The sequence below is a fragment of the Modicisalibacter luteus DSM 23508 genome, from assembly GCF_000378505.1.
In the GTDB taxonomy this organism is placed as follows: Bacteria; Pseudomonadota; Gammaproteobacteria; order Pseudomonadales; family Halomonadaceae; genus Modicisalibacter; species Modicisalibacter luteus.
This window is the reverse complement of sequence record NZ_KB899990.1, coordinates 115,344-171,493: the sequence shown is the minus strand read 5'-3', so window position 1 is coordinate 171,493 and position 56,150 is coordinate 115,344. Positions and strand designations below refer to the sequence as shown.

Below are 56,150 nucleotides of genomic sequence, written 5' to 3'. Positions count from 1 at the left end.
CCAGCGCTGTGAACAGCTCGGCCTCACTTTGCTGAACTTTCATCCCGGTAGCCACTTGCGCAAGATTTCCGAGCGCGAATGTCTCAAGCGCATTGCCGAATCGATCAATGAGGCGCTGTCACAGACAAGGCATGTCACCGCCGTGATCGAGAATACCGCTGGGCAAGGCACCAACCTCGGCTATCGTTTCGAACATCTCGCCGAGATCATCGATCAGGTCGACGACAAGACGCGTGTTGGCGTCTGTATCGATACTTGCCATGCCTTTGCGGCGGGCTACGACCTGCGTACGCACGAGGCGACACTGGCCACACTCGATGAGTTCGGCGCGGTAGTTGGCTTCGAGTACTTACGCGGCATGCACCTGAACGATGCCAAGAGCGCCTTTGGCAGTCGGGTCGACCGTCACCATTGTCTTGGCGAAGGCAATATCGGCCTGGCCGCATTTGCCACGCTTATGCGCGATCCACGCCTCGATGGAATTCCACTTATCCTTGAAACCATCGAGCCGTCTCGATGGTCGGAAGAAATCAATTGGTTGCGTGCACAGCAGCGGCAACCGGTTGACCTCGCTCCCAGCCACTAAGGTTCGTTCATGGTTGCCAACGGTTTCTTCAACTGGCTCGGCGAAAGCCTCGGCGATGCGATTCGCCTCATCGTCGACGCCCTGTCTGGCTTCTTTGCCGGCATCGGCATTGCCGTTCATGACTTTATCGAGGGCCTGACCGGCTCCCTGGGCATGAATGCTTCGTTGTTCGGCCTGGTCGTCCTGATCATTGGCTTGGGACTACTCTACAAGGGGATACGCGCCCTGCTGCAGCGCTCATTTCTGGCCGGGGCCCTGTGGATGCTGCTCGGCCTGCTGGTGCTTAGCTGGTTGATCGCCTGAAGCCACGAATCTGACGTTACACATTGTCATGGCCTTATCTGGCTGATTACATGCACATGAACATTCGACCATAAGACGACAGGAGATGAACATCATGTTGAAGCGCTTCAAACTGCCACTCCGGGCCCTGGCCTGCCTCGCCGCATTGACAATGGCACCTGCCGCATTGGCACAGCAGCCGACCGCCCCCAACATGACCACCGAACAGTTTCAGGATTGGGAAGTACGCTGCCCCCAGGATACGGCGGCCCAAGGGGCATGTACCATGACGCAGTTGGTCAACAACCCCGATGGTAGCCAGCCGCTGATGCGGGTAGTCATGGCCTATCCGCCCGAGATCGACACGGCAGCCATGGCGTTCTTCCTGCCATTGGGCACACGCCTGGCGCCTGGGTTGCAGCTCAGCGTCGATAATGGCGAGCCGATCACCTTCCCCTTCCAGGTGTGCATGGAGCAGGGCTGCCGAGCGGACTTGCCCCTTCGCCCCGAGCTGATGCAACAACTGCGTAGTGGCAGCTCAGCTACCCTCAGCCTGATCGGTCCACGCGGCAATCGCATGAATCTTGATATCTCGTTGATAGGTTTCACCAACGCCAGCGAGCGTATCCAGCGTTAAGTGGTTCATGCGACGCAAAACGGGCCGCTCATGAGCGGCCCGTTTTGCGTTGTTGCTGACGTCTCGATCCTCCTGGATCAGTTGGCAAGCGCCTTCTCGACGACCTCATAGACGTTGGGTGATAGGTCTTCGGCACGAATACGCTCGAGTTCCGCCTTCATCAGTGCCTGGCGTTGCTCGTCGAAACGCTGCCAGCGCGTCAGAGGGGTGATAATGCGAGCAGCGATTTCGGGGTTGAGCCGGTTGAGCTCGATGACTACATCGGACAGTAGCTTGTAGCCCTCGCCGTCGAGACGATGAAAGTTGACCCGGTTCTGACCGACGAAAGCCCCGATCAGCGCACGCACCCGGTTGGGATTCTTGAGCGAGAACGCCGGGTGGTCCATCAGGTATTTGACCCGATCCAGAGCATCCGACTGGGGTCGAGTGACCTGCACGCTGAACCACTGATCCATGACCAGCGGGTCGTGGGCCCACTTCTCACCGAAGGCACGCAGTGCTGGGTCGGCGATATCGCCACGTGAGCTATGCACCAGCAGGGTCAAGGCCGCACGCACATCGGTCATGTTGTGCTGGGCCTCGAACTGTTGACGGGCCAGTTCCACACCCTCCTCGTCCTCGATGCTCATCAGGTAGGACAGCGCTACGTTCTTGAGGCTACGCTGGGCGATCTGCTCCGCATCCGGGGCGTAGGGAGCGTCGGACTGGTTGGCCCGGTAGAGCGACAGGAATTCATCACGCAGGGAGACGGCCAACCACTGCTTGACGAAGTTGCGCGCCGCATGGATGGCGTCAACATCGACCATCGGCTGCTGTTCAGCGATGTACGCCTCGGACGGCAGCGTCAGCATCTCGGCCAGCACCGCCTTGTCGTCGCTGGGCTCGTTCAGCAGGCTGCGGAAAGCCTCGGTCACGCGCGGGTCCATGACTTTCTCGACGCCGTTGCGGTGGGCGGCAATCAAGTCGTCCAGCGCCAGCATGGCCAGGCGCTGACCGGCATCCCAGCGGTTGAAACCGTCGGAGTCGTTCTGCAACAAGAACGCCAGGTCCTCACGACCGTAGGGGAAGCGCAGCTTGACCGGCGCCGAAAATCCACGCAGTAGTGAGGGCACCGGTGCCTCGGCGACGTTGGTGAACACGAAGGTCTGCTCGTCCTCACGCAGGTGAAGCACTCCGTCCTTACCCAGGTTTTCCTTACCCTCGGGGCCTTCAAGCGTCAGTGTCAGGTCTTCGCCTGACTTGGTACCCACGAGACCCACACGCACGGGAATGTGCAGCGGCTGCTTGTCGGGTTGGCCAGGCGTGGCTGGAGTACGCTGACGCAGCGTCAGGCGGTATTCGCCATTGGCGTAGTCGTACTCTCCGTGAGCGTCGATTTCCGGCGTGCCGGCCTGCGAGTACCAGCGCATGAACTGGTCGAGATCGAGCCCAGAGACTTCGGCCATGCAGCCGACAAAGTCCTCGATGGTCACTGCCTGACCGTCAAAGCGCTCGAAATATAGATCCGAGCCCTTGCGGAAGGTGTCCCAGCCAAGCAGGTTGCGCAGCATGCGTACGATCTCCGAGCCCTTCTCATAGATGGTCAGGGTGTAGAAATTGGAGATCTCGATGTAATGATCCGGACGCACCGGATGCGCGGTGGGGCCGGCATCTTCAGCGAACTGCGCAGTACGCAGGAAAGAAACGTCCTGGATACGCTTGACCGGTGCCGAGTTCACGTCGGCAGAGAAGCTCTGGTCGCGAAAGACCGTGAAGCCTTCCTTGAGCGAGAGCTGGAACCAGTCGCGGCATGTCACTCGGTTGCCCGACCAATTGTGGAAGTACTCGTGGGCAACCACACCCTCGACACGCTGGAAGGCGCCATCGGTGGCAGTCTGCGGGTGGGTCAGTACCGCCGCCGAGTTGAAGATATTGAGCCCCTTGTTCTCCATCGCGCCCATATTGAAGTCATTGACGGCGACGATCATGAACAGGTCGAGGTCGTACTCGCGACCGTAGGTTTCCTCGTCCCACTTCATCGAGGCCTTGAGCGAGCGCATGGCGTGCTCGGTCTTGTCGAGGTTTTCCGACTCAACCCAGAGCTGCAGGGTCACGTCGCGGCCGCTCATGGTGGTGAAGTGATCCTCGACCTTTTCGAGCTGACCGGCCACCAGGGCGAACAGATAGCTCGGCTTGGGATGTGGGTCTTCCCAGGTCACGAAGTGCTTGCCGTTCGGCAACTCGCCACGCTCCACCGGATTACCGTTGGACAAGAGTACCGGCAACTGTTCGCGATCGCCGATCACCGTAGTGGAGAAGGTCGCCATGACGTCGGGGCGATCCAGATAATAGGTAATTCGGCGGAACCCTTCGGCCTCGCACTGAGTACAGAACATGCCGTTGGACAGGTAGAGCCCTTCGAGTGCCGTGTTGGCCTGAGGATCGATCACGACCACGGTTTCCAGGCGCAAACGATCGGGTGCCTCAGGGATGGTCAACGTCGCATCGTCAACCTGGTATTCGCCTTCCTGCAATTCCTGCCCATCGATGGCAATGTGCTTGAGAGAGAGTTTTTCGCCATGCAGCGTCAGAGGCAGACCGGGCTCGCTATCGGGATGACGCTCCAGATGCAGGGCGGCATGCACTTGGGTGTCGGTAGCCGACAGGTCGAACTTCAGCTCGGTATGCGTGACCCGATAGGCTGGCGGACGATAGTCCTTGAGATAGACCGGCTGCGGCTGAGCGTCGACCGGCTTGATTTCGGCTTGTTCGGAAACGCGCGTATCGGACATGGATCGGGAACTCCTGTACAAGATGACCGACATTGTACGGTGCCCAGGGCAGGAGTCTCAAAGCCGCACGAGAATGCAACGGACGAGCCGTTGCCCACGCCAGCTAGCGCCCCATGCGTTGCGCGGACAACCGCTCTTCCCGCATCTGCCGGGATGGGGTGTCGTCTCGCGACGCTCCCTGGTCCGGCTCGGGCCTCGTTGCGATCCATACGGCCAGCAACAGCAGCCCGGCAATCAACGCCCCGCGCAGTGCCAAGGAGTCCAGAGTGATTGCCAAGACAGCGCAGGACACCAACAGCATCACCACGGCCAGAACCTTGGCATGCCGGGGAATGGCATGCTCATGCTCCCAAGCCTCGATCGGCGGTCCGAAGCGCGGATGACAACGAATCCACTGGGCGAATCGGGGCGAACCTCGAGAAGCCAACCAGACGGCCAGCAGCATGAAACAGGTCGTGGGCAATAACGGCAGAAACATTCCCACGATACCCAGAAAGAAGCTGAGTGCGGCGAGACAGGCGAAGACGAGCTGTCTTGTCTTTGACATTCGTTTATCTCCTGTCGCGCTTGCGAGTTTTGAAACGAGGGCCGTCGAACCCACTTTGGGACGCGCCTGGCTGGGCATGGGCCCGACGGCCACTGCCATTAGACTGTACGGTGCCGGTCAACGGAAATCATTTAACCCTATGACTAGACTAGGCAAGCTTAATAGCCACGTCACTCATGTCTTACGCGACCCTGCCCATCGACGACTGTTCGCGAACGGTAAACGGTCTCTTGCCTGAAAGCGGCTGGCGTTTCGCTGTGTAACCGCTAGGCTATCTTCACGATTGGAGACCAACATGCGCAACGTACTTTTCCTATCCCACGGGTCGCCGAGCCTGGTCATCACAGAGCATCCCGCCCGGGATTTCTTTGTCGACCTGGGACGACAACTGCCACACCCTCGTGGGGCTCTGGTCATCTCGGCCCATTATGAAACATCGACACTGGCCCTTGGCGGGGCCGCGCGCCCCACCACGCTGCATGACTTCTACGGTTTTCCGGAGGTCATGTACCAACAGCGCTACCCGGCTGAAGGGCTACCCGACATGGCTCGCCAGCTTGCAGCGGAACTCGGCGCCAGCGGCTTGGACGTCGAGGTCGAGCCACGCCGTCCTCTGGATCATGGCGTGTGGTCCCCGCTCTCACTGATCTGGCCGCAGGCTGATATCCCCCTGTTACCGGTTAGTGTCCCGATGGCACTGGCCGACAATGATCGCCTAGCCCTGGCAGCCCAGCTCGGCCAGTTCGCCGAACGCCATGAATTATGGCTGATCGGCTCGGGGGCCGCGACGCACAACCTGGGCGATCGCAAGCCCGCCGAGGCCGAGCCGGATCCCTGGGCACGGGAATTTCACGCCTGGGCTCGCGACGTGGCCGAGCGAGGAGACCTGAACGCCTTGGCAAACTGGCGCTTGCAGGCACCTCATGCCACCTACGCCCACCCCACTCCGGAACACTTCCTGCCACTGCTTATGACGGTCGGCGCCCTCGAAGGCCAGCCGATGAAAGCACTCCATGAAAGCTTCATGTTCGGCAATCTGAGCATGCTATGCCTGGCCGACCTCGACACGGCAAGGTGGGTAAAACGCGAGCACGACGCCGGAGCAGCAGCCTGACCCCGGCCAAGGCACACGACCGACCTAATCGCGGAAATTATTGAATTGTAGCGGCATATCGATGGACTCGTCGCTCTTCAGTAGAGCGATGGCCTGTTGCAGGTCGTCGCGTTTCTTGCCGGTCACGCGCACTTTGTCACCCTGGATCTGCGCCTGGACCTTGATCTTGGCATCCTTGAGCGTCTTGACGATCTGCTTGGCCAGCGGTTGCTCTATACCCTGACGCAGCACGATTTCCTGACGGGCACGCACACCACCCGTGTCGACATCCTTTTCTTCCAGACAGCCGACATCGATCCCCCGGGCGATCATGCGCCCCTTGAGGATGTCGAGCATCTGGCGCAGTTGGAAATCGGCATCAGCCTCCATCTGGACGCTGTCGCCTTCCTGGCGAAAGCTGGCGGTCACGCCCCGGAAATCGAAGCGGGTGTCCAGCTCGCGATTGGCCTGGTCCACGGCATTGGTGACTTCATGCTTATCGAGTTCGGAAACGATATCGAAGGAGGGCATGGGAAAGCTCCGCAATGACTGTCGAGACCGGGCATGCTAGCCCAGCCCGGGCGGTGGTGCACCCGCAATTTGGTTGCCGGGGTCTTTCATTCCGCCATGCAGAGCGGCTCCACGACCAGCGGCTTGTCCATTTGCCAGGCAGCGCAGCCATCGATGTAGTAATCGTCCAGCCAACGACGAGGCAGAAAGCCCATGCGCCGATACAACCCCATGGCGACCCGGTTGTCGGCACGCACTTCCAGGCTCAGCTTGAGCATGTCACGCTCGAGCGCCTCCTGTTCGAGCGTTTCCAGCAACCGGCGTCCCAGGCCTCCACCACGCGCGTCGGGATGAACGCAGAACGAGTAGAGCCGGGCTATGCGGCTGTTGCGACGAAACAGAAGCGTACCGTAACCCCGTAGTGCCCCGCCCTCGGCTACTGCCAACCAGGTTACGGCATTGGCGCGGGTAAGCAGGTGCGTCAGTTGGCGGCGGCTGAATCGATCCCCCTCGAAACAGTCGAGTTCAAGTTGGCACAGCGCGACAAGGTCGTTCGGTGTCGCAGGTCGGAGGACGGGATAGGACGTCGCAGTCATGACTCGTTTTCCTGAATGAACGACGGCATTCTGAGTCGGCCGATGGCATGTGTCATTGGCATTGGGCATGAATTTATTTCACGCTATCTAGTTGTTGAAGCGGGTTTCGGTCAAGGGCATTCTAGGCCTGCCTGAAGCCCATAGCGGCCCTTTGGCATATTTTTCTTCTCATGGCAGGAAGCTTGCTCATGTCGCCATTGCGCATCGTTGTCGACCGTGTTTCCGACTGGCGCCCCTATTACCCTACCGACGACCTGATCACTGCGGCCGACTATCTGGCCCAGGGCACCAATGGCGAGCAGGATGCCACGACGAACGTCATCAATCTGTGTGGCGGTCTCGATTATCTCGAAACCGGCTATTACGTGTCGCTGCTGGCCCAGGCACGCGGACAGCGCGTACTGCCCAGCGTGGAGACCCTCAACCAGCTATCACGCAAGGCGCTGGTCGATCTACAGCTTGAGTCACTAGCTCCGCTGATGGATGAGCTGGCACGCCGTGGCGCCTTGGAGGGTGATGCGTTCACACTGCGCGTGATGTTCGGGGAGTGTCTCGAGGCAGGCCTGGGCAAGCTGGCCCGGCGCCTCTTCGAGCGCCTGCCCTGCCCTCTACTCGAGGCGCGCTTCCAGCGCCGCCAGGGTCTGTGGCGGCTGGCGCGGCTCAAGCCGTTGGCGCTGACCTCGCTGAGCGTCGAGGAGCAGGATCTTTTCGCAGCGGCATTGAACCGTCATTCGCGCAAGGTCTGGCGTACGCCCAAGGCACGCCGACGCTATCGCTATGACCTGGCGATGCTGGTCGATCCCAAGGAAGCCTTGCCGCCGAGCAACAAGAGTGCCATCAAGCAGTTCATTCGTGCAGGCCGGCGCCTGGGTATCGATGTGTCGCTGATCACCAAGCGCGACGAAGGACGCCTGGCCGAGTTCGATGCCTTGTTCATCCGCGAGACCACTAGCCTGGATCACCATACCTACCGCATGGCCAAGCGCGCCGAGCACGAAGGGCTGGTAGTCATCGACGATCCGCGCTCCATTCTGCGCTGTACCAACAAGGTCTATCTTCACGAACTGCTCAATGCCAAGGGCGTGCCGGCGCCGGGCGGCATGCTGCTCTATCGCGACGACCTCAAGCGCCTGCCCCAGAAAGCCGACGGCCTGCAGTTTCCTATGGTACTCAAGGTGCCTGACGGCGCCTTCTCGCGCGGGGTGGTCAAAATACAATCCGTGGAGCAACTGGCCCAGGAAGCCGAGCGCCTGTTTCAGTCCTCGGCGCTGTTATTGCTTCAGGAATGGCTCCCCACCGAGTTCGACTGGCGCATCGGCGTGCTCGACGGTGAGGTGCTGTTCGCCAGCCGCTACTACATGGCACGCGGACACTGGCAGATCTATGACCATTCGCGTGGCAAAACGCGTAGTGGTGGCTTCACGACCCATGACCCCAAAGACGCGCCCAAGCCTGTGGTCAAGGCGGCGCTCAAGGCCACCCGCCTGATCGGTGACGGCCTGTATGGCGTGGATCTCAAGCAGATCGGGGACCGGGTGGTGGTCATCGAGGTCAACGACAACCCCAATCTGGACGCCGGCGTGGAGGACGTGGTGCTGGGGTCCCGTCTCTATTCGAAAGTGATGGAAGTATTTCTGGCGCGAATGGAAGAACGCCGGCGCCACGCGGGTTGAAAGCGACGCGCCGAGTGGCGCGTCAATTCAGGACGAAGCGTACTTGGCCAGGAATTCTTCGCCCGTGAGCCGTGGAGTATCATTGGCGAGTTCGTAATAGGCGGGTTTTTCGTCGATGAATATCTGCTGACGCAGGGTCAGTGCCTGATCTTCCAATAGGCCCGCCGGAATCGCATACCAGGGTTTGTCCTTGAGTCGATAGAACAGGTGGGTTCCGCAACGGCTGCAGAAGCCTCTCTGGGCCCACTCCGACGAGTCATAGACGGAAACATGCTCCTCGCCCTGGAATGTCACGTCACCATCGCACTCGACGGCAAACAAGGGACCCCCAGCCCAGGTTCGGCACATGCGGCAGTGGCAGGCATCGACATGCTGACCTAACCCGTGCGCCACCAGCGTTACAGCACCGCAAAGACACTGCCCTCTCCCCCTCGCGACTGGCATGGCTTTCTCCTTGTCAATGAAGGTTAAGAGTTAATAGCATCCGGTCTCGAAATGCGCCAATGAACCGGCGACGTGTTATACGAGACACGCCGCCGTGTTCAGCCTTGTCAGCTTACAGCGGCTGATCCGCATCCTCCCCGGCCGCAAGCCACTCGTCGACCAGCGGGCGATTTTCATCGATCCATTGGCGTGCGCCTTCCTCCGGATCACCGGCTTCCTCGATCTTCGCCATCAGGCTACCCAGCGAGTCGTCGTCCATCTGCCAGGCATCGAGTACGGTTGTCAGCCAAGGGTCGTCTTCGGCAAAGCCCTTGCGCGAGAACCAATGGATGGCCTCTTCGTCGCCATAAACGTTCTTGGGGTCGTCGAGATACTTGAGATCGTACTCGGCAAACGCCCAATGTGGGCTCCATAGCGTTACGACCATGGGCTCCTGGCGCTGGTAGGCGTCGTCCAGTGCCGCCATCATGGCAACCTCGGAACTGCTGAGCTGCCGCATCGGCAGCTCATAGGCCTCGATGGCGTCTTCGGTAAGCGAGGAGATCGACGAGCCGGGGTCGATCCCCACGATGGTGGGTTGTCCCTGGTATTCGAAGGTCTCACCCTGGCCGGCCAGATCGGCAATGCTGTCGGCATTTACATAGCCCGGCACGACCAGCCCCATGCCAGCGCCTTGGTACCAGACATCATGGATGTCGAGCCGATCCTTATGGGGCTCGATATAGCTGGCATCCGTGGCCGGCAGCCAGGTTTCCAGCGAGATATCCATGTCGCCGCTGGCCACACCGCTGAAAGCGACACTCTTACCGACATTGGAAAGAACGACGTCGTAGTTGTACGGCGTCTCCTCGAGCAACAGCTTCCACATGTTGGCGACGGCAATGTTCTCGGCCCAGTTCAGGGTGCCGATGGTCAGCGACCTGTTGTCCTGCGCCTGCGTACTGAGACTCGCCGCGATCAGACCGGCGGCGAGGAAGGCTTGCGTTGTCCTTGGCATGATGTCTCCTCACGGGGTTGCTGTTTCAACATACCACGTCTCGCGTGACATCATTCCACGGCGACTTCGTAGCCGGTGTACTTACGAAGATTGATCACCCCGGTATCGAACATAAGATACTGTCCCTTGAGCCCCATCAGGGTTCCCCCAACCGTCGGCGTCTTGTCGAGGTTGTGCGAGACGACCTTGGTCGGCGCTTGGAGGACCGGGTAATCCAGCGTCACCGGCTCGGCATCCAGCACGCGCAAACTGTCCACGCCGAAGCGTTCACGCAAGCCACGCAAGCCACTATCCAGCGACGCCAGCAGGCGGTCTCGTTCGGCACCCAAGTCAATGGAATCGACCTGGCCTTTGAGCATGGCGCGCCAGTTGGTGCGATCAGCGACCTGTTCCTTGAACAGCATCTCGACGAAGCCAGACTGCTGGCGGGTATCGACTTCGAGAATCGGCAAGGCCTGGACCGCCCCCTGATCCAGCCAACGGGTCGGTAGCTGGGTCTTCCGCGTGATGCCGACCTTAAGGCCTGACGAATTGGCGAGATAGACCACATGTGGCTGCAGGCAGTGGCGTTCGCCCCACTCCGGCTCGCGACAGGTCCCTTGGTCGAAGTGGCAGGTCTCGGGCTTGACGATGCAGGTGTCGCATTGCGCCAGTCGCTTGAAGCAGGGGTAACAGTAGCCCTGACCGAAGCTCTTGCGGGTCGCGCGACCGCAGTGGGTACAGGCAATCGCCCCGGTATGCGTCAAATGTAATGTCTTGCCGAGCCGGGCATTGAGATCGAGCCGATGCTCACCGGCACGTAGCGTATACCGCACCGGCGCGTCTGCCGGCCCGGGCTCGATGTGCATCTTGGTCAGGCAACCGCGTAGCGGCGTGATCAGTTCACCCACTTGATGCTGTCCCCTTCGTCCGTTCCCTCCTGGCTGCTGCAGCTCTGCGGCTGCAGGTAACCGACACGCTGATCCTCGGGCACGTTGTGCTCGATCTCATAGCGCATCACGGCTTCCAGGCACAACTCTGTCTGCTCGGACGTCAGGAGTCGGCCATCAGGCCACTTGCGTAGCGCTACCGCCTGTTTCAGGCTCTGGTAGATGTCCGGCGTCATCTGCTGGATCATGCGATCAAAAGTCATCTCACTCATCGTTTCTCTCCGGAGGTCCGGTCTTAATATTTTCTTGCTCGGCTGCTAGCAATCCAGCCCGTCAATAAACCAACCAGCAGGCCACCCAGGTGCGCCTCGTTGGCCACGTTACCGAAACCAATCGGCTCGGCGAAGTCGGTCATGGTGAATACCATCCAGCCAAGCATGAACACCACCAGCATCTGCGGCACAAAGAAGCCGCTGCGCGGTGCACGACGCGACATCAGCCAGACATAACCGAGCAGCGCGTAGTCGACGCCGGACATGCCACCGAACAGAACCGTTCCCGTGGCGTACTGAGCCAGGTTGGATGCCAGCGCGCTGAGCATCACGATGCCCAGCAGGCGCCATGAACCTTGCAATGCCTCGATCTGGCGTCCGAAATACCACAGCCACAGCATGTTGAAGATCAGGTGCATCCAGCCGAAGTGCAGGAAGGCCGGCGATACCAGTCGCCAGATCTGCCCGGAGGCCAGCGTGTCGCCTAGCGTGCCGACACTCAGGGTATTACCCACCACACCGAGTGGCGTGATAGTCATGGCGGCAATTACTAAATCGCCCAGAATTGCCATGATCGCGAACACCGCCAGACACAGGCCGATCAGCATGATCGCTACGGGAGCTTCGGCCAATGGGCTCTGCCGCCAGTTGCGTCGGGTTCGTCGCTTCCCGTCGGAGATCTGCAGAGGCTCGCCGCGTTCCCACCGTGTGAGCAATTGCAGCAGCTCCTGATGCTGCTTCGGGTCGGCAAGCCACAGAACCTGGACGTTACCCTCTTCTGTGAAGCGGTGGCCGATTCGCTCGGCCCATAACGCCTTGCGCAATGCTCGCGTATCGATGTCACGCGGCATTTCCAGCACCTTATACATGATGGCTCCTCATCCCGGTGGAAAGCCGCGCCCCATAAACCGCACGCAAAGAAAAGTCCGGCGGAGGGGACCGCCGGACAATGAGCAAGGGATCATTCAAGGGAACACCTACTCTGAAAGCCAATACCCACACAAGTTTCGTGCCGATGAAAAAAATTGCGTAATAAATTGTAAAACCCATCACCATCAGGCTGCAGCCCCGCATGACATGCCAATGGCGCTTCCCAGCGTTTCCCGGCCGCTCAATCCAAGTCGATTTCCCAGGGGCGCGGCCTGGCCTGCTCCTCCCGGGGAACGCGAATCCAGACGAACTTGTCAGCATTGAGTTCACACTCGCCGTCCCAGCGGTAGGCCACCAAACGGCCGAACTTCACGGCACTATAGTCCAGGCAGGCGATGTTAGGCGCTGGCAGGGCTGGAATCCCCTCGCACCAATAATGCCCCACGAACAGCGGAGGCTCGTCGAGGCCATAGTAGGACAACCGGGCCCGTTCCCGATCGGACAGTACGCGATCTTCCAAATCGCCAGGCAGATTGTCTGGTTGGAAGATCACGTCACCATAGGTACGCGGCGAAGCCGCCCAAAAATGCGCGCGAAAGGTTCGCCGCGTAAATCCATCCCCGGAATGGATTTCGACACCTTCGGGCAGGGAGATGTGCGTGCCTCGAGTCAGACGCTCGAGCACTTTGTAGGCGAAACTCTCGGGGCGTACGGATTCGTGCAGAAAATCTTCGTCGATGCGCGCCTCGGGATAGCGAGCAAGGAACCGTTCGATCAGTGGTGCATCCCAGCAGGCATGCACCACTCGCAGGCCATCCCTCTCGAGCAATAAAGGAATATCCATGAACCAGGCCAGCGTGTCTTCCCACTCGGCAGGATGATCACGATACTGCTCGAAGGTTTCCTGAATGATTCGGTTGTGACGTGGGGTATGTTCACGCAGCCACTCGCAACCCGATCCATCGCGGCAACGCCGGGTATAAGTCAGCGCGTTGGCTTCATGATTGCCCATGACGATGAAGGCTTCACCCGACTCCACCATGCGCCGGGCAATGGTAACTGCCAGCCGGATGCGCGGCCCACGATCGATCAGATCTCCCAGGAAGATGACCTTGCGGCGAGGATGCCGATAGACGCCATCGCGCTGGTGATAGTCCATCTTTTCCAGCAATGCCGCCAAGGTTGCGCCACAGCCATGCACGTCGCCGATCAGATCATACCCTTCGATACCGCCGGTCATGCTCATGTCATTCCCCTAGCCGGCTACTCCAGCCCAGCTTGCTGCGACAGATTTCGAAGTAATTGTGCCCGCGCGGGTGGATCAGCTTTAGCCGCTGGGGCTTACGGCGTACGTGAAGAATATCGCCCGGCTTGGACACGACCTGAGTCTGGCCGTCGCAACTGACATGGGGATAGGCTTCATTGGTCTCGCCGATGTGCACCATGATCTCGCTGGAAGCATCGACGACAATCGGTCGGCTCGACAACGTATGCGGGAACATTGGCACCAGGGTGATGGCCTCGAGCTTGGGATGAACGATCGGGCCGCCCCCGGAAAGAGCGTAGGCAGTCGAACCGGTGGGCGTGGCGATGATCAGGCCATCCGAGCGCTGGCTATAGACGAACTGGCCGTTGACGAACAGTTCGAACTCGATCATGCGCGCGGCCTTGCCGGGATGGATCACTACGTCATTGAGACCGTCAGCGGTACCGACCAGATTGCCGTGACGGAAGACCTCGGCATCGAGCAGGAAACGCTCCTCGACATCGTATTCGCCGGCAAGCACTTCTCCGACCCGCGCCTCGACCTCATCGGGCGAGATATCGGTGAGAAAACCCAGACGCCCGCGGTTGATACCCAACACTGGCGTACCTGTACGACACAGCGCGCGACCGGCCCCCAGCATACTGCCATCACCGCCGACCACGATGACCAGATCGCATATATCACCGAGCAGGCGACGGCTCGCTTCCTGCTGGCCGTGGTCGAGCAGCACCGTAGCGGTTCGATCCTCGAGTATGACATGGTAGTCATTGGCATTGAGGAAACGAATCAAGCGCTTGAGCGTGTCAACGACCTTGGCGCTACCGAGACGGCCAATCAGTCCGATGTTCTTGAAGGATGCCATGGGCGCTCCACTCCCCATCTAGGCCGGCCATTATGCGGGCTGAGCCGGGCACGGGCAAACCGACCCGCCATTGTCTGCGCTATCGCCCTGCCTGACCATGAAAGCAATGGTACGGCCTGTCCAAACTTCTGACCGCCGAGGGAACTGAATGCCTGATAACGATACCCCAGATGACCATAGCGACCTGAACCGGTTGAACCACCCTCAGGTTCGCGATCTGGCCTGGCTGCTACAAGCGCCGGATCTGCTGGATACCCCCTTTCCCGGCCGCCCCTCGCTGTCTAATCTCGGGCTGGAGGACCCCGACGAGCGATGCAGTTGGCTGAACAGCCTGGAGCAGGATCCGCAGGCCCTCGAGACCGTTACCGGCCCGCGCCTAGCGGGACGCCTGGGCCTTTATCATGAAGCACTATGGCATTTCCTGCTGGCTTACGCTCCCGGCACACGCTTACTAGCGCATAACCTGCCGGTGCGTGACGGCAAGCGCACCCTTGGCGAGATCGATGTGCTCTACCACATCCGAAACGACCCGCACCCGATTCATCTCGAACTGGCCGTCAAATATTATCTGGGCTTGCCGGAAGGCCCTGGAGCGCCTGACAGCCAGGCGCGCTGGATCGGCCCGGGGTGTGCCGACTCGTTGGCGATAAAGCGCCAACGAACGATCACCAGCCAGTTGCCACTGAGCCACACGCCGGAGGCCCAGGCCGTGCTGGCGACGTATACCGGCCTGTTACCTCAACAACGTCTTGCCATGCCCGGCGTACTCTTTCAGCCTTGGGCACCGGACACGACATTTGATTTACCGGCCCCGCGGGAAGCGACCCCTGACACGCTGACGGGAGACTGGCTGCCTATCACTGACTGGCTCAGGTATATGGACAATCGCCAACATTGGCGAGGCGCCTTCTTGAACAAGCCCTACTGGCTGGCCCCACCACGGGCAGAGGGGCTGGACGATACGACAACACTGACACAGGCGCTGACAGCGCATTTCTCGCAACGACGAACCCCACGCCAATTGATACTGCGAGGGCCCGCCGGCCTTTGGCGGCGTGTATTCGTGGTCGACGACACCTGGCCGACAGCGGTTCCGCTTCCCATCTAGCGATGTGTCGTCGATACTGCCAGCGTGTTATGCAGTTGCCGCCCGGCGACGTTTGACAAACCACTCGTTAAACAACAACGAAGCCACGATGATCGCGCCACCCAGGGCAAGGCGCAGCAGATCGGCATCACGATTCCAGATCAGCAGGTTGACCAGCAATCCAGCCGGGACCAGGGCATTGTTCATGATTGCCAATGCACCGGCATCGACGAGCGTGGCCCCCTTGTTCCATAGGAAATAGCCAACTCCCGATGCCACCAGGCCCAGCCAGGCCAGCACCCCCCACTGGACAGTGGTAGTCGGCAATTTTGCCGTAGAGCCGAAGATCGCAAAGGCAATGATCACCAGCGCCAGCGCTCCCAGGTAGAACCAGCCAAACACGCTGCGCTGGGGTAGCTCGCGGGGCAGCCCCGCTGCCAGATGCCGGTAGGCAACCTGGCCGCCGGCAAAGCACAGGTTGGCACCTTGCACGACCAGAAAGCCCAGCCAGAAATTGCTGTTGATGCCCTCGTAGCGAATCACCGCCGCCCCGATCACCGCCAGCAGCGCCGTGAGCAGGTAGAATGGCGAGAAGCGCTTGGCCATGGCATCGTCGATCAGTGTCACGTACAACGGGGTGAAGATGGTGAATAGCAGCACCTCGGGTACCGATAGCAGCAGGAATGACTGATAGAAGAAGATGTACATCAGCCCAAGCTGGATCGCCCCAATCCCCATCAATGCCAACTTCAGTCCGTTACTGAGGGAAGAAGGTCGCAAGAATGGCAGGAATAGCAGGCTGGCCAGTGCAATGCGCACCAGTACCGCAAAATAACTATCGACTTGGCCGGCCAGGTAGGCGCCAATCAATGAGAAGGAAAAGGCCCACAGGGCCGTGACACCAATCAGGTAGGACATGGTAGATCAACCGAGTATTGCTGGAGCGCAGGCGCGCATTTTACAGCTCCGCCGCCACTTGTCATCCCTTGTCAGCGTTAGCTTTCGCTCGCGCTCGGGGCCTCATTCGCAGTGCCACTGGTCTGGGCAGGGAAACGGTCAGATCCAGGTAGCGCAAGCCGAAGACGATAGCCTGCTCATACATGAAAGCGGTCACTTCCAATTGGACATACCGGCACCGTCATACGAGCATAGACCAGTCGCGTCTGAGCCCCGCCCGATCCCGTTTCGTAACGTCTTTCGCTGGCGATTCTTCGAAGACCGAGTCTCGCTTTCCCATGAGCGACGCGGCGCCGAGTCCGCGGTCTGGCTGTTCGATCTGGTAGCCGCGCCGGGAGCGACCGACCTGATATCGCACCGGCCACATTTGTGCATCGATGACCACTACCTGGCGAAGCTGGCGTTCGAACCTGATGGATTCAACCTCACCTGGAGGATTACGGGTCCCCGCAAGGATGAACAAATCCATTATCGCTACCGCAGCGCGTGAAAATAAGGCAGCGCATATAGACACAGCGGCGCTCAGGCGCCGCTGTGTCTCGGTAACAGTCCAAGGACATGCTGAACTAGTCGTACTTCACGATGACCCAGATCGCATGAATGATCCCCGGAATGTAGCCCAGGATGGTCAACAGGATGTTGAGCCAGAAGTGCATGCCAAACCCAACCTGCAGGAATACACCAACCGGTGGCAGGATTATGGCGAGAATGATACGAAGAACGTCCATCCAAACCTCCTTGTCATTACGCTAAAATTGCATTAACAGCGCTTCACGACGACTCGTCATCATCATGGTGATGGGCACGTCGATCGATTTTCTGGGTAATGCTGTCGGAATTTTCGGCCAGCTGGTCGTGATAGCGCTCCCAGTCCTCCCAGTCGTAGGGCGTACCACTGCGAGGGCGATGGCTTCCAGCCTCCCTCGCGCGAGACCATGCCAGCTCTTCCAAAGTCTGGGGTCTGTCTTCTTCCTTGTCCAGCTCGATACCCTGTTTGGCCAGGTAATCACGTGCGTTCATTCGGTACCTCCCTCAAGCGCCACGGTAACCCAAGTAGATCAAGAGGCGCTTGTAAGCACTGTACTAGTATGGCTTTCGAATCTATTTACCCCCGACTCCTCCCGCCAGGCCTATTGAGCCCCGTCAAGACGTCGCTTTCCCATGAATGCTGTTTCTTGGATTTCCTTCATGCCATGAGGTTCCTGTCGTGTAGTAAGCCATCGCCTCCCAGGCAGTGGCACGTCGCCGGACATCGCTGAGGATCGCCCGCTCGGCACTGCAAATGACCCACGTCAGGCTGGGCTATGCTGAGATGGAGAAGCGCCAGAGTGGCTGTGTTGCCTGATCGTGGTCCCGACTCGACATGCCGTTACATCGACCGGCCATCGAGCGAGCGCCGCGCAAGGTGATGAGCAAGCCCAATGCAGCCTGCAGCTAGAGCACGGCGCTTCTCAAGCGCTGCATGGAATGCAGCCTGGCAACATCATTATGCCGGCCGGGCCAGGGACGGTGCCATCGCCAACGTGGCAGAAGGAACACGATCATGAACAAGGCACCGGTGACTGTCAGCGAGATCATGTCAAAGGATTGTTTCAGGGTAACGGGAGGTACCTCGGTGGCCTCTCTGGTGGATGGCCTTGCCCTGCATCGATTGCCAGGCGCCCCCGTGGTCGATGAGCACGACCATCTGGTGGGTTTTATCTCCGAGCAGGATGTACTCGGCAAGCTGTTGGATAGCACCTATCACTGTGGCGAACCGGCGCTGGTTCGCGAACTGATGCGTCACGAGGTACTTTCGGTTTCGCCTGGCAAGAGCATCGTCGATCTGGCCCAGGAAATGCTGGGTCAGAAGCCCAAGATATATCCGGTCGTGGACCGTGAGCGCCTGGTGGGGATCGTCACGCGTCGCGACATTCTGGGGGCGCTTTCGTCGATGCGAGGCAGCTGATCCCGTTTCATGCCGCATAAAAAAACGCCGCATCGAAGATGCGGCGATAAAAGATCGATTACAGTAAGCAAAAACACACGCCTCAGCGACTGCTGAAAAACTGTGCTTGCAACCTTATGACTCCCCCGCTTCGAAAATTCTCCCTGAATCGAAAAAAATTTCTCGGACCGTACCTGCCTGCGCTTGTCGACAACCAACTTTACTCATGCAGCCCCTACCCGACAGCTTGCCAGACTGGCCGACGATTCATTATGATCTCTCTGCCGAGCGGGTATAGCTCAGTTGGTAGAGCATCAGCTTCCCAAGCTGAGGGTCGAGGGTTCGAATCCCTTTGCCCGCTCCATGATTTTCCAATCCCGATGTTATTGCCACATGTCCTGTAGTGGCGCTTTCTAAAGCAGAACCTGCATTCTGACCTGCGTTGCCGATTCGCTCGGTAGACTACACTTCATGTTCATTTCATCGGGTGATGAGACAGGTTTCAACGTCGAAGATCCATCGCAAAGGAGCGCATCATGGAGCTGGATATCGTCGACCCCCCCATTGAGCGTGCCAAGAACCTGGGGCCAGGCGACCAAGCCGAAGCCCGCAGCGGGAACCAGTCCTTCGATCTGGAAATCGTCGATAAACGTCCCGATGGCAGCTTCGAGGTTCTGGTCAACGAGACGCATGCCGAGCCTGACGAACGTCTAGAAGACATGATCGGCAAACGCATCACTGCCCAGTGGTTCAATTTCATTCGAGTCAGACCCCAAGGCGAAGCCTGGGATGACGGGTTGTCCTTTCCGGACGAAAAAGCCGATCAACTCTAGCTCCCGTTACCAAGGACACCGACCTCCAAGGCTCATGGCTCTGCTAGAAACGACAAGGGTGGCGAATTATCGCCACCCTTGTCGTCAAGAATCCCGGAGATGCTTATCCATCAGTAGCGCCCGTCATTCGGGGCCGGGGTCCGCATCCTTCTCTTTGCTCCACGTTTCATGGTTGGATCGCTTCATGCTTTCCACCTCATATTGAGCGTCCTCGTAGGAATCGAAGACACCCAACGGCGTTCCCGTATCACTGTCATAGACTTCGTAACGGGTTTCTCCGTCACCATCGGGCTCCCGCAGTTCGCGGATTTCCAATGCGCTATCGATCATGGGCTCCTCCTTGTCTGACACTAGCCATCGGTGGCATCCCCTGAGACATCGGTGATGACAGCCTGTTCCTGTCCATCGCCGGATGGCAAGCCTGCCACACCGTAAGTACCCATGGCCTGAAGGCGCAGGTTGCGCACGGTAACGCTGGCAATGTGAAGCGAGTAACGCCCCTTGGCTATAGAGGTAAACGACTACAGATTTCCCGGTTGGCACGTAGTGCCTCGGGATAGGAGGGATAGCGGTCAACCTCCTTGACTTCGCCGCCGGTCGTCTCGACAAGCGCCCAATAATCCGGCTGCTTGAGGCGGCCACGACGGGTATCGGCAATCGGCGTGATCTTGAAGCTACGCTTGGCCATGAAGAATCTCCTTTTTCTTTAAAGCCACTCTTCCAGCATGGTCAATTCTTCAGCGCAGGAAAACAAAATTTAACTCATCAAAAACAATTCCATAATGAAAAAAAGGCATAGCCCCACGTCAGACGATTGGAGCGTTAACGCCAGTTCAAGAATTTCGGTAGGCTATGCAGCTTGGACACCAACAGCTCATAACCATAAGGCAAGCATTGCCATGCAAAGAACGCTTCGCTCACTGGCCCTGGCCAGCCTTCCTCTGCTCACCGCCCTGTCCGCTTCCGCATTCGCTGTACCGGAAGGCAAGACGGAATGTATTGCCCCCGCCAAGCCCGGCGGCGGATGGGACTTCACGTGCCGTAGTGTGGCGCGCACCTTGCAGGAACTCGATTTAATACCTGCCGGCATGCAGACCATCAACATCGCCGGAGCCAGCGGCGGTGTTGCCTTCAGCCATGTGCTTGCCAAGCGCCAAGGCGACGAGGACACGATCGTGGCGGCATCCACCGCCACCACGACGCGCCTCGCCCAGCGCCGCTATGCTCAAGGCAGCGCTGATCAAGTCCGCTGGGCAGCAGCCTTGGGTGCGGACTACGGCATTATTGCGGTTGCCGAGGATGCTCCCTATGCCACATTCACAGAGCTTCTCGACGCCCTCGCGCAGGACCCCGGCAGTGTCAGCTTCTCCGGCGGTGATGTAGCCGGTGGGTTCGATCACCTGAAAGTGCTCATGTCCGCCCGCGAAGCCGGGATCGAGAAGCTCAGAGATATCAAGTATCTCGCTTTCGACTCAGGTAGCGTCGCCATTACCCAACTTCTCGGTGGTCATATCGACGCCTTTACCGGCGATCTATCCGAGGCCCTGGGCTTCGTGGAAAGCGGTGACCTGCGTCTGCTGGCCGTGTTTTCCGAAGAGCGCCTGCCCGGTGAGTTTTCCGATATCCCTACGGCCCGCGAGCAGGGCATCGACGTGATTGCCCCCAACTGGCGCGGCTTCTATCTACCAGGGGGCGTATCGGATGCCAGCTATCAGTGGTGGGTCGATAAGTTCGAAACTCTCTACGCGTCAGAGGAGTGGAAAGACGTCATGCAGCAGAACGGCCTGTTGCCCTTCCATAAGTCGGGTGACGCCATGACCCAGTTTGTCGACCAGCAGGTACAGGACATCCGCGAGTTGTCGGACACCCTGGGCCTGGTCAAGTAACCATGGCGCTGGGCCTTTATCTCGTCGTCGTACTGATCTGCCTGTTGGTGGTCGGCGGCACCGTGGGGTTGTTGATGATGGTACGGACCCCACGCTACCGCACCGAGCCCGATCACTTGCTAAAACTCTTCGACCGAGTCCTGGCCGGACAGTCGACGGAATCAGAGTGGCATGCGATCGTCGGCTATCCGATTCGTCACGATGCTTTCCTTGAAGGCGTGCGGCGCAAGGCCCAGCAGATCATGGATGAGCACGGCCGCCCCTGGCAGGTCGCCCAGGGCGGCTCGCTGCTGTCTCGCAGCGGCCGGGAAGAACTCCAGACAATACGTAACCAGCTTGCGTCTCGCATCATAGACCAGGAGGGCAAGCGGGAATTCTAACCATTTCGCTTCCCGTCATGATGGTCGGATCGTTATAGTAGTGTCAGCTGTCGTTATGAGGTTACGACATGACCAGTGCCATTCGCCTGACACCACTCGACAATGCCATCAAGCACCACGATCACGACTTCCACCAGATCGTGATCGGCCTGGATGGACACGCCGAGTTCGAGATCGAAGGTCTGGGCGGCTGTATCGCCCCCCTGACCGGCTGCATCGTGCCGGCCAACCATGTGCATTATTATGAAGGCATCGGCACCAATCGGCAGTTGATCTTCGACCTGCCCGATAACGCCCCTTCACTATCGGGCTCCCAACGCGAACTGGCCCGACTGTTTGACGCGCCCCGCTTCTTTGCCCTAGACGATCCCCTTCGCCTCTACCTGAATTTTCTGGTCCAAGAACTTTCCCTGCCCCGGCATGCTCAGGGCGACTTGCTAGCGGCCACCTTCCTCGGCTGCCTTCACTCGCGACTGCATGTAGCGCCACCTCCCTCGCGCCGTCTCGATCTTGATGGCCTGGATCGTTTCATCCAGAACAATCTCGAAAAGCGTCTGACTGTTGCCGACCTGGCCAGCCAGGCCTGCTTGAGCGAAGCCCACTTCAGCGAATGCTTCCGTGAGCAGACCGGCGTCACCCCTTACCAGTATCTGCTACGCCAGCGCCTGGCAGCCGCCCGCTATTGGCTCACCACCTCGATGCTGCCCCTCAGCGAGGTCGCGGCACGCACCGGGTTCGCTAGCCAAAGCGCTCTGTCGCACGCCTTCCGCCGCGCCTTCGATTATTCGCCGGGGCAACTTCGGCGCAATCCTCAACTGAGCCTGTCCCGGAACGCCCCCCTTCTTGACGCCGGTAGCAATACTTAGACCAACGTCGCAATTTTCTTGGATTTGTCACCAAGTCCCGAGGTTTTGACAAATCCAGCCGAGAAATTGGCAAGACGCAGCGGCCTCCCCCACCCTACATTCATGACATTCTGAAAACGCCTTATATCTTGGGAAAGCGCTGCCCGGCCATTTCTCGCCGCCCCCGAGCCTGCCCAAGACCTGACTGATGGGGTCGCAACAATGCTAAACGCCAAGACTATGCTGGATGCCAACACCTGGCAGCAGGATCCAGAGGCGCTGCTCAAGCAACTCAGCGAGCATTACATCGTCGATGAAGACGCCTACGTAGGCGAACTCGTCTCCCTGTTGCAGGCGGACGAAGATGACTTCAAGCGCATCGCCACCAAGACCGCCGAACTGGTCCGCGAAGTGCGCGAGATGGACACCGCCGTAGACTCCATCGATGAGCTGCTTCAACAGTACAGCCTGGACACGCATGAAGGGCTGATGCTGATGTGCCTGGCAGAAGCCATGCTGCGCATCCCGGACAAGTCCACGGCGGACGCCCTAATCGAAGACAAGTTGGGCCCTGCCGATTGGAAGTCTCACCTTGGGCAGAGTGAATCCTGGTTCGTCAATGCCTCGACCTGGGGCCTGCTGATGACCGGTCGCGTCATCCAGATGGACAAGCCGCGCGACGGCAAGCCAGCCAACTTCATCAACCGCCTGACAAATCGCATGGGTGAGCCGGTCATCCGTAGCGCCATGTACCAGGCCATGAAGATCATGGGACGCCAGTTTGTCCTTGGGCGCACCATCGACGAGGCGCTCAAACGCTCCAAGCCCCTCTTCGACAAGGGCTATACCTACTCCTATGACATGCTGGGCGAGGCGGCCCGTACCCGCCCCGATGCCAAGCGCTATTTCGACGACTACGCTAGCGCCATTGAGCGTGTCGGTGCCACCAGCCGCTCCCTGGGTGACAAAACACCCTCTCCCTCCATTTCGATCAAGCTATCGGCGCTGCATCCTCGCTATGAGTTCGGTCGCCGCAGCCAAGTGCTGGAAGAGCTTGTCGGTACCGTCAAGGAGCTGGCGGCGCTGGCCCGCAAGAACGATGTTGCCATCACCATCGATGCCGAGGAAGTCGATCGCCTCGAGCTGTCCTTGGAAGTCTTCCGCGCCGTTTACGAAAGCGACGTCTGCAAGGGCTGGGGGCACTTCGGATTGGTCGTACAGGCGTACTCCAAGCGTGCGCTGCCGGCGCTTCACTATCTGAACCGGCTGGCCGACATGCAGGGCGACGAGATTCCGCTGCGTCTGGTCAAAGGGGCCTACTGGGACACCGAAGTCAAGGAATCCCAGCAGCTTGGCGTCGATGGCTATCCGGTCTTCACCCGCAAGGTGAACACTGACGTCGCCTATCTGGTCTGCGCCAACTTCTTGCTGTCCGAGAACACGCGTGGCCGCATTTTCCCTCAGTTCGCCACTCATAACGCACATACCATCACGGCGATTCTGGAGTTGGCCAACGATGTCGATAGAGCCTTCGAGTTCCAGCGTTTGCATGGCATGGGCGAGGCCCTCTACGACGCGGCATTGAAACGCGCTCCTCAAGGCACGTATTGCCGTATCTACGCCCCGGTAGGCGCCCACAAGGACCTGCTGCCGTACCTGGTCCGCCGACTGCTCGAGAATGGCGCGAACTCGTCGTTCGTCCACCAGCTCGTCGATCCGCGCGTCCCGGTCGAGTCGCTGTGCATTCATCCCGCAGAAACCTTGAAGCAGTACGCCACTTACGCCAACCCGAAGATTCCGCTGCCCAAGGATATCTACGGCCCGACACGCAAGAACTCGAAGGGAGTGAACTTGAACATCCGAAGCCAGTACCAGCCTCTCGTCGACGAGATGGCCAAATTCATGGACAAGGAGCATCACGTCAAGCCGCTGCTGGCCTTCGACGTCCCCGACTCGCCATCCGATCGCCATGAGGTTCGCAGCCCGTACGACACACGCCAACTGGTGGGCAGCGTACAGTGGACCAATAAAGAGCAGGCGAAGAAGGCTGTGGATGCCGCATGGGCCGCCTTCCCACGCTGGCAGGCCACGCCGGTCGAGGAACGTGCACAAATTCTCGAGCGCTTCGCCGATGGCATGGAAAATCATCTCGCCGAGCTGATGACGCTGTGCTCACGTGAAGGCGGCAAGCTACTGACCGATGGCGTCGACGAGATCCGCGAGGCCGTGGACTTCTGCCGATACTACGCCAACCGGGCCCGCGATTTGTTCGGTGAAGCGACGCCGTTACCCGGGCCCACCGGCGAATCCAATGAACTCTACATGACCGGCAAGGGCGTGTTTGCCTGCATTAGTCCCTGGAATTTCCCGGTAGCGATCTTCTGCGGTCAGATGGTAGCTTCAGCTGTTTCTGGCAACTGTGTGCTGGCCAAGCCCGCCGAGCAGACCTCGCTCGTCGCTCACCGTGTGGTCGAGCTGCTCTATGAAGCCGGCATGCCGCGCGACGTCGTCCAGCTGTTGCCGGGCGATGGCCCTACGGTGGGCAGCGTGCTGTCCTCGGACCGCCGAATTACCGGAGTGGCATTCACGGGTTCCACTGACACCGCCCACATCATCAACCGTGCCCTGGCAGCGCGTGAGCAGTCGGCCATCGCTACATTGATCGCCGAGACGGGCGGCCTCAATGCAATGATCGTTGATTCTACCGCCCTGCCGGAGCAGGTGGTTGCGGACGTGGTACGCTCATCCTTCCAGAGTGCCGGCCAGCGCTGCTCGGCCCTGCGCATGCTTTACCTCCAGGAAGACGTAGCCGACCGCATCATTGAAGTGCTCAAGGGTGCCATGGACGAACTCAGCGTCGGTGATCCTCGTGATCTGGGGACCGATGTCGGCCCAGTCATCGACGAAGATGCACGCAAGGGCCTGCAAGCACACATCGAGCGCATGAAGGGCGAGGGTCGCCTGATCGCCGAGACCAAGCTCAACCCCGAACAGACCGGCGACGGCACCTTCGTGGCGCCGACTGCGTTCGAAGTCGAGGGCATTCAGACACTGGAAACCGAACAGTTCGGCCCGATCCTGCATATTGCCCGTTACAAGGCCAGCGAGCTGGATCAGGTGATCGACACCATCAACGGCAAGGGCTATGGCCTGACGTTTGGTGTCCACAGCCGCAACGAATCCTTCGCCAAGGCCATCAGCGAGAAAATTCGTGCGGGCAATGTGTACGTAAACCGTAATATCATCGGCGCCGTTGTCGGCGTACAACCTTTCGGCGGCCAGGGCTTGTCGGGTACCGGCCCCAAGGCGGGTGGTCCGCATTACCTGCTGAGCTTTGCCACCGAAAAGACCCGCACCGTCAACACTGCCGCCCTGGGCGGCAACGCGTCCCTGCTGGCTCTGGGCGACGACTGAGTCAACAGCAGGCCGTCTGGCGAGGGCCCACCGGCCCTCGTCGTGCTGCGTTGATGGCCAGGCACCGTTACGGTCACATCGTTAAGGCGGGAGCGTACGAAAGGCTCCTGAGAGAGGCACAATTGTCTCCATGGGCGTTTCGACGCTCGACAAAAACAAACGGATAGGACGACATTACCATGGTCGAAAATAACATCATCATAGGCATAACCTTTGCCCTATATCTCGGCTTGATGCTCTACATTGGCGTACTTGCCTGGAAACGCACCTCGGATCTTTCCGATTACATCCTGGGGGGTCGCTCACTTGGCCCCTGGACCTCGGCGATCTCCGCCGGCGCCTCGGACATGTCAGGATGGCTGCTGCTCGGTCTACCCGGCGCTGCTTACATCAGCGGCCTATCGGCCAGTTGGATCGCCATCGGGTTGTTGGCCGGTACTTGGCTGAACTGGCTGATCGTCGCCCGCCGGCTGCGGGTCTATAGCTTCCGCGCCAGTGACTCGCTGACCCTGCCTGATTTCTTCGCCAAGCGCTTCCGCGATCGCACTCATCTGCTGCGTGTCGTCTCGGCGATTTTCATCCTGCTGTTTTTCCTTTTCTATACCAGCTCGGGCCTGGTGGCCGGCGGCAAACTGTTCGAGACCGTGTTCGGCTTCGACTATCGCATCGCCATGACGGTCGGCACGCTGGCCATCATTTCCTACACGTTCTTCGGCGGCTTCCTGGCGGTCTCCTGGACTGACTTGATCCAGGGCCTGATGATGGCCGTAGCGCTGCTCATCGTCCCGGTCATAGCGCTGACCGAGCTGGGCGGGTTCGCCAGCAGCGGCTCGCAGATCCTCGCCGAGAACCCGGACATGTTGAAGTGGTTTACCGATGCCTCCACCGGCGAAGCATTGACGGCGGTCGGTATCATCAGCTCGCTGGCGTGGGGCCTGGGCTACTTCGGCCAACCGCACATCCTGGCACGCTTCGCAGCCATCCGTAGCGAGAAGGACATTCCGACCGCGCGTCGCATCGCCGTGACCTGGTCTGGCCTAACGCTGATTTGTGCCGTGGCAGTTGGTCTGCTGGGCCTGGTCTATGTCTCGCGCGACTTGGGCGACGGTGAAACGATCTTCATGGTCATGGTCAACGCTATCTTCCATCCGGTCATTGCCGGCGTGCTACTAGCTGCCATCCTTGCCGCCGTCATGTCCACAGCCGATTCCCAGCTGCTGGTATCTTCCTCGGCACTCACTGACGACTTCTACAAGGCCCTGTTCCGTAAGAATGCCACGGAAAACGAGCTGGTCTGGGTCGGTCGTTTTTCGGTGGTTGGCATTGCCCTCGTCGCCTATCTGCTGGCACTCAACCCCGATTCCACGGTATTGAGTCTGGTGTCTTATGCCTGGGCCGGCTTCGGTGCAGCTTTCGGTCCGGCCCTGATCATGGCGCTGTTCTGGCGTCGCATGAACCAGTGGGGCGCACTGGCCGGCATTCTCGTCGGAGGGATTACGGTCGTAGTGTGGAGTAAGGTTTCCGGAGGTATCTTCGATCTCTACGAGATCGTGCCGGGCGTCATCTTCGCTTATATCGCCATTGTCGTGGTCAGCTTGGTGACCGGCGAACCTTCCCGTGAAATTATCGAGGAATTTGATAGCCTCAAGAACGCCTGATCCGGGCGGGTTCCACCAACAGGCTGCCCTTGGGCGGCCTGTTGTCGTTTTGGCCATTAGCTGCGAATGAGCAGGACCATGAGCAGCATCAACATCAGCCCCCAGCACAGCGGTGCACCAAGCAGCCTGGCCGACCAGCCCGGTCGTACCAGCCCCATGCCATGGAAGAACCCTGCCCCCACAGCCCAAACGCCAAGCAGCCAGACAGGGAGACGCCAGCCCAATGGCAACGCCCTGATCAGTTGGGGCTCCAGCAGAAGCCAAAGTGCCAGTAGCGATGCCGCACCCAGCGACAGCAGTTGTGCGCCTTGCCCCAGCCTGTGATTCGCCTTTTCCATGCTCTCGTCTCCGCAGCGATATTCTTTTAGTAAAGCGCTTGCAGGGCGAAAATGCGAAGCCACCCCATCCTCGCTGGTATAGCTTCGAGCACAGCTATTAGGTAGATAACGAAAATTTACAAGACAAGTCGAACAGCGTTTCCTATACTTGGGCACACAATAAGAAACAGCGTTTTCTTATCAATATCGATGTCTCCCGCTGCAAAAATAGCGGGTTAAACATCAAAGGAGGTTGCCATGATTCGGAACAAACTGCTTCTTGCTGCCATCGTTGCAGGCGGTACCGTAACTGTTTCCCAGGCGGCACTCGCCTACGAAGCCGGAGATTTCCTGTTGCGTGGCGATATCGCCAAGACTAGCCCCGAAGGCGATGCTTCCGACAATATCGAGTCGGAAAACGGCTTTGTCGGTAGCTTGGGTTACATGCTGCACGACAAGGTAGGCGTAACGCTGGGCAGCAGCGAAGAGTTCGAGCATGAACTATCCGCTGGCACCTATGAAGGTTCCTTCGAGCAACAGCCCATCGACCTGATGGTCCAGTACTACCCGTTGGGCGGCCTGGATGCCCGTGTTCAGCCGTACGTCGGGGTTGGCGCGAACTACACGCGCTTCTCCGGTGAGAGCGATGGCCTGAACATCGACAACACTTGGGCAGCCAAAGGTGAACTGGGTGTCGATCTGTTCGTCACCAAGAACTTTGCCTTCAATGGTTTTGCGTCCTACACAGATCTGGATGCGGATTACAGCCTCAACGGAGTAAGCGACGAGGCAGACGTGGATCCGGTCACTGTGGGTGGCGGTGTCACCTTCCGCTTCTGATCGTCACGAGATTTGAGCGCAATCAACGCCGGGCCGATTGGCCCGGCGTTGTCGTTTCTGATACGTCTATTGCCTTGCTCTGAGTCGATAAATAATCAACGTGCAGAAAAGCGCGACAGTCCCAGCACAGCCAAGGTGGCATCACACAACCCGCTCACGGTTTCGGTTTCAGCAAGGCGTGCATGGTAGTCCCGGGACAGGAAGGGTTTGCCCGCCAACAAGTGGTCCAGATACTCGCGGGCCGGCTTCAGTGACGGCCGGGTCCGCTCGGGCACGGCAATGTACACCCAGGCTTCGATTTCCCCCTCTGGCGTATGGATGGGTCGACGTTGGCGAAAATAATCCTTGGGTACGCCCTCGAACGGGTCCATCAGTTCAATCTGGGCCGGCTCGAGCAGCTCGAATAGCACCCCTTCGACCCGCTCACCGGGGCGGGAGGTAACGTTGGCATGAGCAATGCCGGGAATACGTGACGCCTTATCGAACGTCAACACATAATCCATGAGCGTCCCGGACAAGGCCCTGCGCGTTTCGCCAATCCGGGCGGCCACGCGCTCGACATTCATGTTGCTACCGTAAGCGAAGTAATATGGCATCAGGCCTCCGTGACGATCCGGTCTACTTCGGCAACAGCCTCGACGACCAGCTGCCGCGTGCTGGGCCTGGCATTCTGCAGGTAGGCCTCGGCAGCGGGAGCGACATCGCAGGTAGCCGGCAAGGAACCCTTGGCGTCGACCAGAGCCTGTAAGCGCGCGATGAACACATAACGCAGCCACTGGGGCAGTTCCATGGTATCGACGCAGAAGGGCTCACGACTGTCGAAGGCCTCGGCTTCGGGGCGTGGTGTATTCCATAGATCCACGCTGCGCAGCGTGGACTCCAACTGTGACAAGGCCTGATCAAGTTCGGCGTGTGGTGTCATGAATATCCTCGAAAATCATTGACTGACGTGCATTATCCTTACCCTGACCGGCACTGGCCAGGCAGGTTTCCGGTGATGTGCAATGCTGGCTATCTACAATGCCGTTGTGGCAGTGAAGTGCATAATTCACAGAATGACTGAAAGAGCCTGTGGATAACCTTGGGAAAGATGGCGTCCGCCCACGCTCGACGCCAGTTAGGCAGAATCGATCAAAACTTGACCAAGCCACGACTGCAGGGGCTGGAAAGGTCAAGTACGACGCGCTACAGTGCGCGACCGGATCTTGAGGAAGACATGCAACCGATTCTCTCGCTTAGTGATTTCTTTGCCCGCACTGGGGCACAAGCGCTCTTCTATACCATGGGTCGCCAGGTCGCGCCCTGCGCGGCAGAGACCCTGGCCGCATTCGAGCGCAGTGAGCTCGCCTGGCCACGCCCTTGGCTGGGGCGTGCCCAACTAGCCTGTGTGTTTAAACTAGGCGATGAGCCGCTGATCTGGTTTCTGTCACTCCCTCTCGACGAGCAGGGCATGATCGATCCCGCCCCACGCGATGCATTTCTTCAGCGGTTACTGGAGACGCTGGGCCGAACGGCACAGCAGATGGACGCTGCCGATACCCAGCGGATCGACAATCTCATGCAGGACAACCCGCTGGCGTTTACCCCCGATCTAACCCAGCGTGCCGTGCTACATGCCCGAGCGAGCGCTAACCTGGGCCTGCCCGCCAGCGAACATCTGGAACTGGCCGAGTCTTACCTCAGCGGCCAGCTCGAGGCCGAGCAGTGGCAGGCGCTGGGGTTGCAGGGGTTGGCCGATTTCACCATTCGCCATGACTTCGACCAGGCACAAGCGCTCGCCCACCACCTGGCTGCGCTACCGGTGGACGTTTTGCGTCCGCTGTGCCACTGTCTGGAACATATCGAACCATCACCAGCCTTGACCCAGGCGTTTATTAACCGTGGCGAAACTGCTGCCTCCCAAGGCGACATCGAGACGTTCTGCGCATGCGTACGTGCCGTCGGTCAAGGGGAGCGTGAGAGCGTCGGGCCCTGGTACGATGCGCTGCTGGATGATACTGCAGCTTGCAGCCCCGACCTCCTGGCCGCCATCGCGGCACGTGGCTGGGCGCAACTGGAAGATGCTGAGCGTTTGCCGCGCTTTATCGAAGCCTTGGCGGCCGATGGGCGAACCGGCTTCGCCGCCGTGGTTCGCGACCTGGCGCTGATTCCCAGGCTACGCCTGCCGTTGCTGCTGAGTCTGCGCCAAGCATCACCGGACTCCGCCACTGGACGGCGTCTGGCCGGTCTGGCCAAACCGAACTGATTCGCTGAGTCGAGCCTCATTACGATGAAAGCATTGCCTTACCATGCCAAGGCGGTCATTGGCCGTCGCGAGATGGTCACGCTGCCAGAACTGGGACTGACTCTCTGCTGCAAGGCCGACACAGGTGCACGCACCTCAGCCTTGCATGCCGAAGATATCGAGACTTACGAGGAGGACGGCCACGTCTGGGTCAGTTTCGTGACACGCGGAGGTGGCCCGAATAGTCCTCCTCACCCCGTGCGTATGCATCTTCATGATCGACGGAAGGTGACCAGCTCCAACGGTCAGGCGCAGTGGCGCTTCGTGATTCGTACCCAGTTACTGCTCGGAGAGCTGGACTTCCCGGTCGAGCTAACGCTCACGGACCGCAGCAGTATGCGCCACCCCATGCTACTGGGACGACGAGCCATGCGCCGCCTTCTGGTCGCCCCCGGCACCGCCTTTCTGCACGGCGAACCCTGACCCATACCCACTCCCGCATCACCGGGCCGGAGAACGTAATGCATATCGCTCTATTGTCGCGTAATCGCAACCTGTACTCCACCCGCCGCCTGATCGAGGCGGGGGAACGCCGGGGTCACAGCGTACGCGTTGTGGATACCTTGCGCTGCTACATGAACATTGCCTCGCACCGCCCTTCCATTCACTACAAGGGCGAGGAGCTAGAGCATTTCGATGCAGTCATACCGCGTATCGGCGCTTCGGTCACATTTTATGGCTGTGCCGTGCTGCGTCAGTTCGAGATGATGGGCACCTATGTTCTCAATGACTCGGTCGCCATCACCCGCTCGCGCGACAAGCTCCGCTCTCTCCAACTGCTGTCGCGCAAGGGGCTAGGCCTTCCGATCACCGGTTTTGCCCATTCCCCCGATGACATTCCCGATCTCATCACCATGGTCAAGGGCGCGCCGCTGGTCATCAAACTGCTGGAGGGTACGCAGGGCATCGGCGTGGTTCTGGCGGAAACCAACCAGGCAGCCGAATCGGTGATCCAGGCGTTCATGGGCATGAAGGCCAATATCATGGTGCAGGAATACATCAAGGAAGCCAAAGGTGCCGACATCCGCTGCCTCGTGGTAGGCGACAAGGTAGTGGCCTCAATGAAACGTCAGGCTGCTGAGGGTGAGTTTCGCTCCAACCTGCATCGCGGCGGAAGTGCCAGCTTGATTCGCATCACCCCCGAAGAACGCTCCACAGCCACTCGCGCCGCCAAGGCCATGGGGCTGACGGTGGCTGGCGTGGACCTGTTGCGCTCCAATCACGGACCGGTAATCATGGAAGTCAACTCTTCGCCCGGCCTGCAAGGGATCGAAACCGCCACGGGCAAAGACATCGCCGGGCTGATCATCGAACATCTCGAAAAGCAAGCTAGTGCACCACGCAAAGCTCCCAACAAGGCACCTCCCAAGCCAAAGGGGTGAGTTTGGTATAGCAATAGTGCAAAACGAGAACAACAATAGTGGAAACACACAATTTCTTTGTGCTGGGGGTAGAAAAACACTGTTCTCCCCCGCACAATCTGCGTCACCGGAGGAGGTGACCGCTCATGTTTCTCGATAATCGCCAAGTGGCGATGGATAGCGTGCTGGAAGCGCTGGCCGATAGCCTGGACTATTTTCAGGACAACTTCGAACGCCTGCGCCCTTCATTGCGCGACGCCCTGAAACCGCATTATGAACAGCGCGGCAAGGACATGCGCGAGCTTCAGACCTTGGCCAAGCAGCATCTGAACCTGCTACCCCGAGATGCCGATGTCGAGCGGGACGACTACCTCTGGTTATGGAGTCGGCTAAAGAGCTTCGTGGGTGACGACAGCCAAGTGCTTGTCAACGAATTGCTTGAGCAGGAACGCGTGCTCATGCAGGCTCTGGCGACCCTGCATACGCACCCTTTACCCGACCCCATCGAGCCGGTAATCGAGCGCTGCTGGAAAGGCTGCCGCGCCCTGATCCGTGAACTCTACCGACTGCAGAAGCCCAAGCACCGGCGCTGATCGCCGCTGCCGGCTCTCTGCATCATCCTCACTGTCGCCAGTCGAGAGGAAACAACAACAGGTTGATATCCTCGGGCGACTGGCATGCCAGGGCTGAAGCCACATGGTCGAGCCTTGGGTCATCGTATGCATTTGACGCCGCGAGCATATTGACCAACGCATCGCTGGCTTCGAACCCATGCAGTTCCTTGTATGGCCACGAGCTCTTACTGGCGTGGACGGCTACGAACTCGAAGCCTTCCTTAAGCGAGCGCTCCCGGGCTTCATATCCCCAGATAACCTCTCCTAGCCTTTCACCATATCGACCAAGCAGCTGGTAGGCCTCGAGATTGAAGTTGGTGTAATGCCAAGGGCGCGTACGATTCAGCTCCTCTTTCTGCTTGCCTTGGTCATCGAAGTGCTCGGTGATTCGCTCGTGAGTCACCTTCAACTGCTGACGAGCAATATTCTCCTGACCGGTAAACAACGCGAAAGCCACTACTTGAGCGTCATACCACGTGCCATGGTTGTTATCAGCCTCACCCTCTTCGATACCATTCTTGCTGGTCAACAACCAGTTCAGGAACTGACGATACCAGTCATGAATTGCGGCAGTTTCCGAGGTAGTGAGTACTTTCCCCGCACGAATCAACTCGATGGCGTCCGCGACGCGGATCAGCACCCGGCTGTCGATGATGCCGATATCGCGTCCATCCACTCGGCCCGGAATGGCTTGGGCGTAGCGCATATTCGGACTCATCCGCGTCTCGGGATCAACGAACCAGCTGATGACCTGCTGCGCCGCCTTCTCGGCATACTTGCGCTGGCCGGTGTAGTAATACGCCAAACCCAACGCATGTACATCCGTTGAAAAATCGATCATACGCTGCTTGTCGGTCGCATTACTTTTGGTAGCCTCGTTGTACTCCCCATCGCGTCGGACGTAAGGCAGTCCGCTCTCGGTATCGGGATTAGGCCACCAATAGGGGGCGAAGCTGAAATAATCATGCCGGTTGCCGCTGACAGGTAGCTGTGTCTTGTCAGTGACCGAATACAATGGGGCTTTCAGGGCTTCGTTAGCTTCCTTGAGCAACTTCTGATACGCAGGCATGATCTCGGGCTGTTGGCGATCTACCGCTTCGCGTCAGGCTGTCAGGAAACCTGGCGAGTAGGTCAGCCATCCGGATTCGGATGCCTACGCCGGGATGACAGGCAGACTAGAATAGGGGGATAAAACATGTGCGCATTGCAGGCTCCTTCCCTGGCGGTGACGACACGATGAGATAAGTGATAGGAACCGTTCTGTACAATCCATGTTTAGAACGTCAGGTCGAACTACCGATTCGCCGGTACGATATGCAGGGGCTCCCGCGGGCCAAGGAAATAAGGCTTGCGCCCCCAGAGGTAGAGATCTCCCAGTGTTGCCACGCGTGCCAGCCACTCTCTGACATGCAGTTGCCAGACACCGCTCACAGCGGGAGTTGGCGCAGCACACCCCATTGCTTCGATGCCCAGGGCATCGGCAATGAACAATGCTCGTGGTAAGTGCCAGTCTTGAGTAATGAGTAGCGTACGCGAGACACCGAATATCTCCCGTGCTCGAATCAAGGTATCGAAAGTGCTGAAGCCGGCATAGTCGAGGGTCATGTCAATGTCGCGTACATTACTGGCACGCAAGTCACGCCACATGGTTACGGGTTCATTGTAAAAGCGTGTGCGATTATCGCCGGAGAGCAGAAGGTGCTGGACCCGTTGGGTCCGAAGCAATTGGGACGCGGCGCCTAGACGCGCCGAATACAATGGATTGCGACCACCACCTCGAGCCCAATAGGACGTACCGAAGACGATCCCCACGGGTTCAGTAGCACAAAGGAGTAAGTCAGTCTCGATGCGGTCCTGAGTTCTTGCCAGAATCCAAGTATTGGCCGCCAAGACGACGCCGATGGCAAGCAGGGCCAGCACGGTCAGGATCACGATCAGTCTTTTTGCAAAGAGAGCCACGGCCGGCCGCATCGCAACATTCGCTCCTGCATGCGGCTCGGTTCGACGGAGAGCCGGGAATGTCTGGGATTATTGTTTCGTGCTAGCAGGCAAAGCGCCACTGAAGCCATGATACAGAAGCACGAGATCACCGGACACTATCATGTACTTAGAACATGCCCAGTTCCAGGCGGGCTTCTTCTGTCATCATGTCGCGGCTCCACGGTGGGTCGAAGACGGTCTCGACATGAACCTTGGCTATCTGGGGCGCTCCCAGAATCTTGCGCCGGGCGTCTTCAGCGATGACGTCCCCCATGCCGCAACCTGGTGCCGTCAACGTCATACGGATGGTAACAATACGCTCACCGGACAGCAGGCGTTCGAGGCGACAGCCGTAGACCAACCCCAGATCGACGATATTGACCGGTATTTCCGGGTCAAAGCAGGTCCGCAACTGGTCCCAGACGAATTGTTCGATGGCCTCTTCGCTTGCGTCCTCGGGCAACGTCGGCCGCGGCACGGGCTCGAGCCCAAGAGCATCCAGATCACTGCCCTCGATCAGGAATAGACGCCCTTCGTAAGCCACACTGACGGTACTGCCCTTCGCCTGCATCACTGACACGACGCTGTCTTCCGTCAGTGTCACGCTCTTGCCGAAGGGAATCGAAATGGCATCGACATCCCGCTGGAGGGGCATTTCCTGCCCCTTGTAAAGCCCATCAAGTTGCTGCATTGGTATCCTTCGCCTTGCCTTGTCTCACCGGCACTTACCGAACCATTGCCACCACACGTTGCAATGCTTCAACAAAAGTGTCGACTTCTTCTCGCGTATTGTATGCGGCAAACGATGCCCGGCAGGTCGCATCGACACCGAAGTGATGCAGCAGCGGTTGGGCACAATGGTTACCAGTCCGAACCGCCACGCCAAGCTGGTCGATCAATAGACCGATATCTTGGGCATGTGCACCATCAACCACGAAGGAAATGACCCCAGCCTTACGCGGAGCCGTTCCCAGAATGCGCAGCCCATCGACCTCTGCTAGACGCTCATTCGCATGCGCCAGCAACTGCTGCTCCCAGGCGCCGATACGGGCGATACCGATATCCGCCACCCACTCCAGAGCGCGCCCCATGGCGATGACATTGGCGATCGGCGGCGTGCCGGCCTCGAATTTGTGAGGAATATCGGCATAGGTCGTTCCGGCATCGAAAGATACCGTCTTGATCATCTCGCCGCCGCCCTGCCAGGGTGGCATGGCCTCGAGTAGCGCCGCCTTTCCATAAAGGGCACCGACCCCGGTCGGCCCATAGACCTTATGGCCAGAGAAGGCATAGAAATCGGCATCGATTGCCTGGACGTCAACCGGCTCGTGAGGGATCGCCTGGGCACCATCGATCAGGATCAACGCTCCGTGATCGTGCGCAATGGCCGCCATTTCCTTTACAGGATTGATGGTGCCAAACGCATTGGAAATATGGTTGACCGCTACCAGGCGAGTTCGCTCATTGAACAGGCTGCGATAAGCCGCCATGTCCAGCGCACCACGCTCGTCGACCGGGATCATGCGGATGCGAAACCCCACCTGCTCAGCCAGCAACTGCCAGGGCACAATGTTGGAATGATGTTCAAGCTGCGATATTAACACCTCATCACCGGGCTTGAGGTTGTTGCGGCCCCAGCTGTTGACGACCAGGTTGATGGCTTCGGTCGTTCCCCGTGTAAAGACGATCTCGCGCCGATCCGCCGCGCCAGTGAAACCACGCACGATCTCACGCGCCTGCTCATAGGCTGCCGTAGCCTCATCCGCCAGGGTATGCAGCCCACGATGGATATTGGCATTATAGTGCCGGTAATAATGATCTAGCGTCTCGATGACCTGACGTGGCGTCTGGCTCGTTGCCGCATTGTCGAGATAGACGAGCGGCTTGCCGTGCACCTGGCGCGCCAGAATCGGGAAATCCCGGCGCACCTGTTCGACATCAAGGGAAAGATCGGCCAACACGGTCATGGTTCATTCCTCCCCGAGCCCGGTATCGTGCACTTCGTTGAGTGACGCGTCGACCAGTTCGGTGAGATTGAAGCGCTCCGGTAATTTCCCAGCCACGGTTCGCTCGACCCGCTCGGCAATCGCATCCACGGTCACTTGCTCCATGACCTCGCCAGCAAACGCCAGCGTCAACAGGCCACGAGCCGTCTGTTCATTGATACCTCGTGTTCGCAATGCAAACACCGCCTTCTCGTCGAGCTGACCGGTCGTGGTGCCATGCGAGCACTTGACGTCGTCGGCATAGATCTCCAATTCCGGCTTGGCATCGATCTCGGCGCGGTCGGAGAGCAGCAGGTTGGCGTTGCTCTGATACGCCTCGATCTTCTGGCTATCGCGCTTGACGATTACCTTGCCATTAAATACGCCACGCGCCCGATCCCCCAGGATGCCTTTGTAGTTCTCATTGGAGAACGTCGTCGGTGCGTTATGGTTAACCAGAGTGTGGTTATCCACGTGTTGCCGACCCTGGGCGAAGAACAGTCCAAGATAACTGGCCTCGGCGCCCTGGGCGTTGAGGTCAGACACCAAGTCGTTGCGCACCAGAGCGCCACCCAGGTTGATGTTGAACGAGGTGAAGCGGCTGTCGCGTCCTTGATCAACATGCAGGCTGGCGATATGGAAGTCGCCTAGCGGCGCTTCCTGCAGCTTGTAGTGGTTAAGAATGGCACCGCGCTCGAGCAGGATCTCGCCGACCACATTCGTGAAATTGGCAGCATCGGCTTCACCCACGTAATGCTCCACCACCGTCGCCTGGCTGCGTGCCCCCGCCTGGACGAGCACTCGCGGATGACTCATGACCGCTGCGTCATTGGCGCGTGACAGGAACTGCAGGACGATCGGCAGCTCGACGACGGTACCCGGTGCCAATCGGATCACGGCGCCTTCTTCGGTAAAGGCGGTGTTCAACGCCGAAAACGGCGAAAACTCCACGCCGGTCAGACGACCCAGCGCTCCCCCTACGGCTTCGTGATTGTCTGCCAAGGCCTGCGACAGTGGCTCGACGCTTGCCCCGCTCGGTAGCGCCGACAGGTCGGAGAGTTCGGCGGAAAACAGGCCATCGACGAAGGTCAGGCGAATGGCCTCGATCGGCAGGGTCAGGGCCGCCGCTGCCGCCTTGGAGAACGCCGCATCGCGAGCGAGAGCGAAATCGCCCTCACCGATACGCCGTACGTCAGTATATTTCCAGGCCTCATCTCGCCGGGTGGGAAACCCAAGCGCTTCAAAGCGTGCTGCAGCGGCCTGACGACGCGCCACAATCCAGGTCGGCTCTGGCAGGGATGCTGCCTGGCGTTCGCTGACACGCTCCTCGAGACGGTTCAAAAAGGTTTGGGCTCCACTCATGCCGCAGATTCCTCCGTTACCCATTCGTAACCGCGCGATTCCAGTTCCAGAGCCAAGGTCTTGTCACCGGACTTGACGATACGACCATCGACCAGCACATGAACGTAATCGGGCTCGATGTAATCGAGCAGGCGCTGATAGTGGGTCACCATGAGAATGGCACGCTCGGAATCACGCAGGGAATTGACCCCTTCCGCGACAACTTTCATGGCGTCGATATCGAGGCCGGAGTCGATTTCATCGAGCATCGCCAACTTCGGCTGCAACACCAGCATCTGCAGAATCTCGTTGCGCTTTTTCTCGCCCCCCGAAAAACCTTCATTGACGGCGCGCTGCAGGAAGCTGGGGTCCATCTTCATGTAAGCCAGCTTTTCCCTAACCAGTTTCATGAATTCAGGCGCCGGCATTTCGCCTTCGCCACGCGCTGCCCGTTGCGCGTTGAGGGCCGCCTTGAGCAGGTAGACGTTCTTGACGCCTGGAATCTCGACCGGGTACTGAAAACCGAGCAACAAGCCAGCCTGGGCGCGTTCCTCGATTTCCATTTCCAGTACATCCTGGCCCTCGAAAGTGATTGACCCAGAAGTCACTTCGTACCCCTCGTTACCGGCGATAACCGCCGACAAGGTCGACTTGCCCGCCCCGTTGGGCCCCATGATGGCGTGGACCTCACCGGGATTGACGGTCAGGCTCAGCCCCTTGAGGATTTCCTTCCCTTCCACCGTGACGTGCAGATCTTTGACTTCGAGCATGTTTTGCCACCTTGAAATTCGAATTCGCGAGGCCGCTATCGCGTCCTCTCTAAAATTTTCGTGAAACGAGCCAGCCGTTTCTTAACCCACCGCACCTTCGAGCGTCACGTTCAGCAAGGCCTCGGCCTCGACGGCAAACTCCATCGGCAACTCCTGGAACACATCCTTACAGAAGCCGTTGACGATCATGTTGACCGCGTCTTCTTCGGAAATTCCACGCTGCCGGCAATAGAACAACTGGTCCTCACCGATTTTCGAGGTCGTTGCTTCGTGCTCGACGGTCGCGCTGCTATTGCCGATCTCCTGGTACGGGAAGGTATGCGCGCCACAGCGATCGCCGATCAATAGCGAGTCACACTGAGTGAAATTGCGCGCGCCCTTGGCCCGCGGCCCGATCTTGACGAGCCCACGATAGGCCTGTTCGCTGTTACCGGCAGCGATGCCCTTGGAGACGATGGTCGACTTGGTGCCCTCACCTATGTGGATCATCTTGGTCCCGGTATCGGCCTGCTGGCGCCCGTTGGTCACGGCAACGGAATAGAATTCACCGACGCTATCCTTGCCACGCAAGACGCAGGACGGATATTTCCAGGTAATCGCTGAGCCGGTTTCGACCTGTGTCCATGACACCTTGGATCGGTCGCCGCGGCAATCGGCACGCTTGGTAACGAAATTATAGATACCGCCACGCCCTTCCTCGTCACCGGGATACCAGTTCTGCACGGTGGAGTACTTGATGTAGGCATCTTCCAGCGCTACCAGCTCAACGACAGCGGCATGCAACTGGTTCTCGTCACGCATCGGTGCGGTGCAGCCTTCCAGGTAAGAGACCTGCGCCTGTTTTTCACAGATGATCAGGGTCCGCTCGAACTGGCCTGTATTGGCGGCGTTGATGCGGAAATACGTTGATAGCTCCATGGGGCAGGTCACGCCCTCAGGAACGTAGACGAACGAGCCATCCGTGAACACGGCTGAGTTGAGAGCGGCGAAATAGTTGTCGGCCTTGGGCACCACCGTACCAAGATACTGCTTGATCAGTTCCGGGTAGTCGCGGATGGCTTCTGAGATCGAGCAGAAGATGACACCAGCCTCGCCCAATTTTTCCTTGAAGGTAGTGGTTACCGATACAGAGTCGAATACAGCGTCGACGGCAACCCCGGCCAGAGCGGCGCGCTCATGTAGCGGAATACCCAGTTTCTCGTAGGTTTCGAGCAGCTTGGGGTCGACTTCATCAAGGCTCTTGGGGGCATCGTCCTTGGATTTCGGCGCACTGAAATAGGAAATTGCCTGATAATCGATAGGCGGATAATTCAGGTGCGCCCAAGACGGTGCCTTCATCTTCAACCACTGCTGATAGGCATCCAGGCGCCACTCAAGCATCCACTCTGGCTCGCCTTTCTTCTGGGAGATGAAAGCGATCACGCTCTCATCTAGACCGGGCGGTACGGTCTCGCTTTCGATGTCGGTCACGAACCCTTGGGTATACTCGCGACGGACAAGCTGTTCCATTTCCTCGGTAGCCATGGTCTCTTCCTCCGGGCCGTGTACTGATGAACCCTTGTTCAAGCTAAATGACGGCGCTCAACCCTCGGCCGAAACGGCCAGAGAAACGCTCTGTATAGGAAGCTGCACGGGCAGCTTGATCGGTGTTGTCTGTGCCAGATGAGCCAGCGTGACACTATCGAGCAACGTACGAATCGCCAGGGAGACACGCTGCCAGTTGTCTGCGACGCCACAGCTTCCTGCCAGGTCACAACCTCCACCGGCATGACTGCAGTCAGTCATGGCCACCGGCCCCTCGATGGCCGCGATGATGTCACTCGCGGTAATCTGGTGCGCTGGCCGGGCCAAGCGATATCCCCCCTGAACGCCTCGCTGGGAGACCAGCAATCCAGCTCGCACGAGCATCTTCAACGTCTTGCTTACCGTGGGGTGGGGCAAATTAACCGCCTCTGCCAGCTCGGCCGCTGCATAGGATTGCTCCGGCTGCCTGGCAATCTGCGCCATCACGACGGCGGCGTAATCAGTTAGCTTGGACAGCTTCAACATGCCTGAACTCCAGCCAACAAAAGAATGAGGACCATTTTAGTCCTCATTAAAAACATTGTGAAGGGACCTTCTCGATTGAAGTTTTCTAGCCGGCAAATAGACAATAACGATTATCATTAACAGAGACAAAGCGTCTTGTTACATTGCTGCAGCGCACCAAGCCCCGAGTGTCGCTAAAGGGAGACGGTTAAGTTACTGTAGGGTCGGCTAAATAAGACATTTGACGCATGGAGTTAAGGTCTCTAGGCTAAGCTACAAAGCTATAGCCAAGAAGACAAACGTAAACACTTTGAAACTGGCTGCAAGAATTCTGTAAGATTCTATATTGTCTGGGTTTTCACCTATCGAGGATGGATTACCTCACCGGTAGACTTAGACTTGGATAGCGAACACTGTTAAAAAACGTTTCACCCCTCAAATACCAAGGAGCGGTATTCATGAAAATCACCATTTTCGGTTCTGGCTATGTTGGTCTCGTCACAGGTACCTGTCTGGCGGATGTCGGCCATGACGTCATGTGTGTCGATGTCGATGAGGACAAGATTGCCCGGCTCAACAATGGTGAAGTACCCATTTACGAGCCCGGTCTTGAGCCTATGCTCAAGAAGAACATGGAAGCCGGTCGCCTCCAGTTCACGACCGATGCAGCCAAAGCGGTCAAATACGGCAAACTTCAGTTCATTGCTGTCGGCACCCCACCCGACGAAGATGGCAGTGCTGATCTGAAATACGTCCTCAAGGTGGCGGAAACCATCGCCACGCACATGGACGAGTATAAAGTCATCGTCGACAAGTCCACGGTACCCGTCGGCACCGCCGATAGGGTCAGCGCTACCGTTCGCGCCACCCTCAAGGATCGAGGGGCCAATCTTGAGTTCGATGTCTGCTCGAACCCTGAATTTCTCAAGGAAGGTGCTGCGGTCGAGGACTTTTCCAAGGGTGCCCGCATTATCGTTGGCACCGATTCCGATCGCGTCAAGAAGACGATGCGGGAGTGCTATGCGCCCTACAACCGCAACCATGAAAAGCTCATGTTCATGGACGTGCGCAGCGCGGAGCTGACCAAGTATGCCGCCAACGCCATGCTTGCGACCAAGATCAGCTTCATGAACGAAGTCGCCAACCTGGCGGAAAGCCTGGGTGCCGATATTGAGCAGGTTCGTCACGGCATCGGTAGTGACCCTCGCATCGGCTATCACTTTATATACCCCGGCTGCGGCTACGGCGGCTCTTGTTTCCCCAAGGATGTCCAGGCATTGGCCCGCACCGCTGGTGACGTCGGTTACGAGGCAGAGCTGCTAAATGCCGTCGAGGCGGTCAACAAGCGCCAGAAAGGCAGACTGTTCCAGAAGCTGTCTCAAGCTTTCGATGGCGATCTCAAGGGCAAGACTATTGCCTTGTGGGGCCTAGCCTTCAAGCCGAACACCGACGACATGCGCGAGGCCCCCAGCCGCACGTTGATGGAAGCCTTGTGGGACGCTGGTGCCAAGGTTCAAGCTTTCGATCCGGAAGCCGCCAAGGAATGTCGTCGTATCTATGGCGATCGTGACGACCTGATTATTACTGAAAAGCGCGACGATACTCTGGAAGGTGCCGATGCACTGGTCATCTGCACAGAGTGGAAAGCCTTCCGCGCCGTCGACTTCGACCATATCAAGCAGAAGTTGAGCACTCCGGTCATTGTCGACGGCAGGAACCTTTTCGATCCGGAAAGTGTCAAGGCGGCAGGTTTCCTCTATTATGCCATGGGTCGTGGCGACTCGCTCAAGCAGGATGCCACGCCCAAGCAGAGCGAATCCTTGCTCAAAAGCACTGCCTGATCGCTAAGCTGACCTAGCTACCCGTGGGGTAGGCCTGTCATGGCGACGATACGCAAGCCGGGTTTATTGTTAATGCGAGCTTCCCTTTTCCAAGGGAAGCCCTCGGCTTGCGTATTTATCTGACTTGTCATGCTAGCGGTCCTATTGCCTGTAAATGAGCAGGCAGTTATTTGACTTAGCGGATTTCAAATAAGAAATCGTTAAATCAATTAACCGATATACAGATGATAGGAACTTCATCTGTTTACAACTCAACGATGTCGATATCGGCGCGAGGAAGCCGTATGCGCTTTTCCTCTGTCGCGATCAAGGATGGTTCGACATGCAAAACTTTAAATCCGATGCTACCCGGGCCAGTTGGGTTACGGAGCTGACGACCTTTCTCTTTGGCGCAGCGCTACTGACCATTCTGGTCTTCGAACTGCCGCCTGAAGTTTTTTCACCTGAATCGAAAAGCTTCATTCTCGCTATCGGCCTTATCGGCGCTTGGCGCTACTCCTGGTGGTTCATTCAGGCAATACGCTCCGTCTGGTACAACCGCAAGGTGTTTCCTGAACTGCGCGCCAAGGCCGATGCCGTCGGCGAGGTGGAAAAACCGGATCACCTCTATGTCTTGTGCACTTCCTTTCGCATCGAAGCCGAAGTGAGCTTTGCTGTCTACGACGCACTCGTCAGGGATGCGCACGACTACGGTGTTCCCACGACCATCTTTGCCGCCATTTCCGATCGCAGTGACATCGATGTTATCGAGCACGTCATGGCCGAGAATGGCTGGCCGGCCAACGTCGAAATCAGTTACATGTTCCAGAAGGGGGACGGCAAGCGTTCAGCCATGGCCGAAGTGCTACGCGCCATTTCTCGTCGTCTGCCGTCTCACCGCTCGCTTCTCGTTTCGATGGATGGCGACATCCAGATCGAGCCGGGCACTCTTGAACGTTCACTGTCGTTCTTCCTGGCCAACGATGAGCTTGGAGCATTGACGACCAACAATCGGGCCATCGTCAATGGTGGCGATGTCACCAAGGAATGGTACGACCTGCGCTACGCGCAGCGTCACTTGGTGATGAGCTCGATGTCGATCTCGGAGCGTCTTCTCGTCCTGACCGGACGCTATAGCGCCTTTCGCGCCGAACTGGCTACCGACCCTGAGTTTATCGAGCTGGTCGAGAACGATCACGTCGAGCACTGGCGTTTCGGGAACTTCAAGTTTCTTTCCGGTGATGACAAGTCAACCTGGTACTGGTTGATGAAGAACAACTGGAAAATGCTTTACATTCCCGATGTCTACGTCTCCGGTTTCGAGGAGTTGCCCGATCGCGACCGCTTCTTCAAATCGACTATCGATCTGATGCGTCGCTGGTTCGGTAACATGCTGCGTACCAGCGGACGCGCCATTGCCCTTGGCCCCCGCTCGATGGGCATGTTCACTTGGTGGAGTCTGGTCGACCAACGGCTCTCGATGTGGACGACACTGATCGGACCTACCGTGGCGATCTTGTTGACCCTGTTCGTGCGCCCCTCGTTCATATTCGCTTACGCGCTCTGGATCCTTTTCACCCGCAGTATCGCCACAACCGTATTGGCTATGCAGCGGGGTCGCTTCAGCCTGCTCTGGGTGCCTTTGCTCTATTACAACCAGATTGGCGGTGCCTTGCTGAAAACCTACGTCAGCTTTCGCTTCAATCGTCAAAAGTGGTCTCGTCAGGGCATCTCTGCCGGAGAGCCCAACGATCCCAAGGCCGCACGTCGTCAGCGTCATATGGGACACGTCATTCATGGAATCTATGCAGGCACCATGCTGCTGGTTCTTTCCATCGCTGTTGGCGTATTGGCACCGCCCGATCAGACCGCCCTCGCCGTCCTTAAAGATGAAAGCGGGTTCCTGTCGAACGAGGAGACTGTTGAGGGTGATAGCTACTGGATTGCGCTGGCACTGACAGACGTACCCATGGATGGCCAGGTACAACTGCCGGCAGGCGTCATGTTCCTGGACGCTTCTCTACCTGAAGAGTTGAGCAAGATCGAGTCGATTCGTGCCACCAGCATGGCGGGTTATGACGGCAAGCAAGCCACGACCCTGCTGGTTGCGCCTGCAATTGCTGAACAAGTTCGTGACTCACGTAACCGTCCACTGAGCGAAATCGGCAGCATGACGTGTGGACAAAACGATGGCTGCACCCTGGTAACGCAGGAGCGCCCCATAACGCTGACCAACATGGAAGTAAGGCTTCGTTCCGCCGAGGCGTAACGTACCGGGTCAGTAGATTCGTAAATGGAGAATGACAGTTATGGCCGACGAGCATATCCCCAACGTTGACCACAATCGTAGCGAACCCACGTTGGGCAGTTCGCGCAAGACACGAAGCAACCCCGGAGTTGGTTCGAGCAATGGCTCGAGCGGGCAGCTATCTCATGAACGTCGTGACGAGCGCCGTCATGTCCGTATCGAAGCCCCTTTCCAGGTCAAGCTGGAAGACGGGCGCAGCCTACCGGGTCACGACCTGTCGCTGGGTGGGTTCTCGATCCACAGCGACAAGCCCTTTGAAGAGGGCTATGTCGCCTCGATGTCGCTGCTGCTAATGGCAGGCGCTGCCGAGCTGATCGTGCCTGTCACGGCCCGTGCGTTGCGCAACCAGCCCGAGCGCAAGGGCAATAGCCATGAGACTGCCTTCGAAATCACCAAGATCGATCAGCGTCATCGTGAGCTGCTGCGCCGAGTCATCCGCTCCCATCTTAGCGGGCGCTATGCAGCCATTGAAGATCTTATCGAGAAGGAAGATCCTCAAACGCCGCGCAAGCGCAACACGCGTGCGGTCGCGGCCCAGGCAAGCAAGCCCAAGAAGCCTTGGGGACGTTATTCCCTGCTGCTTCTTGCCGGTCTGACGCTGATCGCCGTGGCTGCCGCCACCGCCTACCGCAACTTCATGCTCATCGAGCCCAGCTTCGCAGCGGTGACCGCCCCACGCGTGGATATTCGGGCTCCCGGACCGGGTATTCTTGCGGAGCATAATCTTCAGGCCGGGGACAAGGTCACCCGCGATCAGAAGCTGACGGAAGTCAACAATAGTGATCTACAGACCCAGCTCATCCTGGCCAAGGCCTCTTACACCTATAACCAGCAACTGATCGAGAACATGCGCGAGGCGATCGAGGCACCGGGGAGCACCAACGTCACCATGCCTGAATCGACGAGCCCTTCAGGGGGCGAGCCCTCCAGTTATGAAAGCGTGTCGCCGCAAGTCGCACGAGCCCGTATCGAGCAATTCGAAACGGCCCGTGACTTTGAAAGTTCGCGCATCGACGCTCTGGAAGCCCGCGTAGCCGCCAATACCATTTACAGCCCCTGCGACTGTCAGGTGGCCTGGGCACTGAGTAGTGCCGGCGGGACCTGGATCAATGAAAGCGAGCGCATCATGACGCTGCTGCGTACCGGGCCCAACGACATTATGGCGGAAGCACTGGTTCACATGAGCGACATCGCCCGGATCGAACCACACCAGAAAGCTTATATCGCCTTGCCCAATGCCTCCGAACCCATCGAGGCCACAGTGCGCACCATCGCGCTGGATGTCGAGAGTCAGCCGCGCGCCGGCTTCCCCAAGTGGGTACGCCAGCAGCAGAACGTTGCCAGTGTTCTTCTGGTACCCGAGAAGCCGCTACCTGCAAGTGCCGTTGGGGTCCCTGTCGACGTACGCTTCTCTGAGGTTCCCCTGGTGGATGCCACGGCCGAATGGGTTTGGCAAGGCGGCCGTGCCATCTATCAGCAGGCGACGGACTTGCTCGAGGCCGTTCTGCCTTCCGATGGCGGCGCAACAGGTACCGAGGTCAGCGAGACCACCGAGACCGGCCAGGCAGCAAACGATACAACGAGCCCCGGCATCAGCGGCAACGCCACCAGCGACAGCGCAACGACCGTCAACGCCAGCGAGAGCGAGAGCGTCGAAGACGACACCGCAGCACTGAGCGAGACCTGAGGGTCAAATACTCAGAGCCGCCGTCTAGAGACACAGCAAGGAGTTCGACATGTCGACACCGAACGCTGACAGCCAACACACGGATTCGACTCGCTGGGGAACCAAGCGTCGGGCGACCCTCAATGTACTTGCCGCGAGCCTGCTCGCGGCATCTCCCCTTGCCTTGCAGGCCGACGAGGAGAAAGACAAGAAAGACGAGATCCAACTTACCGAGCCGCAGGTTGCCGCCTGTTCCACGCGCTACGAACTCGTCGCCGACCCCGCCCCACCCCCGTATGCCAAGGATGGCAAGGAAGCCGTACGTATCGGTTATGGCACCAATGACGACTGGGGTACCAAGAAGAATGTCGAAGTCCTGTCGCCTCAGGAAGCCGGGCTAGGTGAAACGGCACTACGTGTTCATTATCCGGCAGGCACCTCGGCGCCCAGCGATCAAGGCGAAGGGGGGGCTGGCTTCTATGCGACGATAAATCAGCTTTCCCGCGCCGAACGTGCCTGCCTGCAATATAAGGTACGTTTCGAGCCTGGATTCGATTTCGTCAAGGGCGGGAAGCTGCCAGGCCTCTATGGCGGCAATGCACCGAGTGGAGGTGATGAGGTCACCGGCGAAAAAGGCTTCTCCATGCGTTTCATGTGGCGCGAGGAGGGCAAGGGCGAACTCTACGAGTACGTCGTGAAGGACGAGGAGTATGGTCAATCGGTGGGCCGAGGCCGCTGGACCTTTCCTACCGGTGAGTGGGTCACTATCGAGCAGGAACTCATCCTGAACGATCCCGGCCGGAATAATGGCATCGCCCGAGTCTGGATCGATGGCAAGCCGATCCTTGAGCAGCGCAACATTACCTACCGTCTCGATGACGATATTTATGTCGATGGATTGATGTTCTCGACTTTCTTCGGCGGACACGGCAAGGAGTGGCGCACACCGAAGGATCAGATAGCCGACTTCGCCGATTTCCGCTTTTATCGACAGCGGGGCTGATAACCGAAAGAACAATACCGCACGTCATGCACACAACATAAAGAAGTCGTTATGACATTACGTACGCAGAAGACCAGCCTTGGCCTGGTAATAGGGTTACTGTTTCTTGTCGGCATCGCGCCGGCCTTGGGTATGACCTTCGAAGAGCGGCAGAAACTGGATCTTTCAGCCTACACGGTGACGGACCCCGATGCATCGTACTTCGATATGCGACAACGGATGGCGCTGTTAGAAGACACGGGAAATCCACTACTGATGCAACTCGCTCATAAACTCTCCTACGGTGTCAGTTGCCAGCAGATGCTGGATATCCCGCCACTCGAAAAGAAGATCCGCATTCCGGGCTTTTATCCAAGTCCGGATGAGTGGCGGTTTGCCGTGAAGCCACTCACCGAGTTTGAGGACGTGGTATCCAGGCTGGCTGGCACCTACGTGGCGACAGGGGATGATTACTATGCCCAATGCCTGGTCAAATTCCTGAATCACTGGGCCGAGAACGATGCGTTGATGGACTTCTTTTATACTTGGCAACAGCCACAAGCCTGGTTCTCGACAGAGTCCATGATTTTCTCGGCGGCCATGGCTTATTCGGTCGTTCGGCCTTCGGTGGAAGGTATGGACGAGCAGACACAGCGCATCGACGACTGGCTCAGCCGACTTGCTTACCAGCACTCGGCCATCCCCGGGCACCAAAGTAGCTGCTGTAACAACCATTTCTATCGGCGAGCCCTGTATGCAACGATGGTCGGCGTACTGACCGATGATGATGAGTTATTCCGCTTCGGTGTCAGTGCGATTTACTCCGCTCTTAGTGACCTGACATCAGAAGGCGCCCTCAAACTGGAAATGCAGCGTGGGCGCCGAGCCAGCCACTACCAGAACTATGCCCTGCTCTATCTGATTCCGAATCTGCAGATCATCGCTCGACAGGGCTATGACGTTTTCAACCTGCAGGTCAATGGCCACACCATCCATGATGCGGTCGATTTCGCCCTGGACACGTTCGAGGACCCTTCGGCACTTGGCGATATGGCCCCCCATGAGCAGTACAAGGGTTTCTTTCAGGACGACCAATACTTCGCCTGGATGGAAATGTACCAATCACGCTTTCAGAGCCCGAGAATTGCCGAGTTCATCAGGTCCTATCGTCCCGTCTATAACCGGGGCGCGGGAGGCTATGTGACGCTCTATTTCATGGATCCGCAAGCCCAGCAGCACGAGATTGTGCAGAGCCGCAGAGAACAACAGAAAGAGCAGGTCTGGAGAAGAACGGCGGGATAACACGTCGACGATGCCGCAACCAGGGAACCGTTGCCGAAATGATTTCAACCCCCATCTGACTACGGTAGATAGTGATGTTTTTGCCAAATGGACTTAGCAACACACTGAGGGGCATGAGCCACTCGCTTGTGGCCTGTCTCGCTCTGGTGGCAACACTCTCCGAGGCCGAGGCCATGTCGCTGGAGGAGCGTCGGGCTCTCGATCTGTCCGAGTACACCGTGACGGATCCCAACGCCTCGTACTTTGATGTGCATGAGCGCATGGCGCTGCTCAGCCAGACCGATAATCCCATGTTGGTGCAACAGGCCTCGCAACTGGCGAGTGGCCCCAGTTGTCGGGAGCTTCTGGCCATTCCCCCTTTGGACGATCAGATCCGCATTCCCGGTTTCTATCCCAACCCCGATGAGTGGAAGGTCCTCTCGCAACCTCTGTTCCAGTTCGAGAATACCGTTGCCAAGCTGGCTGGTGCTTATGTGGCCAGCGAAGACATTTATTATGCCGAATGCCTGGTCAAGTTCCTTGATCGCTGGGCTCAGGCTGACGCCTTGATGGACTTCTATTACGAACCTGCGCAGCCTCAAGCCTGGTTTGCGACCGAATCGATGATTTTCGCTGCAGCCATGGCTTATTCGGTTGCTCGTCCCGATGTCAAGGACATGGACGAGGAAATCGCTCGTGTCGACGACTGGCTGAACCGCCTGGCACATCAGCATGCCGGCATTCCCGGCCTGCCGGAAAACAGCTGTTGCAACAATCACTTCTATCGCCGTGCCCTTTATGCCACGACAGTAGGCATCCTGACGCAGGATAACGAGCTTTTCCGCTTTGGAGTGAGCGCCATCTACTCGGCACTCAGCGATCTGACCAAGGAAGGTGCTTTCCGGCTGGAAATGAAACGTGGGCGCCGTGCAAGCCACTATCAGAACTACGCCCTGCTCTACCTGATTCCCAATATGCAGCTCATCGCCCGGCAGGGTTATGACATTTTTAATTTGGAAATCAATGGCCACACCATCCACGATGCAGTCAGCTTTGCCCTGGACATTTTCGAAGACCCTACCCAACTGGGCGACATGGCCCCCCATGAGCAGTATCGTGGCTTTTTCCAGGATGATCAGTACTTTTCCTGGTTGGAAATCTATCAGTCGCGTTTCGACGAACCACGTATCTCTGAATTGCTGAAGCCGATGCGCCCGGTATTCAACCGTGGTGCAGGGGGACATGTCACCCTGTATTTCATGCATCCCGACGAACAGCAGCATGAGGTCATAAAACAAACCCAAGAACGCATGGCCGAACTGCAGGAAACGGCCCAATGACACGTCGGTGCGCCGCTATTGCGATTCAACAGCCATGGAGGGCAACTTGATGTCTGTCAATGTGACGTTGCGCTGGTCGAAGCGGCATGTAAAGGTCCATCAATGCCTGCTCGCCGCCACTTCAGCGATGTTGCTTGGCGGTTGTGCCACGGAGAGAGGGCACTCGCTGGCGCTCGATACCGGGTCAATCGATCCAGCCTATCAGGACTGGTTCGATGGCGGTGCTCCCGCAGACATGGACTCCATGGACTGGGGGCGCATCGATTTCGCTCGTCAAGCCGCAGAAGCAGGCAATGCTCAGCGGGCGGAGGGGTTGCTGGAGTCCCTGATGAACGAGGGCTTCCCTCCCGCCTACTACGAGATGGGCAAACTGTATGAAGAGGGTCTGGGCGTGGCACCTGACCCGGCCAGGGCAGCCGATTACTACGGGCAGGCGCTACGTCGCCCCTCCCCTATCCTTGGCAATGCGTCCCTGCGTCTTGGCCGCCTCTACCGGGACGGTCGCGGCGTCGAGCGGGATGACAACCTTGCCTACCAGCTCTTCCGTCAGGCAGTGAGTGAAGACACCGGTCCCAACGCCAACGTTGCCCTCGCAGAAATGCTTGTCGAAGGGCGCGGTACGGCACGTGACACACAGCGCGCCTCCGCACTCTATTCGCAGGCAGCGGCTCGGGGTAATGCTCAGGCACTACAGGCCTTGGCCAAGGCTTATGCCCGGGGCGGCTGGCTGGAACGAGACCCTGCGCTCGCCAGCGACTACGCCGAGCGCTATGCACAAACCCTCAAGGCTCGGGCACGTCAAGGTGACACCGATGCCATGGCGGCATTAGCCAGGCTCTATGATCGGGATGGCCTGCTGGGTCCACAATCCGAGCAGCACCGACATTGGTTGATGCGGGCAGCCCACGCCGGCCATACCGGCTCAATGGGCAAGGCCGGACAGATCCTGCTCAAAGAAGGTAGCACTGAGCAGGGACTGGCCATGCTGCGCCAATCCGCCCAGGCGGGTGATGTCTATGCCATGGAGGATCTGGGTGAAGCCCTGATAGAACGTGCCCCCAAGCGGGCCAGGCAATGGCTATCGACCGCAGCCGACAGGGGATCTGCCAACGCCGCAGCAACGCTAGGCCGCGCCTATCTGCACGGCTCCGGGCTCGGCGTGGACAAGGCACGCGCAGCCCACTGGCTGGCGCAAGCCTCGCGAGGCGGGCACGCCGGAGCCGCGGCCGAGTTGGGACGTATGTACTTAAGCGGTGACGGTGTCGAGCAGGACCCGGCCAAGGGAGCCGAGTATCTACAGGCTGCGGCAGAACGGGGCCACAACGGAGCGCGCGCCGATCTGGGCGAGCTACTTCTGACCGGCAAGGGAATCCCTGCCGATCCCGATAGGGCAGCAGCCCTTCTCAAGACCGCAGCAAGATCGGGGCATACCGGCGCGGCTCGCGTGCTTGGCAATGCCTATCTCGAAGGTACCGGCCTCGCCCACGACCCCCAGCAAGCCGAGCAATGGCTGACCCAGGCAGCGGAGAGTGGACATGTGCCTTCACGCTATCGGCTCGGTTATGCCTATCTATTGGGAGAAAACGGTTTTACCAGGGACGTGCAGCGTGGTGAGCAACTCCTTCTCAGTGCCGCCAAGCAAGGTCATTCCGGCGCCCAGGTCGCTCTGGGGCGGGAGTATCTCAAGGGCGACCTGCTCGCTCAAAACCGCCAGCAAGGCACCGAACTGCTTTACCAAGCTGCGCAGCAAGGCCATCCCTCGGCGCGCCTGACACTGGCCAAGGCCTACCTATGGGCCAACGGTCTTGAGAACGCCAACCAGCAGCAAGCACTGTTATGGCTCGATACCGTACTCGATGACGATAGCCAGTTCGCATTGGAAACCATGCGCCAATTATTGACCAAGGCGGATGACGAGGCATTGGCAAATGCCATGCTTTGAATGGACAGGCAGGGAATGCCAGTCTTCGTATCGCCTTGCATCAGGAGATGATAGCTAATGAAAGGTCCGACGCTACTGAACGTAACCCGCTCGGAAGGAACCGCGAAATTACTGGTAACCGCGACCGCCCTACTCTGGCTGGGCGGTTGCGCAACGGGAGGAGGCAGCAGCGTACAGACCAGCGGCCTCCCGGAACCGGCAGTCGACTCCAGGTATAGCGACTGGTTCGACGGCGGTCTTCCTCCCGACATGGATTCCATGGACTGGGGCCGTATCGACATGGCCAGCCAAGCCGTCGAAAGCGGCAATACACGGGATGGTATTGCTCAGTTACAAGCCTTGGCGGAGCAGGGCTATCGCCCAGCTTACTATGAACTGGCGAAGGTCTATGACCAAGGACTGGGCGTGGCTCGTGACCCCGCCAAGGCGGCTGAACTCTATGGCGAGGCCATTCGAGATCCCTCGCCTATCCAGGGCTATGCTTCGCTCAACCTGGCTCGGCTCTATCTGGCAGGCGACGGTGTGGCGCGTGACGAAACGCTTGCCTACCGCCTGGTCAAGCAAGCCGTCGAGACCGGCACCGGCGAAAGCGCCGAAGACATGATGGGGGACATGCTAGCCCAGGGCCAAGGCGTTCCCGCCGATCCTGCCGTGGCCATCAAGTTCTACGAGAGCGCCGCAGAGCAGAACCATGAAGGCGCCTTGCGCGCATTGGCTGAAGCCTATAGCGAAAATGGCTGGTATCAGCAGAACCCCAACCAGTCACGTACCTATGCCCGCCGCTACGCAGGCATCCTGGAGAAGAAAGCCAACGCCGGCGATGTCGGTGCAATGGTCAACCTGGCCTCGCTGTATTCGCAGAACGGCCTGCTCGAACCCGATCCCGAGAAGCGTCGCCAGTGGCTGATGCGTGCCGCGGACTCCGGTAACCCGGAAGCGCTGGCGGAAACCGGAGAAATGTTGCTGTCCTCCGGCGATACCCAGCGTGGACTGGACCTGCTGAGACAGGCGGCGAACGCCGGCGATGTCGAAGCCATGGAGCATCTCGGCAATGCCCTGCTGGGGGAGGATGGCATCAGTGCCGACCCGAGCCAGGCCGAGCATTGGCTAAGCAAGGCGGCTGACCAAGGCTCTACCTATGCCCAGGTCATACTGGGCCGCGCCTACCTTGAGGGTGACGTGCTGCCGGCCCAACCAAACCGAGGTATCGACTTGCTCGAGCAGGCCGCTCAGAAAAACGATCCATTGGCGCTGGCCGTGCTCGGTGACATCTACCTCGACGCTGAAAATGGCCCGGCCCAGCCCCAACGCGCCATTGACTATCTACAGCGCGGCCATGAAGCGGGCAGCAGCTATGCTACGGCAATGCTCGGCGAAGCCTACCTGAAAGGCAATGGAGTCGCCCCGGATGGGGTGCGTGCCGTGCAGTTACTCAAGGAAGCCTCGGAGGCAGGCCAGGTTTTCGCGTCGCGCCTGCTCGGTGAAGCCTACCTTGAAGGAGAGGTACTCAACAGCGACCTCATCAAGGCGGAGCAGTTGCTGAAACAGGCCGCCGAGGCCGGTGACACCACTGCCATGACCAAGCTAGGCGTCGCCTATCTCGACGGCCCACTGCAGGAGACCGAGCCGGGACAGGCCATACGCCTGCTCGAAACCGCTGCCGAAAGCGGGGACGCCTACGCCATGGTCGAACTAGGCCGCGCCTATCGCAAAGGCAACCTGGTCACCACAGATCTCGCTCAGTCGGAATACTGGCTCAAGCGTGCACAGCAAGCAGGTCACGACTCTGCAGCCGAAGCACTCTCACGAACCTATCGTGCGCGTGGCGAAGGCGGTGATATCGAATCGCTCAAACGTGCCGCGGAACTGGGCGATCCCTCGGCAATGGCCGATCTGGGGCGTGCCTATCTCGATGGCTCGGGAGTGGGCCAGAATTACCGTCAGGCCCGGCTCTGGCTGGAGCGCGCCTATGACGAGGGCCATGCCGGTGCTGCCGCCACCCTGGGCGACATGTATCTCGAGGGGAAAGGCGTCAAGCAGAACACTACACATGGCGTCAATTACCTGAAGAGTGCCGTGGCTCGAGGTAATGCCGGTGCACGCCGCGACCTGGGCCGCATTTTCCTCGAGGGCCGCTTGGTGCCGGCCGAACCTGAGCGTGGCCTGGAATTGCTTCGCCAGGCTGCGGCAAGGGGCGATGGCGCGGCAGGCCTGACGCTCGGCGAGGCCTATCTGGAAGGCGATACAGTCGAGCAGGACATCGACACAGCCATACGCTATCTGACCCAGGCTGCCGAGCAGGGCAACCCGCATGCGGCGAAGACATTGGGCGAAACTTACCTGAAGGGCGAAGTCGTCGAACAAAATCCCCAGCTTGCCGAGAAATGGCTCACTCGGTCTGCCAATGCCGGCGTCGCCTGGTCCAAGTCCATTCTGGGTCGTGCCCTGCTTTATGGCATGTCAGGCCTCGAGAAGGACGTCGAACGCGGCCGGCAACTAATGATCGAGGCGGCAGAGTCCGGCCATCCAGGCGCCCAAGCAGCGCTGGGCCGCGAGTACCTGGCCGGCGAGGCGCTTGAAATGGACACCAACGGTGGTGCCGAGTGGTTATATAAGGCAGCGAGTCAGGGTCACTCCACCGCTCGCCTGGCACTGGCCAAGGCATACCTATGGGCCAATGGGCTGGAGGGTGCCAACCAACAGCAAGCGCTATTGTGGTTGGACAAGGTCATTGACGGTGACAGCCAGATTGCCCTGCAGACCATGCGCGACCTGCTTGAGGACGAGAAAGCCGTCGAGGCCATCCAAAGGGCGGCAGCTGAAGAAACCGACGTAGCGGAGAGCTGAGTTTACCTTCCGCCTTTACGCAGAAAGCCGGCGCCAAGCGCCGGCTTTCTGTTTGAGCTCATCGCTCAAGAAGCTACGCCCAAAGTCACCCCGTAAACGGGTTGCGCAGCACGATCGTCTCGTTACGGTCTGGACCGGTGGAGATGATATCGATGGATGTGCCGGTCTGTTCTTCGAGGAAACTGATATATGCTCGTGCGTTCTTGGGCAGATCCTCGATACGCTTGATACCCAGTGTCGACTCGCTCCACCCCGGTAAATCTTCGTAGAGCGGCTCAAGGGCCTCGTAGCCCTCGGAGTCGACTGGCGTATCCAAGCGTTCGCCGTCCTTGCTGCGATACCCGACACAGACCCGAATGTTTTCCAGACCATCAAGCACATCGAGCTTGGTCAAGCAGATACCGGAAACCGAGTTGATCTGCACGGCATGGCGCAGGGCCACAGCATCGAACCAGCCACAGCGGCGTGGCCGTCCGGTAGTCGCGCCGAACTCATGACCCCGTTCGGCCAAATGGCGGCCAAACTCATCGAACAGCTCAGTGGGAAACGGCCCGGAGCCGACACGCGTTGTGTAGGCTTTGGTGATGCCGAGCACGTAATCCAGATACAGCGGCCCGACACCGGAGCCGGTGGCCGTCCCGCCAGCAGTGGTATTGGAGCTAGTCACGTAGGGGTAGGTGCCGTGATCGATATCCAACAGCGAGCCCTGCGCACCTTCAAACAGGATATTTTCGCCACGCTTGCGGATATCGTGGACCAAGCTGACAGCATCGCAGACCATCGGGCGAAGTTCTTCGGCCATCTCCATGGCTTCATCGAAGACCTTCTGGAAATCGACCGGTTCCTCGCGATGATATTCCTTCAGTACGAAGTTATGGTACTGAAGCACCTCACCCAACTTGGAAGCAAAGCGTTCGCGGTGCAGCAGGTCACCCAAGCGCAGGCCTCGGCGCGCCACCTTGTCCTCATAGGCTGGCCCGATGCCTCGCCCGGTAGTACCGATCTTGGCCACGCCACGCTCTTTTTCACGCGCCTGGTCAAGGCGCACGTGATAGGAAAGAATCAGCGGACAGGCCGGCGACAGACGCAAACGTTTGCGTACCGGCACGCCCTTGGCCTCGAGCTCTCGGATTTCCTTGATCAGTGCCTCGGGGGACAACACTACACCGTTGCCGATCACA

At 58.8% G+C, this 56,150-nt stretch carries 55 protein-coding genes and 1 tRNA gene (2 of these 56 cut by a window edge); 28 read left to right on the top strand and 28 right to left on the bottom strand.

Annotated elements, in window-relative coordinates; genetic code table 11:
• The 3 genes from nfo to F568_RS0103450 form a co-directional block, all read left to right on the top strand.
• Positions 1-586, top strand: the 3' portion of a protein-coding gene (nfo, locus tag F568_RS0103460; protein WP_019017309.1) for a deoxyribonuclease IV. It extends 284 nt beyond the left edge of the window; only the last 586 of its 870 coding nucleotides appear in the window; its start codon lies off the left edge, out of view; the stop codon is at positions 584-586.
• A gap of 9 nt (positions 587-595) precedes the next feature.
• Positions 596-889, top strand: coding sequence for a hypothetical protein (locus tag F568_RS0103455; protein ID WP_019017308.1), 294 nt, complete (start codon positions 596-598; stop codon positions 887-889).
• A gap of 94 nt (positions 890-983) precedes the next feature.
• Positions 984-1,505 carry an invasion associated locus B family protein gene (locus tag F568_RS0103450; RefSeq protein ID WP_019017307.1) on the top strand — a complete coding sequence of 174 codons (522 nt, stop codon included), beginning with the start codon at positions 984-986 and terminating at the stop codon, positions 1,503-1,505.
• Between the two features lie 77 nt (positions 1,506-1,582).
• Here the strand turns inward: F568_RS0103450 and pepN are convergent, their stop codons facing one another.
• Both pepN and F568_RS22075 read right to left on the bottom strand, forming a co-directional pair.
• Positions 1,583-4,276, bottom strand: a complete 2,694-nt coding sequence (gene pepN, locus F568_RS0103445; RefSeq protein ID WP_019017306.1) for an aminopeptidase N — start codon at positions 4,274-4,276, stop codon at positions 1,583-1,585.
• Positions 4,277-4,379: 103 nt separating this feature from the next.
• On the bottom strand, positions 4,380-4,823 hold the full coding sequence (locus tag F568_RS22075; RefSeq protein WP_019017305.1) for a YbaN family protein: 444 nt from the start codon (positions 4,821-4,823) through the stop codon (positions 4,380-4,382).
• Between the two features lie 295 nt (positions 4,824-5,118).
• On the opposite strand from F568_RS22075, the gene F568_RS22070 reads away from it, so the two are divergent.
• A complete protein-coding gene (locus F568_RS22070) occupies positions 5,119-5,937 on the top strand; it encodes a DODA-type extradiol aromatic ring-opening family dioxygenase (protein ID WP_019017304.1) in 819 nt (272 codons plus the stop codon).
• A gap of 24 nt (positions 5,938-5,961) precedes the next feature.
• On the opposite strand, the gene F568_RS0103430 is transcribed toward F568_RS22070, so the two are convergent.
• Together F568_RS0103430 and F568_RS22065 are read right to left on the bottom strand one after the other, a co-directional pair.
• The gene (locus F568_RS0103430) at positions 5,962-6,447 is read right to left on the bottom strand and encodes a YajQ family cyclic di-GMP-binding protein (RefSeq protein WP_019017303.1); all 486 of its coding nucleotides are present in this window, start codon (positions 6,445-6,447) and stop codon (positions 5,962-5,964) included.
• Positions 6,448-6,533: 86 nt separating this feature from the next.
• Complete coding sequence (locus tag F568_RS22065; protein ID WP_019017302.1) at positions 6,534-7,022, bottom strand: GNAT family N-acetyltransferase; 489 nt, start codon at positions 7,020-7,022, stop codon at positions 6,534-6,536.
• 188 nt (positions 7,023-7,210) lie between these two features.
• Here F568_RS22065 and F568_RS0103420 point away from each other — a divergent pair, with 188 nt between their 5' ends.
• Positions 7,211-8,695, top strand: coding sequence for a RimK family alpha-L-glutamate ligase (locus F568_RS0103420; RefSeq protein WP_019017301.1), 1,485 nt, complete (start codon positions 7,211-7,213; stop codon positions 8,693-8,695).
• 27 nt (positions 8,696-8,722) lie between these two features.
• Here F568_RS0103420 and F568_RS0103415 read toward each other — a convergent pair whose 3' ends face one another.
• The 7 genes from F568_RS0103415 to F568_RS0103385 form a co-directional block, all read right to left on the bottom strand.
• A complete protein-coding gene (locus F568_RS0103415; protein WP_026300306.1) occupies positions 8,723-9,139 on the bottom strand; it encodes a GFA family protein in 417 nt (138 codons plus the stop codon).
• A 112-nt stretch (positions 9,140-9,251) separates the two neighbouring features.
• Positions 9,252-10,136: a glycine betaine ABC transporter substrate-binding protein gene (locus tag F568_RS0103410; protein WP_019017299.1), complete on the bottom strand. Its 885-nt coding sequence runs from the start codon at positions 10,134-10,136 to the stop codon at positions 9,252-9,254.
• A 50-nt stretch (positions 10,137-10,186) separates the two neighbouring features.
• A complete protein-coding gene (locus tag F568_RS0103405; RefSeq protein WP_019017298.1) occupies positions 10,187-10,984 on the bottom strand; it encodes a DUF2797 domain-containing protein in 798 nt (265 codons plus the stop codon).
• A gap of 29 nt (positions 10,985-11,013) precedes the next feature.
• Positions 11,014-11,277, bottom strand: a complete 264-nt coding sequence (locus F568_RS0103400; protein WP_019017297.1) for a YeaC family protein — start codon at positions 11,275-11,277, stop codon at positions 11,014-11,016.
• A gap of 23 nt (positions 11,278-11,300) precedes the next feature.
• Positions 11,301-12,146: a rhomboid family intramembrane serine protease gene (locus F568_RS0103395; RefSeq protein WP_019017296.1), complete on the bottom strand. Its 846-nt coding sequence runs from the start codon at positions 12,144-12,146 to the stop codon at positions 11,301-11,303.
• Between the two features lie 242 nt (positions 12,147-12,388).
• Entirely contained in the window at positions 12,389-13,393 is a 1,005-nt protein-coding gene (locus tag F568_RS0103390) for a metallophosphoesterase (protein WP_019017295.1), read from the bottom strand.
• A 1-nt stretch (position 13,394) separates the two neighbouring features.
• Entirely contained in the window at positions 13,395-14,276 is an 882-nt protein-coding gene (locus F568_RS0103385; RefSeq protein WP_019017294.1) for an NAD(+) kinase, read from the bottom strand.
• 148 nt (positions 14,277-14,424) lie between these two features.
• On the opposite strand from F568_RS0103385, the gene F568_RS0103380 reads away from it, so the two are divergent.
• Positions 14,425-15,384, top strand: coding sequence for a DUF1853 family protein (locus F568_RS0103380; protein WP_019017293.1), 960 nt, complete (start codon positions 14,425-14,427; stop codon positions 15,382-15,384).
• A gap of 27 nt (positions 15,385-15,411) precedes the next feature.
• Here the strand turns inward: F568_RS0103380 and F568_RS0103375 are convergent, their stop codons facing one another.
• Positions 15,412-16,281 (bottom strand): carboxylate/amino acid/amine transporter, encoded by an 870-nt coding sequence (locus F568_RS0103375; RefSeq protein ID WP_019017292.1) that lies wholly within the window; start codon positions 16,279-16,281, stop codon positions 15,412-15,414.
• Between F568_RS0103375 and F568_RS0103370 the strand changes: the two genes are divergently transcribed.
• Positions 16,280-16,810 (top strand): DUF6314 family protein, encoded by a 531-nt coding sequence (locus F568_RS0103370; RefSeq protein ID WP_019017291.1) that lies wholly within the window; start codon positions 16,280-16,282, stop codon positions 16,808-16,810. The two genes, F568_RS0103375 and F568_RS0103370, sit on opposite strands and share 2 nt — an antisense overlap.
• A gap of 76 nt (positions 16,811-16,886) precedes the next feature.
• Here F568_RS0103370 and F568_RS24185 read toward each other — a convergent pair whose 3' ends face one another.
• Both F568_RS24185 and F568_RS0103360 read right to left on the bottom strand, forming a co-directional pair.
• Complete coding sequence (locus F568_RS24185) at positions 16,887-17,048, bottom strand: YqaE/Pmp3 family membrane protein (protein ID WP_019017290.1); 162 nt, start codon at positions 17,046-17,048, stop codon at positions 16,887-16,889.
• Between the two features lie 43 nt (positions 17,049-17,091).
• Complete coding sequence (locus F568_RS0103360) at positions 17,092-17,340, bottom strand: hypothetical protein (protein WP_019017289.1); 249 nt, start codon at positions 17,338-17,340, stop codon at positions 17,092-17,094.
• A gap of 523 nt (positions 17,341-17,863) precedes the next feature.
• Between F568_RS0103360 and F568_RS0103355 the strand changes: the two genes are divergently transcribed.
• The 3 genes from F568_RS0103355 (at position 17,864) to F568_RS0103345 (ending at position 19,080) form a co-directional block, all read left to right on the top strand.
• Positions 17,864-18,268 (top strand): CBS domain-containing protein, encoded by a 405-nt coding sequence (locus F568_RS0103355; protein ID WP_019017288.1) that lies wholly within the window; start codon positions 17,864-17,866, stop codon positions 18,266-18,268.
• Positions 18,269-18,535: 267 nt separating this feature from the next.
• Positions 18,536-18,611, top strand: a tRNA-Gly gene (locus tag F568_RS0103350).
• A 172-nt stretch (positions 18,612-18,783) separates the two neighbouring features.
• Positions 18,784-19,080 carry a hypothetical protein gene (locus F568_RS0103345; RefSeq protein ID WP_019017287.1) on the top strand — a complete coding sequence of 99 codons (297 nt, stop codon included), beginning with the start codon at positions 18,784-18,786 and terminating at the stop codon, positions 19,078-19,080.
• Between the two features lie 123 nt (positions 19,081-19,203).
• On the opposite strand, the gene F568_RS0103340 is transcribed toward F568_RS0103345, so the two are convergent.
• Complete coding sequence (locus F568_RS0103340; RefSeq protein WP_019017286.1) at positions 19,204-19,410, bottom strand: hypothetical protein; 207 nt, start codon at positions 19,408-19,410, stop codon at positions 19,204-19,206.
• 175 nt (positions 19,411-19,585) lie between these two features.
• Positions 19,586-19,768, bottom strand: coding sequence for a hypothetical protein (locus tag F568_RS0103330; RefSeq protein ID WP_019017284.1), 183 nt, complete (start codon positions 19,766-19,768; stop codon positions 19,586-19,588).
• Positions 19,769-19,979: 211 nt separating this feature from the next.
• Between F568_RS0103330 and F568_RS0103325 the strand changes: the two genes are divergently transcribed.
• From F568_RS0103325 to putP, 5 genes are all read left to right on the top strand, one after another.
• Positions 19,980-20,966: a Bug family tripartite tricarboxylate transporter substrate binding protein gene (locus F568_RS0103325; RefSeq protein ID WP_019017283.1), complete on the top strand. Its 987-nt coding sequence runs from the start codon at positions 19,980-19,982 to the stop codon at positions 20,964-20,966.
• Between the two features lie 2 nt (positions 20,967-20,968).
• Positions 20,969-21,346: a hypothetical protein gene (locus tag F568_RS0103320; RefSeq protein ID WP_019017282.1), complete on the top strand. Its 378-nt coding sequence runs from the start codon at positions 20,969-20,971 to the stop codon at positions 21,344-21,346.
• Positions 21,347-21,414: 68 nt separating this feature from the next.
• Positions 21,415-22,212: an AraC family transcriptional regulator gene (locus tag F568_RS22055; protein ID WP_019017281.1), complete on the top strand. Its 798-nt coding sequence runs from the start codon at positions 21,415-21,417 to the stop codon at positions 22,210-22,212.
• Between the two features lie 201 nt (positions 22,213-22,413).
• Entirely contained in the window at positions 22,414-25,605 is a 3,192-nt protein-coding gene (gene putA / locus F568_RS0103310) for a bifunctional proline dehydrogenase/L-glutamate gamma-semialdehyde dehydrogenase PutA (RefSeq protein ID WP_019017280.1), read from the top strand.
• A 179-nt stretch (positions 25,606-25,784) separates the two neighbouring features.
• On the top strand, positions 25,785-27,263 hold the full coding sequence (putP, locus tag F568_RS0103305) for a sodium/proline symporter PutP (protein WP_019017279.1): 1,479 nt from the start codon (positions 25,785-25,787) through the stop codon (positions 27,261-27,263).
• A gap of 56 nt (positions 27,264-27,319) precedes the next feature.
• Here the strand turns inward: putP and F568_RS22050 are convergent, their stop codons facing one another.
• Entirely contained in the window at positions 27,320-27,601 is a 282-nt protein-coding gene (locus tag F568_RS22050; RefSeq protein WP_019017278.1) for a hypothetical protein, read from the bottom strand.
• A gap of 237 nt (positions 27,602-27,838) precedes the next feature.
• On the opposite strand from F568_RS22050, the gene F568_RS0103295 reads away from it, so the two are divergent.
• The gene (locus F568_RS0103295) at positions 27,839-28,420 is read left to right on the top strand and encodes an OmpW/AlkL family protein (protein ID WP_019017277.1); all 582 of its coding nucleotides are present in this window, start codon (positions 27,839-27,841) and stop codon (positions 28,418-28,420) included.
• 95 nt (positions 28,421-28,515) lie between these two features.
• Here F568_RS0103295 and F568_RS0103290 read toward each other — a convergent pair whose 3' ends face one another.
• Both F568_RS0103290 and F568_RS0103285 read right to left on the bottom strand, forming a co-directional pair.
• Positions 28,516-29,016: a gamma-glutamylcyclotransferase family protein gene (locus F568_RS0103290; RefSeq protein ID WP_019017276.1), complete on the bottom strand. Its 501-nt coding sequence runs from the start codon at positions 29,014-29,016 to the stop codon at positions 28,516-28,518.
• Positions 29,016-29,342: a YqcC family protein gene (locus F568_RS0103285; protein WP_019017275.1), complete on the bottom strand. Its 327-nt coding sequence runs from the start codon at positions 29,340-29,342 to the stop codon at positions 29,016-29,018. Before F568_RS0103285 ends, F568_RS0103290 begins: the two co-directional genes overlap by 1 nt.
• Positions 29,343-29,636: 294 nt before the next feature.
• On the opposite strand from F568_RS0103285, the gene F568_RS0103280 reads away from it, so the two are divergent.
• The 4 genes from F568_RS0103280 (at position 29,637) to F568_RS0103265 (ending at position 32,658) form a co-directional block, all read left to right on the top strand.
• On the top strand, positions 29,637-30,665 hold the full coding sequence (locus F568_RS0103280) for a DUF3549 family protein (protein WP_019017274.1): 1,029 nt from the start codon (positions 29,637-29,639) through the stop codon (positions 30,663-30,665).
• 24 nt (positions 30,666-30,689) lie between these two features.
• Entirely contained in the window at positions 30,690-31,127 is a 438-nt protein-coding gene (locus F568_RS0103275) for an ATP-dependent zinc protease family protein (protein WP_019017273.1), read from the top strand.
• Positions 31,128-31,165: 38 nt separating this feature from the next.
• Entirely contained in the window at positions 31,166-32,086 is a 921-nt protein-coding gene (rimK, locus tag F568_RS0103270; protein WP_019017272.1) for a 30S ribosomal protein S6--L-glutamate ligase, read from the top strand.
• Between the two features lie 125 nt (positions 32,087-32,211).
• Positions 32,212-32,658 carry a hypothetical protein gene (locus tag F568_RS0103265; RefSeq protein ID WP_019017271.1) on the top strand — a complete coding sequence of 149 codons (447 nt, stop codon included), beginning with the start codon at positions 32,212-32,214 and terminating at the stop codon, positions 32,656-32,658.
• A gap of 28 nt (positions 32,659-32,686) precedes the next feature.
• Here F568_RS0103265 and F568_RS0103260 read toward each other — a convergent pair whose 3' ends face one another.
• From F568_RS0103260 to F568_RS0103225, 8 genes are all read right to left on the bottom strand, one after another.
• Positions 32,687-33,748: an alginate lyase family protein gene (locus F568_RS0103260; RefSeq protein WP_019017270.1), complete on the bottom strand. Its 1,062-nt coding sequence runs from the start codon at positions 33,746-33,748 to the stop codon at positions 32,687-32,689.
• 224 nt (positions 33,749-33,972) lie between these two features.
• Positions 33,973-34,638, bottom strand: coding sequence for a SanA/YdcF family protein (locus F568_RS0103255; RefSeq protein WP_229804193.1), 666 nt, complete (start codon positions 34,636-34,638; stop codon positions 33,973-33,975).
• Positions 34,639-34,786: 148 nt separating this feature from the next.
• Entirely contained in the window at positions 34,787-35,350 is a 564-nt protein-coding gene (gene sufT, locus F568_RS0103250; RefSeq protein WP_019017268.1) for a putative Fe-S cluster assembly protein SufT, read from the bottom strand.
• A 34-nt stretch (positions 35,351-35,384) separates the two neighbouring features.
• A complete protein-coding gene (locus F568_RS0103245; protein ID WP_019017267.1) occupies positions 35,385-36,626 on the bottom strand; it encodes a cysteine desulfurase in 1,242 nt (413 codons plus the stop codon).
• A gap of 3 nt (positions 36,627-36,629) precedes the next feature.
• Complete coding sequence (gene sufD, locus F568_RS0103240) at positions 36,630-38,006, bottom strand: Fe-S cluster assembly protein SufD (protein ID WP_019017266.1); 1,377 nt, start codon at positions 38,004-38,006, stop codon at positions 36,630-36,632.
• Entirely contained in the window at positions 38,003-38,755 is a 753-nt protein-coding gene (gene sufC, locus F568_RS0103235; RefSeq protein ID WP_019017265.1) for a Fe-S cluster assembly ATPase SufC, read from the bottom strand. Before sufC ends, sufD begins: the two co-directional genes overlap by 4 nt.
• 81 nt (positions 38,756-38,836) lie before the next feature.
• Positions 38,837-40,279 (bottom strand): Fe-S cluster assembly protein SufB, encoded by a 1,443-nt coding sequence (gene sufB, locus F568_RS0103230; protein ID WP_019017264.1) that lies wholly within the window; start codon positions 40,277-40,279, stop codon positions 38,837-38,839.
• 57 nt (positions 40,280-40,336) lie between these two features.
• On the bottom strand, positions 40,337-40,804 hold the full coding sequence (locus F568_RS0103225; RefSeq protein WP_019017263.1) for an SUF system Fe-S cluster assembly regulator: 468 nt from the start codon (positions 40,802-40,804) through the stop codon (positions 40,337-40,339).
• A gap of 437 nt (positions 40,805-41,241) precedes the next feature.
• Here F568_RS0103225 and F568_RS0103220 point away from each other — a divergent pair, with 437 nt between their 5' ends.
• The 8 genes from F568_RS0103220 (at position 41,242) to F568_RS0103185 (ending at position 54,969) form a co-directional block, all read left to right on the top strand.
• Positions 41,242-42,624, top strand: coding sequence for a UDP-glucose dehydrogenase family protein (locus F568_RS0103220; RefSeq protein WP_019017262.1), 1,383 nt, complete (start codon positions 41,242-41,244; stop codon positions 42,622-42,624).
• A gap of 322 nt (positions 42,625-42,946) precedes the next feature.
• Positions 42,947-44,872: a glycosyltransferase gene (locus F568_RS0103215; protein WP_019017261.1), complete on the top strand. Its 1,926-nt coding sequence runs from the start codon at positions 42,947-42,949 to the stop codon at positions 44,870-44,872.
• A 40-nt stretch (positions 44,873-44,912) separates the two neighbouring features.
• Entirely contained in the window at positions 44,913-46,598 is a 1,686-nt protein-coding gene (locus tag F568_RS0103210) for a PilZ domain-containing protein (protein ID WP_019017260.1), read from the top strand.
• A 49-nt stretch (positions 46,599-46,647) separates the two neighbouring features.
• A complete protein-coding gene (locus tag F568_RS0103205; RefSeq protein ID WP_019017259.1) occupies positions 46,648-47,580 on the top strand; it encodes a polysaccharide lyase in 933 nt (310 codons plus the stop codon).
• A gap of 51 nt (positions 47,581-47,631) precedes the next feature.
• Positions 47,632-48,861 (top strand): alginate lyase family protein, encoded by a 1,230-nt coding sequence (locus tag F568_RS0103200; RefSeq protein WP_019017258.1) that lies wholly within the window; start codon positions 47,632-47,634, stop codon positions 48,859-48,861.
• Positions 48,862-48,974: 113 nt separating this feature from the next.
• Positions 48,975-50,180 (top strand): alginate lyase family protein, encoded by a 1,206-nt coding sequence (locus tag F568_RS0103195; protein WP_019017257.1) that lies wholly within the window; start codon positions 48,975-48,977, stop codon positions 50,178-50,180.
• Between the two features lie 49 nt (positions 50,181-50,229).
• Positions 50,230-52,122 (top strand): tetratricopeptide repeat protein, encoded by a 1,893-nt coding sequence (locus F568_RS0103190; RefSeq protein WP_019017256.1) that lies wholly within the window; start codon positions 50,230-50,232, stop codon positions 52,120-52,122.
• A gap of 57 nt (positions 52,123-52,179) precedes the next feature.
• Positions 52,180-54,969 carry a tetratricopeptide repeat protein gene (locus F568_RS0103185; protein WP_019017255.1) on the top strand — a complete coding sequence of 930 codons (2,790 nt, stop codon included), beginning with the start codon at positions 52,180-52,182 and terminating at the stop codon, positions 54,967-54,969.
• Between the two features lie 85 nt (positions 54,970-55,054).
• On the opposite strand, the gene F568_RS0103180 is transcribed toward F568_RS0103185, so the two are convergent.
• On the bottom strand, positions 55,055-56,150 hold the 3' portion of the coding sequence (locus F568_RS0103180) for an adenylosuccinate synthase (RefSeq protein ID WP_019017254.1). The gene runs 200 nt beyond the window's last position; 1,096 of the gene's 1,296 nt are visible here — the last part of the coding sequence; the start codon falls outside the window, past its right edge — the gene reads right to left on this strand; its stop codon occupies positions 55,055-55,057.

What these genes read in the sequence shown, in the direction of transcription:
- sufD (WP_019017266.1), bottom strand. Translation starts at nt 38,006, where the DNA reads ATGAGTGGAGCCCAAACCTTTTTGAACCGTCTCGAGGAGCGTGTCAGC.
- F568_RS0103360 (WP_019017289.1), bottom strand. Translation starts at nt 17,340, where the DNA reads ATGAACGCACGTGATTACCTGGCCAAACAGGGTATCGAGCTGGACAAG.
- F568_RS0103210 (WP_019017260.1), top strand. Translation starts at nt 44,913, where the DNA reads ATGGCCGACGAGCATATCCCCAACGTTGACCACAATCGTAGCGAACCC.
- F568_RS0103245 (WP_019017267.1), bottom strand. Translation starts at nt 36,626, where the DNA reads ATGACCGTGTTGGCCGATCTTTCCCTTGATGTCGAACAGGTGCGCCGG.
- F568_RS0103400 (WP_019017297.1), bottom strand. Translation starts at nt 11,277, where the DNA reads ATGAGTGAGATGACTTTTGATCGCATGATCCAGCAGATGACGCCGGAC.
- F568_RS0103265 (WP_019017271.1), top strand. Translation starts at nt 32,212, where the DNA reads ATGTTTCTCGATAATCGCCAAGTGGCGATGGATAGCGTGCTGGAAGCG.
- F568_RS0103345 (WP_019017287.1), top strand. Translation starts at nt 18,784, where the DNA reads ATGGAGCTGGATATCGTCGACCCCCCCATTGAGCGTGCCAAGAACCTG.
- pepN (WP_019017306.1), bottom strand. Translation starts at nt 4,276, where the DNA reads ATGTCCGATACGCGCGTTTCCGAACAAGCCGAAATCAAGCCGGTCGAC.
- F568_RS0103260 (WP_019017270.1), bottom strand. Translation starts at nt 33,748, where the DNA reads ATGCCTGCGTATCAGAAGTTGCTCAAGGAAGCTAACGAAGCCCTGAAA.
- sufC (WP_019017265.1), bottom strand. Translation starts at nt 38,755, where the DNA reads ATGCTCGAAGTCAAAGATCTGCACGTCACGGTGGAAGGGAAGGAAATC.
- F568_RS0103220 (WP_019017262.1), top strand. Translation starts at nt 41,242, where the DNA reads ATGAAAATCACCATTTTCGGTTCTGGCTATGTTGGTCTCGTCACAGGT.
- F568_RS0103405 (WP_019017298.1), bottom strand. Translation starts at nt 10,984, where the DNA reads ATGCACATCGAGCCCGGGCCGGCAGACGCGCCGGTGCGGTATACGCTA.
- F568_RS22050 (WP_019017278.1), bottom strand. Translation starts at nt 27,601, where the DNA reads ATGGAAAAGGCGAATCACAGGCTGGGGCAAGGCGCACAACTGCTGTCG.
- F568_RS0103385 (WP_019017294.1), bottom strand. Translation starts at nt 14,276, where the DNA reads ATGGCATCCTTCAAGAACATCGGACTGATTGGCCGTCTCGGTAGCGCC.
- F568_RS0103410 (WP_019017299.1), bottom strand. Translation starts at nt 10,136, where the DNA reads ATGCCAAGGACAACGCAAGCCTTCCTCGCCGCCGGTCTGATCGCGGCG.
- F568_RS0103325 (WP_019017283.1), top strand. Translation starts at nt 19,980, where the DNA reads ATGCAAAGAACGCTTCGCTCACTGGCCCTGGCCAGCCTTCCTCTGCTC.
- F568_RS0103190 (WP_019017256.1), top strand. Translation starts at nt 50,230, where the DNA reads ATGTCTGTCAATGTGACGTTGCGCTGGTCGAAGCGGCATGTAAAGGTC.
- F568_RS0103200 (WP_019017258.1), top strand. Translation starts at nt 47,632, where the DNA reads ATGACATTACGTACGCAGAAGACCAGCCTTGGCCTGGTAATAGGGTTA.
- rimK (WP_019017272.1), top strand. Translation starts at nt 31,166, where the DNA reads ATGCATATCGCTCTATTGTCGCGTAATCGCAACCTGTACTCCACCCGC.
- putP (WP_019017279.1), top strand. Translation starts at nt 25,785, where the DNA reads ATGGTCGAAAATAACATCATCATAGGCATAACCTTTGCCCTATATCTC.
- F568_RS0103415 (WP_026300306.1), bottom strand. Translation starts at nt 9,139, where the DNA reads ATGCCAGTCGCGAGGGGGAGAGGGCAGTGTCTTTGCGGTGCTGTAACG.
- F568_RS0103285 (WP_019017275.1), bottom strand. Translation starts at nt 29,342, where the DNA reads ATGACACCACACGCCGAACTTGATCAGGCCTTGTCACAGTTGGAGTCC.
- F568_RS0103215 (WP_019017261.1), top strand. Translation starts at nt 42,947, where the DNA reads ATGCAAAACTTTAAATCCGATGCTACCCGGGCCAGTTGGGTTACGGAG.
- F568_RS22070 (WP_019017304.1), top strand. Translation starts at nt 5,119, where the DNA reads ATGCGCAACGTACTTTTCCTATCCCACGGGTCGCCGAGCCTGGTCATC.
- sufB (WP_019017264.1), bottom strand. Translation starts at nt 40,279, where the DNA reads ATGGCTACCGAGGAAATGGAACAGCTTGTCCGTCGCGAGTATACCCAA.
- F568_RS0103320 (WP_019017282.1), top strand. Translation starts at nt 20,969, where the DNA reads ATGGCGCTGGGCCTTTATCTCGTCGTCGTACTGATCTGCCTGTTGGTG.
- F568_RS0103390 (WP_019017295.1), bottom strand. Translation starts at nt 13,393, where the DNA reads ATGAGCATGACCGGCGGTATCGAAGGGTATGATCTGATCGGCGACGTG.
- F568_RS0103280 (WP_019017274.1), top strand. Translation starts at nt 29,637, where the DNA reads ATGCAACCGATTCTCTCGCTTAGTGATTTCTTTGCCCGCACTGGGGCA.
- F568_RS0103420 (WP_019017301.1), top strand. Translation starts at nt 7,211, where the DNA reads ATGTCGCCATTGCGCATCGTTGTCGACCGTGTTTCCGACTGGCGCCCC.
- F568_RS0103455 (WP_019017308.1), top strand. Translation starts at nt 596, where the DNA reads ATGGTTGCCAACGGTTTCTTCAACTGGCTCGGCGAAAGCCTCGGCGAT.
- F568_RS22055 (WP_019017281.1), top strand. Translation starts at nt 21,415, where the DNA reads ATGACCAGTGCCATTCGCCTGACACCACTCGACAATGCCATCAAGCAC.
- F568_RS22075 (WP_019017305.1), bottom strand. Translation starts at nt 4,823, where the DNA reads ATGTCAAAGACAAGACAGCTCGTCTTCGCCTGTCTCGCCGCACTCAGC.
- F568_RS0103205 (WP_019017259.1), top strand. Translation starts at nt 46,648, where the DNA reads ATGTCGACACCGAACGCTGACAGCCAACACACGGATTCGACTCGCTGG.
- F568_RS0103295 (WP_019017277.1), top strand. Translation starts at nt 27,839, where the DNA reads ATGATTCGGAACAAACTGCTTCTTGCTGCCATCGTTGCAGGCGGTACC.
- F568_RS0103380 (WP_019017293.1), top strand. Translation starts at nt 14,425, where the DNA reads ATGCCTGATAACGATACCCCAGATGACCATAGCGACCTGAACCGGTTG.
- F568_RS22065 (WP_019017302.1), bottom strand. Translation starts at nt 7,022, where the DNA reads ATGACTGCGACGTCCTATCCCGTCCTCCGACCTGCGACACCGAACGAC.
- F568_RS0103395 (WP_019017296.1), bottom strand. Translation starts at nt 12,146, where the DNA reads ATGTATAAGGTGCTGGAAATGCCGCGTGACATCGATACGCGAGCATTG.
- F568_RS0103225 (WP_019017263.1), bottom strand. Translation starts at nt 40,804, where the DNA reads ATGTTGAAGCTGTCCAAGCTAACTGATTACGCCGCCGTCGTGATGGCG.
- F568_RS0103450 (WP_019017307.1), top strand. Translation starts at nt 984, where the DNA reads ATGTTGAAGCGCTTCAAACTGCCACTCCGGGCCCTGGCCTGCCTCGCC.
- F568_RS0103430 (WP_019017303.1), bottom strand. Translation starts at nt 6,447, where the DNA reads ATGCCCTCCTTCGATATCGTTTCCGAACTCGATAAGCATGAAGTCACC.
- F568_RS24185 (WP_019017290.1), bottom strand. Translation starts at nt 17,048, where the DNA reads ATGGACGTTCTTCGTATCATTCTCGCCATAATCCTGCCACCGGTTGGT.
- F568_RS0103375 (WP_019017292.1), bottom strand. Translation starts at nt 16,281, where the DNA reads ATGTCCTACCTGATTGGTGTCACGGCCCTGTGGGCCTTTTCCTTCTCA.
- F568_RS0103355 (WP_019017288.1), top strand. Translation starts at nt 17,864, where the DNA reads ATGAACAAGGCACCGGTGACTGTCAGCGAGATCATGTCAAAGGATTGT.
- putA (WP_019017280.1), top strand. Translation starts at nt 22,414, where the DNA reads ATGCTAAACGCCAAGACTATGCTGGATGCCAACACCTGGCAGCAGGAT.
- sufT (WP_019017268.1), bottom strand. Translation starts at nt 35,350, where the DNA reads ATGCAGCAACTTGATGGGCTTTACAAGGGGCAGGAAATGCCCCTCCAG.
- F568_RS0103195 (WP_019017257.1), top strand. Translation starts at nt 48,975, where the DNA reads ATGAGCCACTCGCTTGTGGCCTGTCTCGCTCTGGTGGCAACACTCTCC.
- F568_RS0103330 (WP_019017284.1), bottom strand. Translation starts at nt 19,768, where the DNA reads ATGGCCAAGCGTAGCTTCAAGATCACGCCGATTGCCGATACCCGTCGT.
- F568_RS0103290 (WP_019017276.1), bottom strand. Translation starts at nt 29,016, where the DNA reads ATGCCATATTACTTCGCTTACGGTAGCAACATGAATGTCGAGCGCGTG.
- F568_RS0103370 (WP_019017291.1), top strand. Translation starts at nt 16,280, where the DNA reads ATGGTAGATCAACCGAGTATTGCTGGAGCGCAGGCGCGCATTTTACAG.
- F568_RS0103275 (WP_019017273.1), top strand. Translation starts at nt 30,690, where the DNA reads ATGAAAGCATTGCCTTACCATGCCAAGGCGGTCATTGGCCGTCGCGAG.
- F568_RS0103340 (WP_019017286.1), bottom strand. Translation starts at nt 19,410, where the DNA reads ATGATCGATAGCGCATTGGAAATCCGCGAACTGCGGGAGCCCGATGGT.
- F568_RS0103185 (WP_019017255.1), top strand. Translation starts at nt 52,180, where the DNA reads ATGAAAGGTCCGACGCTACTGAACGTAACCCGCTCGGAAGGAACCGCG.